Here is a 57,462-nt window from a genome sequence, read left to right on the forward strand (position 1 = left end):
GCACCGGGCCTCCCGTCCGGCGTCCAGCGTCAGGCGTCGTCGATCAGGTCGTGGGAGGTCAGTGCCCTGCGCCGAGGTTCCCGGCGAGGCGGCCGTGGAACGCCAGGCTCTCGTCGTTGAGCCCCTGGATGTCGACGCGCTTGCCGCGGGCCTGGTACTTCGTCTCGATCGCGTCGAGTGCGGCCACGGTGGAGGCGTCCCAGATGTGGGAGCCGGACATGTCGATGATGACGAGGTCGGGGTCGTCGACGTAGTCGAACTGGGTGGTGAGGTCGTTGCTCGAGGCGAAGAACAGTTCGCCCTGCACGGTGTAGAGAGCGTGCTGCTCGCCGGTGTCGGTGGCCTCGATGCTGCGTGAGACGTTGGCGAAGTGGGACACGCGGCGGGCGAAGACGACCATCGCGGCGATCACGCCGACGATGACCCCGATGGCGAGGTTGTCCGTCGCGACGACGATGATCACCGTCAGGACCATGACGACCGTCTCGCCGACGGGCATCCGCTTCAGGGTCGACGGCTTCACGCTGTGCCAGTTGAAGGTGCCCACGGAGACCATGATCATCACCGCGACCAGAGCAGCCATCGGGATGATCGCCACGACCTGACCGAGCGCCACGACCAGGACCAGGAGGAACACACCGGAGAGGAAGGTCGAGATCCGAGTCCGCGCGCCGGAGGCCTTCACGTTGATCATCGTCTGCCCGATCATCGCGCACCCGCCCATGCCGCCGAAGAACCCCGATGCGATGTTCGCGATGCCCTGCCCCAGGGCTTCACGGGTCTTCCGGGAGCCGGTGTCGGTGATCTCGTCGACGAGCTTCGCGGTCATCAACGACTCGAGCAGGCCGACGACCGCCATTGCGAGCGCGTACGGCGCGATGATCGTCAGCGTTTCGACGGTCAGGGGTACGTGCGGGATGAACAGCGTCGGGAGGCTGTCGGGGAGCTTGCCCTCGTCGCCGACACGCGGGATCGCGATCGAAGCGATGACGGTGACGAGGGTCAGGACGACGATCGCGACCAGTGGTGCCGGGATGGTCTTGTTGAGCCTGGGGAACAGCACGATGATCGCGACGCCGACCGCGCCGATGGGCCAGACGAGCCACGGGACGCCGATGATGTTCGGCAGCTGCGCGGTGAAGATCAGGATCGCGAGGGCGTTCACGAACCCGGTCATGACCGACCGGGGGACGAACCGCATCAACTTCGCGGCGCCGACGGCGCCGAGGATCAGCTGGAAGACGCCGCCGAGGATGACGGTCGCGATCAGGTAGTCGAGGCCGTGGTCCCTGACGACAGGCGCGATCACGAGGGCGATGGCTCCGGTGGCGCCGGTGATCATCGCGGCGCGGCCGCCGGCGAACGAGATGACGACGGCCATCACGAACGCCGAGAAGAGCCCGACGCGGGGATCGACGCCGGCGATGATCGAGAACGAGATCGCTTCGGGGATCAGGGCGAGGGCGACGACGAGGCCGGCGAGTGCCTCGCGGACCAACAGCCGCGGGCTTCGCAGCGCGGAGAGGACGGTCGGACTGGTGTGCACCTGCACGGGTACGGGTTGCGTGACTGTTGTCACGGTTCTCCTTCGGTGAGCGGCGGGCGCTCTGCACCCGCGGGAAACGTCGTGGGGCGCGTCGTCGCGCACGCCGGCTTCGAGGAGGCCAGCATGACCCGGAATCTTCCGTTACGGAAGATTTGGTACGCTGTGACCCTACCGCAACGGAAGGGTTGGAGCGCAAGTGGTCGACGACGACACCCCAGCAACGGAGCAGCACCTGATGCACATCGGCGAGGTCGCCGAGCGGACGGGGCTGTCGATCAAGTCGATCCGTGAGTACGACACTGCCGAGGTGCTGCACCCGTCCAGCAGGACAGAGGGCGGTTTCCGCCTGTACTCGGAAGAGGACGTCGAGTGGCTGCTGATGGTTCGACGGATGAAGCCCCTCGGGTTCTCCCTCGCCGAGGCTGCGATCCTCGTCGACGCGGTCCGGGTCCTCGACACTGCAGAGCCTGGCGTCGACGTCGCCGCGGTGCGATCCCGCGTGGCGTCCTTCGTCAGCGACGCCGAGGTCCGCCGGGAACGTCTGCAGGCGCAGCTGGGCATGGTGGACGAGCTGCTCGACAATCTCCGGGCGCGGGGCGGCGGAGCGCGATGACCGACAGCCGCACCAGCGAACGCCTCCCGCGCCTCCCGTCGACACGCGTCAACGTCCGCGACCCGCGCCGAGCCACCACCTTCGAGAGCCAGGACCCCATGCCCGTCTCCGCGCCCAGGTCTTCGCGCCCACAGTGTCCTGTTCCGTGACCGGGGTCGACGGCCGCGAACGCGCTGAGCAACGCCCCGTCCGCCGAGGTGGCATGCGGGTCTGGGTCATCCCGGTGGTCGCTGCCGGGCTCATCTCCGCTATGACGTTCCCGGGGCAGACAGCTGGCCTCTCCGCGTTCACCGACCCGCTGATCCGTGCGCTGCACGCTTCACGCACGGAGATCTCGACCAGCTACCTCATCGGGACCCTGCTCGGGGCGCTCGCCCAACCCCTGTTCGGCCGAGCGCTCGACCGTTGGGGTGCCCGACGCATCGCGATCCTCGTGACCCTAGCGTTCGCGCTGATCCTCATCGCGGTCAGCTTCGCCGAGGGCATCACCGGGCTCACGCTCGGCTTCGTCGGCCTCCGGATGACCGGTCAAGGTGCGCTGAGCCTCGCGGCCACGACGGCGATCGCCCGCGCCGTGCACCACCGACGAGGGCTCGCGCTCGGGATCACCAGCGCCATCGGCAGCGGTGGAGTGTCCCTGGCACCGATCGGGATCGAGCACCTCCTGCTCAAGGTCGGCTACGCGAACACGTGGCGGTGGGAAGCAGCCGCACTGATCCTCATCGTGATCCCGCTCGCGCTGTTGCTGCCCCGCCCGCGCGCGGCACGCACCGCGACCGGTTCGGTCGTCGTCGTCGATGGGTGGACGGCGAAGGAGGCGGCCCGGAGCGGCATGTTCTGGGTCCTCGCCGGCACGGTTGCGACGTCGAGCATGCTCGGCACCGGGCTCGCTTTCCACCAGATCGCCCTGCTCGGACAGCAGGGCCTCACGCCGATCCAAGCGGCGGCGAACTTCCTGCCGCAGACCGTGACGAGCCTGCTCGCGACACTGCTCGCCGGGGCACTGGTGGATCGACTCCCACCGAAGCTCGTGATGTGCTTCGCGATGCTCACGCTCGCCGCCGCGATGCTCATGCTGCCGCTCGTCTCGACGACCTGGTCGGCGACGCTGTACGGGCTCGTCCTCGGAGCAGCCGGCGGCAGCCTCCGCGGCATCGAGGTCGCCACGTACGTCCGCTACTACGGCCAGGCCAACATCGGCTCCATCCGCGGCATCGCGATCGGGATCGCCATCGCGTCGTCAGCCCTCGGTCCGCTCGCTCTCGCCGCGGGTCACGACATCACCGGGACGTTCACGACCCCGGTCACGGTCCTGGCCGCGATCCCGGTCCTGATGGCAGTCCTGGCGCTCATCGTGCGCACCCCCCGTCGCCAAGCGCTGGCGTTGGACCTGCGCTGACTCTCCGTCGCGAGCGGCGCTGGTTCGAGCGCGATGCGGTTTGCCTGAGGCGGTCCGTGCGCGCCCCGCACACGAGCCGGCAGGGCACCATTCAGGCGAGCAATGCGGGGAGGTCGACCAGTGTGTGGACGGTGAAGTCCGCAGGCGTGAACGCTCCGGGCCACGGTGTTCCGTTCCGGTCGACGTACGCTGTCCGGAGGCCAGCGCGTCGAGCGCCGTGGAGATCCCAGGGATGCACCGCGGTCAGCACCGCGTCACCGGGCGCGATGCGGATGATCTCGAGCCCCCGCAGGTACGCCTCGGGGTGCGGTTTCCACATCGAGGTGTCCTCGACGCCGATGCATCGTTCGATCGAGTGGGCGACCCCCGCGCGTTCGAGCAGCGCCTGGGCGTTCGAAGCGGAACCGTTGGACAGGGTCACGATGCGGTGCCCGGCCGACGCCAACGCGGCGATGCCGTCGGCGATGTCGTCGTGGGGTGGCAGCTCGGCGAACGCGGTGAGGATCGCGTCAGTCGCATCGTCGGCCCGCCGGTGCAGCGTGTCGGTCTGGGAGAGGAGCCCGACCAGGACCGCGCGCGCCACGTCCGTGAACGATCGGGTGTCGCCGGTGATCATCAGTGCGAAGCCGTCACGGAGGGTGGCGGCGAACCGGGCCTGCGCCAGCGACGACGGCACGCCCTCGGCCTCGAATGCCGGGGCGAGCGCGGACAGGTCGGAGATGGTCTCGTTGACGTCGAGCACGATCACGGGGAGGTCCATGAGCGGGACGGTACGCCGGTGGTCCCCGGCAGCGACCCCGTGCAGGTCGTCCGTCTCAGCGGATCCCATGGCGAGCGGGGCGCGCACGCGCGCCGTGACGGACGGGAGGCCCGGTGCCGGTGTGTCAGGCGTCCGGTGTCAGGCGTCGACGACGACCGCCGTGATCACCGGCGTCCGCCGGTGACGGCGGAGGAACCAGCGCTCCAAGCCGTCGGCGATGGCCCGCTCGGCCCCGGCGCCGTCGAGGTGTCCGCGGTTCGTGGCCTCGGTGATGGCCTTCGCCGCGACCTGCTCGGCGTGGTCCATCCAACCGGCTTCCTCGACGAAGCCCTTCGGCAGGAACTCGACCGGGTCGACGAGCTTCTGCGTGCCCTCGTCGAAGATGCCGAGGACGGTGATGTGGCCTTCTTCGGCGAGCGACAGGCGGTCCTTCAGGGCGTCCTCGGTGGCGACGCCGATCGTGGTCCCGTCGACGAAGACGTACGGCGCCGGGATGCGTCCGGCGATGCGGGCCTTGCCGCGGTCGAGGTCGACGACGACGCCGTCCTCGACGACGAGCACGCGGTCCTCGGGGACCCCCGTGCGGACCGCCAGCTCGGCGTTCGCGACGAGGTGCCGCCACTCGCCGTGCACCGGCAGGACGTTCTTCGGCTTCACGAGGTTGTAGCAGTAGACGAGCTCACCGGCGCTGGCGTGCCCGGAGACGTGCACCTTCGCGTTGCCCTTGTGCACGACCGTCGCGCCCCAGCGGATGAGGCCGTTGATCACGCCGTAGATGGCGTTCTCGTTGCCCGGGATCAGGGAGCTCGCGAGCAGGATCGTGTCGCCCTCGCCGACCTTGATGATGTGCTCACGCCGGGCCATCCGCGACAGGGCCGCCATCGGCTCGCCCTGGGACCCGGTGCAGATCAGCACGCTCTTGTTGTCGGGGAGCTTGCCGAGCTGCTTGAGGTCGACGACGAGCCCCTCCGGGATGTGGAGGTAGCCGAGGTCGGCGGCGATCCCCATGTTGCGGACCATCGACCGGCCGACGAACGCGACCTTCCGGCCGTGGCGCTTCGCAGCGTCGAGGACCTGCTGGATGCGGTGCACGTGGCTGGCGAAGCTCGAGACGACGATCCGCTTCGGGGCCTCGCGGAAGACGCGGTCGATCGCCGGGCCGATCTCGTGCTCGGCGGTGGTGAAGCCCGGGACCTCGGCGTTGGTCGAGTCCGTCATGAACAGGTCGACCCCGGCGTCACCGAGCCGCGCGAAGGCGTTCAGGTCCGTCAGGCGGTTGTCCAGCGGGAACTGGTCCATCTTGAAGTCGCCGGTGTGCAGCACGGTGCCGGCGCTCGTGCGGATGGCCACGGCGAGCCCGTCCGGGATGGAGTGGTTCACGGCGACGAACTCGAGGTCGAACGGTCCGGCGTCGTGCCGGTCACCGGCGGCGACCTGGTGTGTCACGGGCGTGATGCCGTGCTCCTGGAGCTTGGCGGTGATGAACGCGAGCGTGAGCTTCGACCCGATGATCGGGATGTCCGGGCGTTCCTTCAGCAGGTACGGCACCCCGCCGATGTGGTCTTCGTGCCCGTGGGTGAGGACGATGCCGTCGATCTGGTCGAGGCGGTCCCGCACGGCGGTGAAGTCGGGGAGGATGACGTCGATGCCCGGCTGGGTCTCCTCGGGGAACAGCACGCCGCAGTCCACGACCAGCAGCTTGCCGCGGTGCTCGAACAGGGTCATGTTCCGACCGACGTCACCGAGTCCGCCGAGGGGGGTGACGCGCAGGGCGCCGCGCTTCAGGGGCGCGGGCTTCTTGAGGTCGAGCGCGTGCTGGGGAGCTGGCATGGTGAGTGGTGTTGCCTTTCGTCAGTGGGTCCGGCGCGGACCAGACCAGGTGTCCAGCGTAAACGGAGCGTGTGTCGTTCCGCGCGGGGGCGCGACGGCGGCGACCTCGTCGGGCCGCCGCGGGGCTCCGGGTCAGTGCCCTGCGCCGAGGTTCCCGGCGAGGCGGCCGTGGAACGCCAGGCTCTCGTCGTTGAGCCCCTGGATGTCGACGCGCTTGCCGCGGGCCTGGTACTTCGTCTCGATCGCGTCGAGTGCGGCCACGGTGGAGGCGTCCCAGATGTGGGAGCCGGACATGTCGATGATGACGAGGTCGGGGTCGTCGACGTAGTCGAACTGGGTGGTGAGGTCGTTGCTCGAGGCGAAGAACAGCTCGCCCTGCACGGTGTAGAGCGCGTGCTGCTCGCCGGTGTCGGTGGCCTCGATGCTGCGTGAGACGTTGGCGAAGTGGGACACCCGGCGGGCGAAGACGACCATCGCGGCGATCACGCCGACGATGACCCCGATCGCGAGGTTGTCGGTCGCGACGACGATGATCACCGTCAGGACCATGACGACCGTCTCGCCGGCGGGCATCCGCTTCAGGGTGGACGGCTTCACGCTGTGCCAGTTGAAGGTGCCCACGGAGACCATGATCATCACTGCCGCGAGCGCGGCCATCGGGATGATCGCGACGACGTGGCCGAGGACGACGACCAGGATCAGCAGGAAGATCCCTGCCATGAAGGTCGAGATCCGGGTCCGGGCGCCGGACGCGCGGACGTTGATCATCGTCTGACCGATCATCGCGCACCCGCCCATGCCGCCGGTGAAACCGGAGAGGATGTTCGCGGTGCCCTGGGCGAGGGCCTCCCGGGTCTTCCGGGAGCCGGTGTCGGTGATCTCGTCGACGAGCTTCGCGGTCATCAACGACTCGAGGAGACCCACGACCGCCATCGCGGCGGCGTACGGCGCGATCGTCGTCAGCGTCGCGAGGGTCAGGGGCACGTGCGGGAGGAAGAACGTCGGGAGGGTGTCCGGCAGGCTGCCCTGGTCGCCGACCGTGGGGATGTCGATCGCGGCGAGGACGGTGACGAGCGTCACTGCGACGATCGCGACGAGCGGCGCGGGGATCGCCTTCGTCAGGCGCGGGAAGAGCACGATGATCGCGATGCCCGCGGCGACGAGCGGCCACACGAGCCACGGCACGCCGATGAGGTTCGGGATCTGCGCCACGAACAGCAGGATGCCGAGGGCGTTGACGAACCCGGTCATCACGGACCGGGGGACGAACCGCATCAGCTTCGCAGCGCCCACGGCGCCGAGGATCAGCTGGAAGACGCCGCCGAGGATGACGGTCGCGATGAGGTAGTCGAACCCGTGCGTCCGCATCACCGGTGCGATGACGAGCGCCACGGCCCCGGTGGCGCCGGAGATCATCGCGGGGCGGCCGCCGAGGACCGCGGTGGTGACGGCCATCACGAACGCGGCGAAGAGGCCGACCTTCGGGTCGACGCCCGCGATGATCGAGAACGAGATCGCTTCCGGGATGAGTGCGAGTCCGACGACCAGGCCGGCGAGGACCTCCCGGGTGAGGATGCGTGGGGACCGCAGTGCGGTCGACACGCTCGGACTGGTGTGGACCAGGACGGGCGCGGGCGTGATGGTCGCCATCGGATCTCCTTGCTGCGTCGACAGAGTCTTCCGTTACGGAAGAGTTCGCCGTCGACACTACCGGAACGGGAGGGTTGCCGCGTTCCGACCATCGCCGCGGTGTCCCCGATCCCGCGGCCGATCACCCGGATGCCAGGCGAGCCGTGCGCGGGGACCGTTACGATCGGGGCGCACGACGGCCGAGGGAGCACGGATGACCGAGTCGACGACCGACACCACGATGCACATCGGCGAACTCGCCGATCGCACCGGTCTGTCACACCGCACCATCCGCCACTACGACGAAGTCGGGCTGCTGCACCCCTCCGCGCGCACCGAGGGCGGGTTCCGGCTCTACACGGACGCGGACCTCACGAGGCTCCTCCTGATCCGCCGGATGAAGCCGCTCGGCTTCACCCTCGAGCAGATGAGCGAGCTCCTCGCGGTGGTCGACGCCCTCGGCGCCGACGCCACGGAGCGCCGCGAGGCAGAGCTCCGCGACCAGCTGGACGCCTACATCGCCGACACCGAGGCACGCCGAGCGAAGCTCGTCGAACACCTCGGCATGGCGGACGAGTTCCTCGGCATCCTGCGGCAGCAGGAGCGGCCCCCGGCCAAGGGTGCTCAGGGCCGGTCGGACGACTGAGGGCTTCAGCCGCCGAAACCGGAGACGTCCTCGAGCAGCGGCTCGTCCAGGGCGGTGCGGAGGACCCGTGAGCCCTCGACCACCTTGCTGCGATCGTCGTCGGACAGGCCCGCGAGCACCGTCTCCAACTCGCGTCGTCGCCTCCGGGTGACCTCGTCCACGAGTGCCCGGCCGTGCTCCGTCGCTTCGACGAGCACCTCGCGCTTGCTCGAGCTGTTCGCCCGACGGCGCACCCAGCCGCCCGCCACAAGACGGTCGACGTTCCGTGTGAGGGTCGACACGGAGACCGCGAGACGCTGCGCGAGATCGCTCGATCGCGTCGGCCCGAGTGCAGCGACGAGGACGATCAGTCGGAACTGGGGGACCGTGACGTGTTCGAGCGCCGGTGCGATCGTCCGCGCGACCACGCCGAGCAGGCCGCGCGAGGCGGCGAGGACGTCCTCGATGTCCTGCGCTCCAGAAACCACGGCTGCCTCCTCCCTCCGGCCGAGCGAGGAGCCGGGTCGCGCACTGCGATGCCGCCGGCTGGCGGACCTCGATGACTTGTAGGCGTACAACTGTCTCACACCGTCCCTTCGTCCGAGAATGGTCCAGCCGCGCTCATGGATTCCCTGCCCCTGTGGTTGCTCGTCGTCGTCTTCGTCGCCGGTGCGGCGGTGATCTGGTTCGCCGGCATCCAGCTGTCGAAGACCACCGACGTGCTCGACGACCGCCTGCACCTCGGCAGCGCGCTCGGCGGCCTGATCGTGCTGGCCGTCGCGACGAACCTGCCCGAGATCGCGATCACCGTGAGCGCCGCGGCATCGGGATCGATCGAGGTCGCGGCGGGGAACATCCTCGGTGGCATCGCGCTGCAGACGGTGGTCATCGTGATCCTCGACGCGTTCGGCAAGCGCGGGAAGGGCGTCAAGCCGATCACGTACCGCGCGGCGTCCCTGACCCTCGTGCTCGAAGCCGTCGTCGTGGTCGCGGTGCTCGCCGTCGTGATCGCCGGCAGCCAGCTGCCCGCCGGACTCGTCGTCGCCCGCCTGACCCCGGACGTGGTGCTCATCGCCGCGATCTGGCTCGTCGGCCTGTTCCTGGTCCAGCGCGCGAGCAAGGGCCTGCCGTGGCACGAGGACGGCAAGGCACCGGACACCACCACCCCGCACCTCGGTCACCGGACGCGCAAGCCCGACCCCACGAAGACGATGAGCACGGCGAAGGCGGCGGTCGTCTTCGCGATCGCGGCGCTGGCCACCCTCGTCGCCGGTGTCGTCCTGGAGCTGGCCGGCGACGCGGCCTCGTCGAAGATCGGCCTGTCCGGCGTGCTGTTCGGCGCGACCGTCCTGGCTCTGGCGACGAGTCTGCCGGAGATCTCCACGGGCCTCCAGGCCGTGAAGCAGGGCGACGACAACCTGGCGATCAGCGACATCTTCGGCGGGAACGCGTTCCTGCCGGTGCTGTTCCTGGTGGCCACGGTGATCTCGGGCAAGGCCGTGCTGCCGCAGGCGAACGCGAGCGACATCTTCCTCACCGCGCTCGCCGCGCTCCTGACCGTCGTCTACGCGGTCGGGCTCGTGTTCCGGCCGCGGAAGTACGTGCTCGGCATGGGTCTGGACTCGCTCATCGTCCTGCTGCTGTACATGGTCGGGGTCGGCGGCCTCATCGCCATCACGCTCGGCTGACCGGCGGTCGCGTGGCACGGGAGACCCGACCCACGACCGACGAAGCGGAACTCCCCGTCGCGGTGACGCACGGGTGCACCACTGGGAACGAACGACACAAGGAGGAACAGGATGCTGTTGCAGGGAAAGACGATCGTCGTCACGGGTGGGAACAGCGGGATCGGTGAGCAGATCTGCCTCGCCGCGGCGGCGGAGGGGGCGAACATCGTCATCGACTACGTCGCACACCCCGAGGCCACCGACGCACTCATCAAGAAGATCGAGGACGCCGGGGGCAAGGCGGTCGGGGTCGACGCCGACATCACCAAGGCGGCCGACCTGCAGACGATGGTCCAGACCGCCGTCGACACGTTCGGCCGGCTCGACGTCTTGGTGAACAACGCCGGGATGGAGGACCGCAAGTCCCTGCTCGAGGAGACCGAGGAGGGCTACGACCGGCTGATGGCCGTGAACATGAAGAGCGCGTTCTTCGCCACCCAGCACGCCGCGAAGCAGTTCATCGCGCAGGGCGACGGGGGACTGGTCCTGAACATCTCGAGCGTGCACGAGGACTGGCCCATGCCGGGCAACATCGCGTACTGCGTCTCGAAGGGCGGGATGCGGATGCTCGCCCGGACCGGCGGTGTCGAACTCGGTGCGCACGGCATCCGGATCGTGAACATCGCGCCGGGGGCCGTGGACACCCCGATCAACACGGCGACGACGACCGACCCGGAGAAGCTCAAGCAGCTCGACGCGGCGATCCCGTTGGGACGACTGGCGAAGCCGGAGGAGATCGCCGACGTGGTCGTGTTCCTGGCCTCGGGCAAGGCGGGCTACATGACGGCGACCACGGTCACGATCGACGGTGGCATCACGCAGGGCAGCGTCGGGCTCTGAGGCGCGACCTGCACCGAAGGATGCAGGTCCGGGAGTTCCACCCTCCGGGTTTCGGGGCGGCGCGACCCGACTCCTAGCGTTGAGGACGTCCCGTTCCGCCCTCGCAAGGAGTCCTGCATGCCGTCGATCCTCGCCCCCGTCCGTACCGGTACAGCGGTCCTGCTCGACCGTGTCAGCAAGACCTACCCGAACGGGCCGGAGACCACCACCGCCCTGGACGAGGTCACGCTCCAGGTCGACACCGGCAGCTTCACCGCCGTCATGGGACCGTCCGGTTCCGGCAAGTCGACGCTGCTGAACTGCGCCGCCGGCCTGGACGTCGTCTCCCGTGGACGGGTGGCGATCGGCGGGGTGGACATCGGTCCGATGTCGCCCGACGCGCTCACCCGCTTCCGCCGGGAGCACGTCGGCTTCGTCTTCCAGGGGTACAACCTCGTCCCGCACCTCACGATCCGCGAGAACGTCCGGCTCCCGCTCACCCTCGCGGGCGTCGGGGTGGAGGACGACCGCCTCGATGCGCTCCTGGCGTCGGTCGGCATCGGCGGACTCCGCGACCGGTTGCCCGGGCAGATCTCCGGAGGCCAGGGACAACGGGCGGCGATCGCCCGGGCACTCGTCGCGTCGCCCGACGTCGTGTTCGCCGACGAACCCACCGGTGCCCTCGACACCGCGACCGCCGACCAGGTGCTCCGGTTGCTGCGCGCGACGGTGGACGAGCGGGGCCAGACACTCGTCCTCGTCACCCACGACCCACGGGCCGCGGCCCTCGCGGATCGCGTGGTGTTCGTCGACGGCGGCCGCATCCGTGACGAGCTCACCGCACCGACGGTCGAGTCCGTCACGGCGCGCGTCCTTGCCGCCGGTCGCACCAGCACGATCGGACGCTGAGCCGTGCGCGCCGCAGTCCGCTCGTTGCTCGTCAACCGCTCGGCGCTCGTCGGGGCGAGCGTCGTCATCGCGCTCGCCGCGGCGCTCCTCGCGGTGACCGCCGCCTGGCTCGAGGCGGGTCTGCGTGACCCGCAGGCGTCCTCCTTGATCGCCGTCGGGGGGTCGTTCGCCGGGACGCTGGTGTCCATCACCGTGTTCATGGTCGCGACCACGTTCACCGCGGTGCTCCGGGAACGGCGTCGCGAGTTCGCGCTCCTCCGTGCCGTCGGCGCCACCGCGCGCCAGGTGCGGGTCATGGTCACGACCGAGGTGCTCGTGCTGGTGGCGGTGATCGCGCCCGCGGCGGCCGTCGCCGGGACGTTCGCCGCGCCGTTCGTCACGCCGCTGCTCCGGTCCAGTGGGATCGTGCCCGCCGGGGTCGGCCTGACGCCGTCCGTGATCCCGATCGTGTGCACCCTCGCCGTGCTGCTGCCGACCGGGCTGCTCGCCGCCCGGGCGGCCGCCCGCGCGTCGGCCCGGTCCAGCACCGCGGCCGCCGTCCGGGAGAGCGCCGTCGACGAGCCGGTGCTCTCCCGCGTCCGCACCGTCCTCGCGGTCACCACCGCGGCACTCGGCCTGATGGCGGCGGCCACGCCCTTCGCCGTACCCGGGGGCGTCGGCAGCGCCACCGGGGCATCGTCCGCGATCCTGCTCGTGGTCGCTGCGGCGCTCGCCGGCCCGCTGCTGGTGCAACGAGCCGCCCGTTCGGCGCTCGCCGCTCGGCACGGGGCCATCGGCATGCTCGCACTCACGAGCGCCCGGGGGTTCCCCCGTCGACTCAGTGCGGTGGTGATCCCCCTGGCGTTGCTCGTGGCGCTCGGGTCGGTGCAGACCGGCACCGCGGTCGCCGTCGAGCACGGCACGGAGCAGCAACTCCGGTCCGGCGTGCGCGCGGACCTCGTCGTGACGTCGGCGTCGGGCGTGACGCACGAACAGGTGTCGGCGGTCGAGGCCCTCCCGGGCGTCACCGCGACGACCTCCACCGGGAGCACGCAGGTGTCCGTCCGCACGGACTCCGACGACCAGGACCTCCCGGCGCTCGACGCGTTGTCGTGGGAGTCGGTGTCGATCCGGACGCTCTCGGCCGTCCACCCCCTGGTCGACCCTGCGGTCGTGGCGGGCTCGCTGCGCGGGCTCCACGCTCCCCGGACCATCGCCGTGAGCAGCGACACCGTGGCGCTCGCAGGCAAGGGAGTCGGGGACTCCGTCGAGGTCCGCCGTGACGGCGGGGCGATCGAGGCCGAGCGGATCGTGGCGGTGTTCGACCGGGGTCTGGGGTTCGGCGACTACCTCACGCAGGCGCGCCCGACCGAGCGGACCGACGCGCTGTTCGTCGAGGCGACGGGTTCCGACCGGGCGAGGATCCGGGCGGCAGTGGAGTCGATGGGGCTCCGTGCCACCGACCCCGACGGCTTCGTCAGGCGGTCGGTCGAGGCGGGGGACGGGGAGCGGCAGCTCTCGTGGGTGCTCCTCGCCGCCCTGCTCGTCCTCGTCGGGGCCGTGGCGGCGAACACCCTCGTGACGTCCGTCCGCGGTCGACGGGACGAGTTCGCCCTGCTGCGCCGCACCGGTGCCACTCGTGGGCAACTGATGCGGGCGGCGCTGGTCGAGACCGGGTTCATCGCCGTCGTGTCGATCGTGATCGGGACCGTCGCCGTCCTGCCCGCGCTGGCCGGCATCAGTCAGGGACTGGTCGGCGTGCCCTGGGCCGGGTTCGACCTCGCTGCGTGGTCCGGCTGCGCTGCGGCCGTCGTCGCCATCGCCGCCGTCGCCGTCCTGCCGACGGCGTGGCGGACAGCGCGGTCCCGGTGAGCAGGCGGTTCCCGCCGGGGCAGCGTGGCGGGCGACCGGCGCGGTGAGCGGGCGGGTGCGTTGTCACTCGGCGTGATCTCGGCGATCGTCTATGGTGACGGACGTGAACGATCGACGGCGAAGTCCCGGGAGCCAGGCTTCACTACGTGAAGCCAACCGCAACCGAGTCGTCTCCGCCGTGAAGCGCTTGGGCGGCATGACCCAGGTCGAGCTCGCGGGCGCGACCGGCCTCTCGCCCGCGACCGTGTCGAACATCGTCAAGGAACTCGTCGCGAGCGGGACGCTGCACTCCGCGCCGAGCACGTACAGCGGCCGCCGGGCGCTCAAGGTGACCCTGCCGCACGGACTCGGGATGGTCGTCGGGGTGCACGTCTCGCCGCGGCACCTCCGGGTGGCGGTCTCGGACCTCAACATGACCGTCCTCGCCGAGCGGCACATGCCCCTCGCGCGAGACCACCGCGCCGACAGCGAGCTCGACAAGATCGCCGTGCTCATCACCGACATGCTCGAGACGGTCGACTCCGACCTCAGCGAGGTGATGAGCATCGGGTTCGCGATCGCCGCCCCGATGGACGCCACGACGGGGATGACCGCGCGCGCCGGGATCATGCGGGGCTGGGACGGGCTGCGGATCGGCGCGTCCCTGCAGGAGCGGGTGCAGCGGCCGGTCCACGTGGACAACTCGGCCAACCTGTCGGCGGTCGCCGAGCTCCGCAGCGGAGCCGCGCGGGGCTGTCGGAACGCGGTCATCCTGGACATCGGCGACGGGATCGGTGCCGGCCTCGTGCTCGAGGGCCGGCTCTTCCGGGGGTCGCACGGCATCGCCGGTGAGTTCGGCCACGCGGCGGTGATGCAGGACGGCCCGCGGTGTCGCTGCGGGAGCCGGGGGTGCCTGGAGGCGGTGGCGGGGGCGCCCGCGGTCCTGGCCCGGATCCGCGACGAGGTGGGCTCGATGAAGCTCGGTGACCTGATCCTCCGCGGGATGTCCGGGGACAACACGTGCATCCGGGCGATCGCCGACGCCGGCCACGTGATCGGGACCGCCGCTGGCGGGCTGTGCAACGTCCTCGACCCGGACCGGGTAGTCGTCACGGGGGAGTTCGCCCGCGCGGGCGAGCTGCTCCTCGGCCCGATGCGACGTGCGATCGAGGCCGGGTTGATCGTCGACGTCGCCGGTGAACCGGACATCGTGCAGGGCCAACTCGGACAGGACGCCGCGGTGTCCGGGGCGCTCGCCCTGGCGATCGAATCGGTGGAGATCCCTGCCACGGCATGACGTTGTGCGCCCTCGTGACTTCCTTGCCTTCACTTCTTGACGCCAGCGAACTTCGATGGGATGCTCACTTCCACCGCCGACGATGGCGGGACCACCTGTTGGAGGACTCTCAATGAAGACAGCCACCAAGAGAGCGATCGTCGGCGCTGCCGCATTGATCCTCTCCGTCGCCACGCTCACGGGCTGCTCGAACGGCGCGGGCGCCGGAACGGGCGGCGCGGCCGGCGGAACCGGCGGGGACGCCAAGTCCGCGAAGATCGGTCTGCTCCTGCCCGACTCCGTCACCGCCCGCTACGCGAGCGCCGACCGTCCACTCTTCACGGCGGAGGTGAAGAACAAGTGCAGCGGGTGTTCCGTCGTGTACGCGAACGCCGACGGCGACGCCTCCAAGCAGCTCCAGCAGGCGCAGTCGATGCTCACGCAGGGCGTCAAGGTGCTCGTGCTCGACCCGTTCGACGGCGAAGCCGCGGCATCGATCGTGCAGCAGGCGAAGGCGAAGAACGTGCCGGTCATCTCCTACGACCGACTCATCGACAGCGCGGACCTGAGCTACTACATCTCGTTCGACAACGAGAAGGTCGGCGAGCTGCAGGGCACGGCACTCGTGGACGCACTCAAGAAGAAGAACGCCCCCGCAGGTGCCGGCATCATCATGGTGAACGGCTCCCCGACGGACAACAACGCCTCGCAGTTCAAGGCCGGCGCCCACAAGGTGATCGACGCCAGCGGCTACAAGGTGCTGGCCGAGTACGACACCCCCGGATGGGACCCCGCGAAGGCGCAGGACTGGGCATCCGGTCAGGTCAGCAAGCTCGGAGCGGACAAGATCACGGGCGTCTACGCAGCGAACGACGACACCGGCGGCGGCGTGATCGCCGCGCTGAAGTCGGCCGGCGTCAAGAAGCTGCCGCCCGTCACCGGACAGGACGCATCCCTGGCCGGCGTGCAACGGATCCTCTCCGGCGAGCAGTACATGACCGTCTACAAGGCGTTCAAGCCGGAGGCGTCGCAGGCGGCCGACCTCGCGGTCGACTTCGCGAACGGCAAGAAGCCGAGCTCCAGCACCACCGTGAAGACCAAGGGTGGAGCGAGTGTCCCGGCGACGCTCCTGCAGCCGGTCGCCGTCACCGCGGACAACGTGGAGAGCACCGTCGTCAAGGACGGCCTCTACAAGGTGACGGACATCTGCACCTCGCAGTACGCCGCGGCCTGCACCGCCGCCGGCATCAAGTGACCCCCAGGCGGCCGCCCGTGACCCGGGCGGCCGCCGTCGACCCGAGGACGACTCCGTGACATCCACCACCCCTGACATCCCCGGTTCGGTCGAACCGGTGATGTCCCTCCGCGGCATCAGCAAGCGCTTCGGTGCCGTCCAGGCCCTGAGCGGCATCGACCTCGACGTCCACCCCGGTGAGGTGGTGGCGATCGTCGGCGACAACGGCGCTGGCAAGTCCACGTTCGTGAAGATCCTCGCCGGCGTCTACACGCCCGACGAGGGCACGATCACCTTCAACGGCGAGGACGTCACCATCGCGAACCCGACGGCCGCGCAGGCGCTGGGCATCGCGACGGTGTTCCAGGACCTGGCGCTCGCCGACAACCTCGACGTGGTCTCGAACCTGTTCCTCGGGCGCGAGATCAGCCACGGCGTCCTCGACGAGGAGGAGATGGAGCGCCGCTCGTGGGAGCTCCTCCAGCAGCTCGCCGCGCGCATCCCGTCGGTCCGCATCCCGATCGCCTCCCTGTCGGGTGGTCAGCGCCAGACGGTCGCCATCGCGCGGTCCCTCATCGGTGACCCCCGTGTCGTGATCCTGGACGAACCGACCGCCGCGCTCGGCGTGGCACAGACCGCCGAGGTCCTCAACCTCGTCGAGCGCCTCCGTGAACGCGGGCACGGCGTCATCCTCATCAGCCACAACCTGGCGGACGTGCAGGCGGTCGCGGATCGCGTCGCCGTCCTGCGCCTCGGCCGCAACAACGGGACGTTCCGGATCGAGGACGTCTCCTACGAACAGATCATCGCCGCGATCACCGGAGCCACCGACAACGCGGTCACCCGTCGCGCGGCCAGCCGAACGAACCAGGAAGCGTCAGCATGAGCAACCAGAACGAGACCCTCACTGCCGCATCCCCGACGCCGTCCGCGGCCGACCTGCAGGACGAGCGTCTGCTGCGCGACCAGGGTCTCGGCGGCGCCGCGCGGGCCTTCGTGCGCCGCGTGCGGGGCGGCGACATCGGGTCCCTGCCCGTCGTGGTCGGGCTGGTCGTGATCTGGGCGATCTTCCAGATCCTGTCCCCGGACTTCCTGTCCCCGAGCAACCTCGTCAACCTCGCGCTCCAGTGCGCGGCGGTCGGCACGATCGCGATCGGCATCGTGCTCGTCCTGCTGCTCGGTGAGATCGACCTGTCGGTCGGGAGCATCAGCGGGCTCGCCGCGGCGATCCTCGGACAGGGGCTGACGACCCTGCACTGGCCGCTGTGGCTGGTGCTGGTCGTCTCGCTCGCGGTCGGGGCGGCGGCCGGGCTGCTCTACGGGCTCCTGTTCACGCGGTTCGGCGTGCCGAGCTTCGTCATCACCCTGGCCGGTCTGCTCGGGTTCCTCGGCCTCCAGCTGCTGATCCTCGGGCCGAACGGGTCGATCAACCTGCCGTTCAACTCCCCGATCGTGCAGTTCGCGTCGAACTCGTACCTGCCGCCGTGGCTCGCGTACGTGCTCGCCGCGGTCGCCGCCGGGGGGCTCCTGTTCTCGGACCTCCGGCGCGCTCGTCGCCGGGCCCGCGCCGGCCTCTCGACCGGGTCGATGTCGGTGACGATCGTCAAGAGCGTCGCGCTGCTCATCGGGCTCGTGATCGTCGCGTGGTACCTGTCCCGCGACTTCGGGACGGGGACGTCGTTCGTCTTCTTCGTCGTCCTGGTCGTGCTCATGAACTTCCTCCTCACGCGCACCCGGTGGGGCCGGTCCGTGTACGCGGTCGGCGGCAACGTCGAGGCGGCACGGCGATCGGGCATCCGGGTCAACCGTGTCTACATCTCCGTGTTCATGCTCACGTCGCTGTTCGCCACGGTCGGTGGACTCCTCGCCGCGGCCCGGTTGAACTCGGCGAGCCTGTCGTCGGGTGCCGGGGACACCAACCTGAACGCCATCGCGGCGGCGGTCATCGGCGGGACGAGCCTGTTCGGCGGGCGGGGCAGCGCGTGGTCGGCGCTCCTCGGGATCATCGTGATCCAGTCGATCTCGAACGGTCTGACGCTGCTGAGCCTCGACTCGTCGATCCGCTACATGATCACGGGCGCCGTCCTGCTGCTCGCCGTGATCATCGACTCGCTGTCCCGTCGGAGCCGCGCGACGCACGGCGCGGCGTAGTCCCCGGCGGATCCACTGCCCGGCCGGTCGCGTCGACCGGCCGGGCAGTGCCGTTCCACCACCCAGTGCTGGGACACCGCCGGCGCCGGTCAGCCCCTCAGGAACCGCCGCCGCCGGCCAGCCGGTCCTGGTCGCGTCCGTCCCAGAGGTCACCGCAGTCGATCCGTGTGGCACCGGCACGACGGAGGAACGCACCGGCCCCGTGATCCCCGGCGAGTTCGCCCATGAGCCCCGGCCAGTGGGCACGTCCGAGCAGCACCGGGTGCCCCGGGCGGTCGGCGTACACCGCCTGCGCAAGTGCGGTGGTGCGGCCGGCCGCACCACCGAGCACGCGACGCACGGCCGCCGCGGGGAGCCGCGGCAGGTCGACGAGCGTGACGAGTGCCGCCTCGACCTCTGGGTCGGCCGCCACCGCGTCGAGCCCGGCCAGCAGCGAGGCGCTCAGCCCGCGCTCCCAGTCGCAGGCGACCACGCTGCGGACGCGCGCGTCGTCGGGCAGGGCGAGTCGTGCCTCCCGGGCGGCCGCGCCGAGCACGACGACCACGTCGCTGCACCCGCCGTCGAGCAGCGCGGTCACGGCCAGCCGCACCCACGACCGGCCCTGCGGGTCGGCCACGAGCGCCTTCGGGCGCCCCATCCGGGTGCCCGCGCCGGCGGCGAGGACCACGCCGACGGTGCGCGTGGGCTCGGTCCCGTCGCCTGTCATCCACCGAGCATGGCAGTCGGACACCGCGGTCGGCCCGCCGCACCGGGTACGCGTCACCCACCGTCGCCGGATCGAAACGGCGCGGAAACACCGGGTGCCTACGGTTGACCCCACACCCAGCAGCGTGATGACCGAGGAGGCCGAGGATGAGCGACACCAGCTCGAGCCGGCCCGGGGCGGCGTGGAACCGGGGCATGATCGCGCACGGCCGACGAGCGGCAGGCACCGCCTCGCTCGTTCCCGCCACCCCGATCGGACCCCTGCATGGACCTCGTCTCCGTCCGCACCGTACGGACACCGTCGCACCGCGACGACCTCGCACTCGCACCCGGTGAGCGACCGCTCGCCGGGGGTACCTGGCTGTTCTCCGAGGAGCAGCCGGGCCTGACCGGACTGGTCGACCTGACGACGCTCGGGTGGCCGGACGTCGAGCGCACCCCGACGACGCTGCGGATTGCCGCGACGTGCACCATCGCGGCCCTGCTGCGGGTCGCGCCGGAGCCCGCGTGGCGCGCCTGGCCGCTCGTCGACCAGTGCGCGAACGCGCTGTTGGCGTCGTTCAAGGTCTGGAACGCCGCGACCGTCGGCGGCAACGTGGCCGTGGGTCTGCCGGCCGGGGCGTTCACGGCGCTGCTGGTGACGCTCGACGCGACCGCAGAGGTGTGGACCGCCGACGGTGGGGAGCGGCGGGTGCCGGTGGCGGACCTCGTCCTCGGCGTCCAGTCGCTCGACCTCGCCGACGGTGACGTCATCCGGGCCTTCGACGTGCCGGTCGCCGCGCTGGCCGAGACGACCGGGTACCGGCGGGTGTCGCTCGCCCCGTACGGCAGATCCGGGTCCCTCGTCACCGCGCGCTGGTCCGACGCCGGGTTCCTCCTGGTGATCACCGCGGCCACGCCCCGCCCGGTGGTCTTCCGGTTCCCGACCGTGCCCGACGCGGACGCCCTCGACGCAGCCCTCGGGACGCACGACGACTGGTACGACGACCCGCACGGCTCGCCGGACTGGCGGCGCGCGGTCAGCACGACCTCCGCGCACGAGCTCCGCCGCGAAGCGGCCGCCGCGGTCGGGGGCGCGGCATGAGGTTCGAGGTCGACGGCGAGCCCTTGTCGGTGACGCCCGCCCCCGGTCAGGTGCTCCGGACGCTGCTCCGCGGGCAGGGCGTGACCGCCGTGAAGAAGGGCTGTGACTCCGGCGACTGCGGGGCGTGCACCGTGCTGCTCGACGGCGTCCCGGTGCACTCGTGCATCACCCCGGCCCACCGGCTGGAGGGTCGGACCGTGACGACGGCGGCCGGACTCGGGACGCCGGAGGAGCCGCACCCCGTGCAACGCGCCTTCGCCGACGCCGCCGGGTTCCAGTGCGGGTTCTGCACCGCCGGGTTCGTCGTCACCGCGTCGACGTTCGGGCCGGACGACCTGGCCGACCGCCACCGTCGGCTCAAGGGCAACCTCTGCCGGTGCACGGGCTACCGGTCGATCGAGGACGCCCTCGACGGGATCACGAACACGACCTGCGCGGACGCCGGTGACGCGGTCGGGAGGTCGATCGCCGCCCCGGCCGCTCGTCGGATCGTGACCGGGCGCGAGGAGTACACGCTCGACGTCCGGCCGACCGAGGGCCTGCTCCACCTCGCCGTCCTGGGCAGCCCGCACGCCCACGCCCGCGTCCTGTCGATCGACACCACGGCGGCCCTCGCCCTGCCCGGTGTGCACGCGGTCCTCACCGCGGAGGACGACCCCGGCGTGCTGTTCTCCACCGGTCGCCACCAGTCGCGACTCGACGACCCCGACGACACCCGCGTGCTCGACCGGGTGCTGCGGTTCCGCGGGCAGCGGGTCGCCGCGGTCGTCGCCGACAGCGTCCGCACCGCCGAGCAGGCCTGCGCACTCCTCGTCGTCGAGTACGAGGTGCTGCCGAGCGTGCACGACCCCGACGCCGCGCGCGCGCCCGGAGCGCCGCTGCTGCACGGCGAGAAGACGACCGACGAGCACCGGATCGCCGAGCCGGGGCGGAACGTCGTCGCGAGCCTGCACGGCGAGACCGCCGACGTCGAGGCAGCGCTCGCCAGCGCCGATGCCACCGTCGAGGGCGTCTGGTCCACCCCGCGGGTCTCACACGCCGCACTCGAGACGCACGCGACCCGCGGCTCCCTCGACCGCGACGGGCGGCTGCTCCTCCGGACCGCGACCCAGGTGCCGTTCCTGGTCCGGGACGAGATCGCGCACGTCTTCGGCCTCGACCCCGAGCGGGTCCGCGTCGTCGCCAAGCGCGTCGGCGGCGGGTTCGGTGGCAAGCAGGAGCTCCTCACCGAGGACCTGGTCACCCTCGCGGTCCTCACGACCGGTCGCGCGGTGCAGTACGAGTTCAGTCGCCGCGACGAGTTCACCATCGCCCCGACGCGGCACCCGATGCGCGTCCGGGTCCGGCTCGGCGCCACGGCCGACGGCACGCTCACGGCCATGCACGTCGACCAGACGATGGACACCGGCGCCTACGGCAACCACGGGATCGGGGTGATGTTCCACTCCGTGAGCGAGTCGGTCGCGGTGTACCGGTGCCCGGCGAAGCGGGTGGACGCCGAGTCGGTCTACACGAACAACCTGCCCTCGGGGGCGTTCCGCGGGTACGGGCTCGGCCAGGTCGTCTTCGCGATCGAGTCGGCGATGGACGAGCTCGCGCGGCAGCTCGGCATCGACCCGGTGACGTTCCGACGGCGCAACGTCGTCGTGCCCGGCGACCCCCTGGTCGTCACCGACCTGCACGAGGAGACCGACCTGCGGTGGGAGGGCAGCTACGGCCTCGACCAGTGCCTCGACCTCGTCGAACAGGCGCTCGCCGACGGACCGACGACGGCACCGGCGGTCGCCGGGTCGGTACCGGCGGGACGGGAGGCGCGGGTCGCCACCACGGACGGCCCACCACTCGACGACTCACCCGACTGGGCGCACGGCACCGGGATCGCCCTGGGGGCGATCGCCACGCTGCCACCGCGCGGGCACATCGCCCACACGACGGTCGAACTCACCCCGGGTGGCCGGTACCGGATCGGGGTCGGCACCGCGGAGTTCGGCAACGGCACCACCACCGTGCACACCCAGCTCGTCGCCACCGCGCTCGGCACGACCCCGGACCGGGTGGACGTGCACCAGTCCGACACCGACGCGGCCGTGCACGACACCGGTGCGTTCGGGTCCGCCGGCGTCGTCGTCGCGGGGAAGGCGCTGTACGCGGCCGCGCAGGCCCTCCGGCAGGACCTGACCGGCCGTGCGCTGGCGATCGTCGCCGCCCGGACACCGCGGACGGCATCGGGCGTGCTCGGGCCCGCCGTCGTGATCGGACCGGACGGGGTGCAGGTCGGCGACGAGGTCGTCCCGCTCGACGACCTGCTCGCCGAGGGTCCCGCCCTCGCGCACGGCAGTCACGACGGCACCCCGCGGTCCCTCGCGTTCACGGTGCACGGTGCCCGGGTCGCCGTGCACCGACCCACGGGGGAGGTCCGGGTGCTGCAGAGCGTGCAGGCAGTGGACGCCGGCACCGTCCTGAACCCGGAGCAGCTCCGCGGCCAGGTCGAGGGCGGCTCCGCGCAGGCGATCGGCTCCGCCCTGTACGAGGAGGTCCTGCTCGATGGCGAGGGCCGGGTCCTGACCGACGCCTTCCGGTCGTACCGCGTGCCGAAGATCTCCGACGTGCCCCGCACCGAGGTGCTGTTCGCCGACACCCACGACCCGCTCGGACCCCTCGGCGCGAAGTCGATGAGCGAGGCTCCCTACAACCCCGTCGCTCCGGCCATCGCGAACGCGGTCCGCGACGCGATCGGGGTGCGCCCGTACCGGCTCCCGATGACCCGCGACCGGATCTGGGCCCTCGCCGACGCCGGAGGTGCGTGATGTTCGAACTGGCACCGCGCCTCCTGGCCGCGCTCGACACCGGGGCGGCCATCGCCGTGGCGACCGCCGTCGACGTGCGCGGCAGCGCGCCGAGCGGCACCGGCACGTCGATGGCCCTGCTCCCGGGCGGCCGCGTCGTCGGGACCGTGTCGGGCGGCTGCGTCGAAGGGGCGCTGTTCGAGACCGCCGAGGAGGTCCTCGCCACGGGCACGCCCGTGCTCGCCGGGTTCGGGTTCGAGCCGGACGGCAGTGACGACGCGGCTGAGAATCCCGACGCCCTCTGGGCACCGGCGCTCCGCTGCGGGGGCCGGATCGAGGTGCTCGTGCACCGGGTGACGCCCGACGACCACGCGATCGTCGACGCGCTCCGCACCGCCGCGTCCGGTGCCGCCACGTCGCTCGGTCTGTCGCTCGAGGCGGGCATGCTCGGCTCGGTCGTGACGCCGGCTGACGGCTGCCGGACGCGGGTGTTCACCGAGTACGCCGGCGGCCGCGCGCGCTGCATCGTCGTCGGCGCGGTCGAGTTCGCAGTCGCCGTCACCTCGATGGCCGCGATGCTCGGCTACGCGGTGACGGTCGTCGACCCGCGGCCGGTGTTCCTGACGGACGAACGGTTCCCGGCGGCGCAGGACCTGGTCGTCGGGTGGCCGCCGCGGGTGCTCGCCGACACCGCGATCGACGAACGGACGGTCGTGGTGGTGCTCTCGCACGACGACCGGTTCGACGCCGAGGTACTCGACCTCGCCCTGCGCCGCGGTGCCGGGTACGTCGGGGCGATGGGCTCGCGGTCGACGCACGAGAGCCGGCTCGAGCGCCTCCGGGACCTCGGCACGCCGGACCTCGGTCGCCTGCGATCGCCGATCGGGCTCGACATCGGCGCGACCACGCCGGCCGAACTCGCCCTCGCCGTGATGGCCGAGGTGGTGACGGTCCGCACCGGGCACTCGGGTCGGCCGCTGGTGACCGAGTCCGGGCCGATCCACGAACGGCTCGCCACGGCCTGAACCCGTGCCGGCGGCGGGACCGGGCAGCTCGCCGGTCCGGTCCCGCCGCCGATCCGCTCAGATCACGGACCCCACGATCGCGGGGAGCCGGTCCGCCTGCTGTCGGGCGACGTCCGCCTGCACCGTCCGCGCCCAACGCTGGATCCCCGTGCCGTAGGTGCCGTGCAGGGCCGCGGTGTCGATCGCCGCCAGGGCCTGGGCCCGCGCGGTCCCGGTGGTGCCGTGCAGCGCGCGGAGCGCCTTCCGGAGCGCCGCCGGCTCGGTCGCCAGTGCGGCCTTCGCCGCCGTCGCCGCGGACTCGACCTGGCTGCCGTACCCGCCGTCGAGCGCCTTCGTCTCGATCGACCGGACCGCAGTCTTCCGGTCGGTGCCCTTCTTGCCCGCGAGGGCCTTCGCGTCGGACGTCAGCGCGGACGGGACCGAGCCGAACTCGGCTCGGATCGCGCGCGGTGCGATCGCGCGGAAGAGCAGCCCGGTGGCGGCGGACGTCGACTGCGAGGGCGCCGACGGTGCCGGGGCGGGAGTGGCCGCGTTCGCCGCGGCGACGCTGCCGATCGCGATCGCGCCGACGGTCACGACACCGGCAGCGCCGGCGAGGAGACGAGTGGTGAGGGTGTGCATGGTGGTCCTTCCTCCGGCGGCCGTCCGTCGTCCGCCGAGCAGCATCCTCGCCCGGCCCCGAGGGCTTCCCGTTCGGGCCGTGTACGCGTTGTGTAAGGCGTCGCCGCGAAGCTCGTGCGAGCGGTTGACTGGGGTCGTGGACGGAACGGCGGGACTGGTGGTCGTGGTGGAGGACGACCCGGTCATCGCGGACGTCGAACGCATCTACCTCACGGACGCCGGGTTCTCCGTGCACGTCAGCCGCACCGCGGAGGCCGGGCTCGCCGCGATCCGCACCCTCCGCCCGGTGGCCGCCGTGGTCGACGTCGGTCTGCCGGACGGCGACGGCATCGACCTCTGCAAGCGACTGCGCGCGGACGAGGACTGGACCCCGGTGCTGTTCGCCACCGCGCGCGACGCCGAGGTGGACCGGATCCTCGGCATCGAACTCGGCGGCGACGACTACATGACGAAGCCGTTCTCCGGTCGCGAGCTCGCGGCACGGGTGAAGGGCCTCGTCCGCCGCAGCCAGATCGGGCTGCGCTCCGCGGTGCTCCGGGTCGGCCCGGTCCGTCTCGACGCGCGGGCCCGGGTCGTCGACGTCGACGGCGCTCCCGTGCAGCTCACCGCGACGGAGTTCGACCTGCTCGCGTACCTGATGGCGAGCCCCGGCCGGGTGTTCGACCGCGCGCAGCTCCTCTCCGCCGTGTGGGGCGTCGCGGACTACCGGGGGAGTCGCACGGTCGACGTCCACGTGGCGCAGCTGCGGGCGAAGCTCGGCGACACCGCGGGCCTCCGGACGGTCCGCGGTGTCGGGTACGTGCTGGGGGCGGGATGACGGACCGGCAGGCGGGGAGCGGGCTGACGGACCGCGCGGGGAGCGGGCTGACGGACCGCGCGGGGAGCGGGCTGACGGACCGCACGGGCGAGGTGCTCCGCGGGCCGCGCCGCGGGTGGACGGTGACCGCGCAGCTCGTCACCACCACGGTGCTCGTGGCGCTCCTCGGTGCCTTCGCGACCGTCGGCGGCGCGTTCGCGCTGGTCCAGAGCACCACCGTCCGGCAGGCCCAGCAGGACCTCCGCTCGACCATCCGCATCGTCGCGGGGGCACCCCCGGTCGAACGCGCCACGCTCGTCCGGAACCTGGACCGTGCCGGCGTCGGGCGCGTGCGACTCCTGCTGGTCCGCGCGGACGGCACCACCGTGCCGGCGAGCACCTCCGCGTCCGCCGGGGGAACCGCGTCCGTCACCACCCTCGTGCCGACCGCCGCGATCCGGACCGTGCAGCGGGACGGCACCCTGTCCACCCGGGTCCGCGCCGCCGGACAGACCTCCCTGCTCGAGGGCACCCGTGCCGGACGGGGCGACGCCGTCATCGCCGTGCAGGACCTCTCCGTCATCCGTGCCGCGGTCCGTCGGTTGGCCGGCCTGCTCGTGCTCGCGGCGCTCGCCGGAGCGGCCGTCGCCGGTGCGATCGGCGCGCTCGTGGCCCGCCGGCTGGTCCGCCCCCTCCGACGCACCGCAGCCGCGGCACGCCGCCTGGCGGACGGGGAGCGCGGGATCCTGCCGACGCCGGACCCCCACGGTGGGACGGCCGCCGAGATCACGGCCATCGACACCGCGCTCGGGGCGCTCGACGCCGCCATCACGACCTCCGAAGGCCGACAGCGCGAGTTCCTGCTGTCCGTGTCGCACGAGATCCGCACCCCGCTCACCGGGATCCGCGGGTACGCCGACGCCCTCGCCGACGGCCTGATCCCCCCATCGGCCACCGCGGACGTCGGACGGACCCTCGTCACCGAGACCACGCGACTCGACGCGTTCGTCCGTGACCTGCTCGAACTCGCCCGGTTGCAGGCCGACGACTTCCCCCTGCGCACCGAACCCGTCGACCTGGCGGCGCTCGCCGCGCAGTCGGTCGCGGCCTGGGGAGCGACCGCCGAGGCACTCGACGTGCGGCTCGTGCTGGCCCGCCCGCCCCTCGGCGATCCGGTGCCGTGTGTCTCCGACCCGATGCGCGTGCGACAGCTGCTCGACGGGCTGCTCGAGAACGCACTCCGGGCATCGCCCCCGGGGTCCACCGTGCGCGTCCGGGCCGAGGCCGACCGCACCGACACCGGTCCGGTCGCCGTGCTCGTCGTCCAGGACGACGGGCCGGGGCTCACCGACCGGGATGCCGCCGAGGCACTCGAGCGCGGCGTGCTCGCGGACCGGTACCGGAACACCCGGGCCGTGGGCACCGGCCTCGGCCTCTCCATCGCAGCGCGCCTCGTCCGCCGGCTCGGCGGGAGCATCCGCGCGTCCGCGCGCGCCGACGGGGGCGAGTTCACCATCGTGCTGCCGGCGACGCCGTGATCCCACCGGGCGGCGGACGGGAGGCGCGTGGCGGTTTGGCACCGCGACGCCGAAACCGCCCCCACTGAGGCCGCCGTTGTGGCAGAGCCGGCCGACGATGTCGCAGCGGCCCCGATCGATGTCCCAAACGCGGCTCCGGATGTCGCGTCGACGGCCGAAACCGTGCCGGACTGGCCCGCCCCGTACGTGCGGATGCTCGGCCCCGTCGACGTGCTGCACCTGGCCGGCCCGGACCGGCTGCCCGGCCGCGGTGCCGAGCTGCTGACCTACCTCAGCCTGTCTGCCCCCGTGAACGGGACGATGCTGCAGCCCCGGCGAAGGACGCAGGACCTCCAAGGGCATCGAGCTCTCAGCGGAAGCGCTCGACGATTACGCCGCGGCGGTGTCGGCGAACTAGCCGTTCGAGTTCCGCCTAGGCGGGTAGCTGCCCGAGCAGCTGGAACGCGTGCTGCGTGAGCTCCGTGCCGAGCTCGCTCGCCATCGCTGTCCCGATGGCGATGGCGATGCCGAGCTTGGTCACGATCCCCCGCACCACGGTCGGACGCGCCTGCCCATCGACCTCAACGCGAAGCTCCTCAACACCGGCAGCGAGTTCTTCACGCGTCTGATCGTTCTCGACGCGATCGAGCCGTGCGGAGATCTCGTCGACGAGCTCGCGCGCCTGGTCCTGCCAACCGATGTTGATCGTCTGATGCACGTCGCTGCTGCCCTGCGCCACGTTCGCCGGGGTGTGGAAGTGGTCGGTGTACGTCGACCCTCCGGCCGTCGCATCGTTCGTTGGCTCGTTCACGGACTTCCCTTGTCCGACGATCCACCGGCCCTTCGCCGTGGGTGAGGGCCGCAGCGGGTCCGGTCGTTGATCCGCTATCGGGCCCTTGATGAAGCGGCCCTCGTAGAGCCAATTCCCGGTTTGCTCGAGGTCGTCCTGCGTGTACGGCATCCCGAGGTAGTTCGCGCCCGTCGGCAGGAAATCATCTCCTGTCGGCGAGGCGCCGGCGTCGTGCCGATCGACAACCCACACGAGGTACTCGTCTCGCATCCGCTGCCGGCGAGCACGGACGTTGCGTCGAGCAGGCTCTAACCCCGCCCAGGCGTCCCGGCCCCGCGCCGTCGGACGCGTGTTCCACCCGCCGCTGTTTCGCCAGTCGACCGACACGTAGCCGACTCCCTCAAGATCCCGGACCCCGCTCACGCAGCTCAGTCACGGCGGCGCGGTCAGCCTCCGCGCCGAGCAGATCCTGCGGCAGCGCCTGCGGATTCGTGCTTCGCTCAGCGGCAGCCGCGATGAGCCGGCCGAGCACATCAAGCCGGCGGAGATCCTCGGGGGAGTAGTCAGCCTCGCCAGGACCCTACCTAAGAGCAGCGGCATCGTCCGAGGCTGAACGCTTCGGGCTAACGGATGGCCAGGGACGCCCTGATGGCGTCAAAGTTTGCGGCAGGTGCCTCTATGATCGCCTTATCGTTGTGCTACATGTCTGGAGAGGCTATGAACGGTCGTATATTGTTCGGAGCAATCGTCTTGATGCTCGGCACCGCTGGTTTGACTGGATGCACACAATCACCCAGCCCATGTGCCCCGTCTCCGCTCTCCACATCGTCAAAAACGGTCGCTCCCGGCGGTACCGTCATCGTCTCAAGCAGCGCCGCCGACTGCGACCTGGGTCTGGGTGACGACAGCACGTACAAGCTCACCCTGACCAGTGACAATGACGCAAATAAGCGTACACCCGGTGAAACGGCGCAGGTCCACAAGGACGGATCCTTCTCTAAGGAGATAACGATCCCGGCAAACTTCCCTTCTGGCGGTGCCAGCATTCTGGTTTCTGGAAGCGCTCTTCAGAATTGCGACGACGGAGGGTCCTGCGCGGCTTACACAACTCGGATTACGATTGAGGGGTGACCCCGGCTCCGCCGAGATCACCCCTCTTTGTCGACCTGTCTACTGGTCCGAGCTCGTTGCTTGAACCTCCTTATCGGTGAGAGTCGTGGGCAACTCGCTCTCCTGAGTGGCGATCTTGTATCGTCCGTCCGGGGCTTGCTCCCATGCGGCGTTCCCGCCGACGATGACGTACTGGCCGGTCGATTCGCCGGGCTCGAGCTCGAAGGGTTGCAGATAGAGCAGGTAGTCCTTGCCCGCTTGTAGGAGCGAAGCGAGTTCGTCCGATGTGTTGTTGGCGTCCCCGAACTGGCGAACATCCACCGTGGGTCCGGGCTCGTCGCCCGAGACGACATCAGTGACGCTGACTGTTGTCACGGTGAACGGCACATCGCCGATCGACTCGACGTGACTGCTGCCCGCTACGCCGTGTAGGACAACGGTTGCCGCCTCGTTTGCTGCCCGGAGGGTGTCCACTTCCTGGCCGTCGGCTACTGTCATGTCCCACGATTGCGACGAGGCTGACGTGGTGGACGACATGGTCGGCCGTTGCACAGCTGGTGCGGGGGAGTTGGAAGCGCAGCCCGCAAGACTGCCGGCAGCAATGCAGGCGACTGCGGCTGCGTAGATGAGGACTGGTCCCTTATTCATCGCATTTCTCACTTCTTGTACTTCTTCTTGATGCCGTTCACGTCACCGATTTTCGGGGAGTAAACCCCGCACCGGAAGCGGGTGGTGTCGCCGGGGTTCATGAGAGCGACCTTGGCGCATGGGTAATCGTCTTTGTCGTCGCCAACGTGACGAAGACCGAGGTTATGGCCGAATTCGTGGGCGGTAGTCGTCGCTTTCTGCTGGGCGGTGTAGTTCTTGAGGTAGTAGGTGTTGAGGTTGAGCGGCAGTATGCGGTTGTAGTAACCGGAAGGACAGTCGTCGAAAAATGGCGCCATGCCCGACCACTTGACATTTCCGTAGTTTTGTGCCGACACCTGGAACTGCGCGCCACTTGCAGAACTGGTCTGCGTTATGGAGATACCCAGGCCGAGGCCGTTCCATTGTGAGACAGCCGTGTTGACGGCGGTCTTGTATGCGCCGGTGACGCCGGTGTAGTTGTACCAACGGCGGTCTCGTAGCCCGCCGTGTCGGCATGCGCCGAGGTTGTAGCTGGACTTCGAGCCGGCGGCCGCGGCGTTCGCGGAGTCGTCAGGTGCGACGTTCGGGTCAGCGGTGAGGGTCCACGTCGGTGTCGTGATTACGCTGTCCGTCGACGCGCCACCCGAGGGAGCCGTGACGACGGCGTTCCAGCTGTACTGCGTCTTTGCGGCGAGTACGTCCGCAGGGACGGCCCACTCGCCTGTGGTGTCGCCGGATTCGGCCACGACAGTTCCGTCTGCGGAGCGGATCGTGTAGTCGATGAGTGCGTCAGAGGGGATTTGATCGGTGGCGGAGGTGATGGAAAGCTCCGGGGTGAGCGACGTCGTCGCTGCATTTTCCGGTGCCGGGTTGATGTTGCTCTTCGTCCAGTCGCCAAGGCCGAACTCGTATGCGGTCCGCAGGTCGGCACCGTCCGAGCCGGTCGCCACGACGGTGATGGTGTGGCTCCCACCTTCCGGCTGAAGCGTGACGGTCTTCGTTGACGACGACGTGTCAGAGCGCGTGACGGCGGTATATACGCCGTCCGCGTACAGATCAACGTTGCTGTTGCTCGAGTCCGCAGGCGCGACTTTCACCGTGCAGTTGATCTCATCTTCCGGCAGCGCCGTCACCCAAGCTCCTGCGGCGTACGGCGTCGGGCAGGTGACCGTCGGCAGAAGCGGGTTGCTATACCAGCCTTGTACGTCCACCACGTAGTTCGTTGCCTTGGCCGCATTCCGAAGTGAGATCTTCCCGTTCGCACCGAGCGGGACGGTGATGGTGTTGGTCTGGATTTCGTTGATCTGGAAGTTGATCGCCGTGGTGTTGGGCTTCGTGGTGCCCTCTGCCCAGGCATCGGCGTAGCCGTTACTGCCACCGTGCGCGACGACGAGCGTCAATACCACCGCGGAGATCCCGGAGCCCATGGCTGGAACTCCGGCGGTGCCGGCGATCTGGATTGAACGGGTTTCGTTTTCCGCCAGCGCTGTGTTCCCCGTCGCTCGCGAGTCGTATGCGCGCCCATAGGCAGGCGTGAAGGCGGCGCCGCCCTTACCGGCAGCAGTGAAGTACCCTTGCAGGTCGACGAGCAGGTTCGTGGTCGTTGAGGCGTTTGCGATCGTGACCTTCCCATCCGCGGACAGGGGCACCTGCGCCTGGATCGACGTGGTCTCCGACGGGGCATAGTGCAGCGAGTTCGCTGGCTTTGTCGCACCGGCGGCGAACGGGGTGAGGTACCCGTCGGCGGCGGTGGAGTTCACTGCGATCAGGTTCACGACTGCGCCGGAGGCACCGGTTGGCACGCCGTTGGTGCCGGCGATTTGCACGTCGATGCTCTTCCCCGGGGCGATCGCCGCCTGCGCAGCACCCGTGCCGGAGCGGGTGTCAACAATGCGTCTCGCGACGGGCACGAACCCGCCCGCGGCGATGCCGTCCGTGTTTGCCGTGTAGTAGCCCTGTACGTCGAGGATGAGGCGCGCCGAGGTCTCGGTCATGACCTGGATCGTGCCGTCCGCCCCGACTGCGACAGTGGCCGTGTTCGAGGTGTACTCGCCCGAGACGCCGTTGTAGATCAACATCGTCGATCGACCAGAGTTCGCATCGGGACGACCGATCAACGTCCCGTAACCTGTTGACGCGCCGACCGTTGCGTTCAGCGAAACTGCGCCGACCGAACCATCGTCTGGCAGGCCCGCAAGGCCGGCCACCTTGATCGACCGGTAGGTCCCCGCTTCCATCGGCGTGCTGTACCCGCCTATGCCCTTGGCCGTGTCCAGGATGCGACCGGTCGAGGGGACGAACACGCCCCCGGTTCCGGTGTCGTTCAATGCTTGTGCTGGTACGGCCGCCAGCAGCGAAGCGATGAGTGCCAACGCCCCAAGGGTGGCAACAGCAGCGCTGCGCTTCCTCGTGCGCGGAGTGTGCAGCAACGAGCGCACAGGACCCCCTAGATGAGCGAACAGCACCGATTGCTGTCCGTTTGCGCAGCTTAGGACTCAGCTGAACCACAGGCGTTACCACCCGTTCGGGGTGCACGGAAGAAAAGCCCAGATCAAAGACGGTAGTGCCGCGCTTATCTGAATCTCTCAGGTTACTGGTGATGCGTTCAGCAGGGCAATCTGCCACAGCACACGTTCATGGAATGTGTTTCGTGGACGCAGCTTCGGCGGATGCTGGACCCATGAGCAGCAAACGACCCGAGGAACGTCCGCTCGAGCGGATGGCACGGTTGATCGTCGCGTACCACCTCGACACCCTCGTCGAGCGCAGCGACGACGGCACCGCACCCGGGCAGCCCGACGGCCTGATCTACCTCCGGGACGGCCAGTACGCGCCGCTCGAGGTGGTGAGCGACCACGACGTCGCACACCGCCGCCTCAGCGACGTAGACGGGGCTGACGCTCCGGTGGTCGTGGTCGAACTCATCGGCCGCGACGATCGTTGTGCGGTCGCTGGTGTCGAGGACCCCGCGGGTCTCGCCGTTCTCGACATCAGCGCCGCACCAGGGGCAACGGATGCCCCGTAGGTCTCGCCATCGTCGGTAATCTGCACCGTGATGATCGGCGGGCACGCGGTCTCGCGGATGCGCTGGTCGATCGCGGATCGGATCGCGAGCGCGAGGTCCGGGTGCTGATCGATGAGGCGGAGCGCCTCCCGTCCGCCGTCCGTCAGAGGTCCGTGAGTTCCCCCAGGGCGTCGTAGGCGCGGGCGACCGCATCCACCCGCGCTCGTCCGGCCGGTCCGGCGGCCTCGTAGACGTCGTTGGCGATCGCGGCGACGACGGCGAACACCGCGGCCATCGAGTCGAACGCGGCGGGGGCGTCCACCGGGACGAGGATCGTGGTGGTCGCCGGTGCGGCCAGGACGGCCGCGGTCGGGTCGCCGAGCACGACGACGTCAGCTCCGGTCCCGCTGCAGTGCTCGATGAGCCGGCCCACACCGGCCGCGTGCCGCCGCACGGTCACGATGACGACGAGGTCGCGGCGGTCGAGGTCGGCGACGTCCTCGCCGAGCCGTTGCCCGGGCGCCGGGCCGACCCGCACGTCCCCGCGGACCTGGGCGAGCTGGCCGCGGAGCTGCAGGGCGACGGCGTGGGCCGCCCGCTCCCCGATGACGAGGACCCGGCGGGCGCGGACGATCCGGCGCGCGAGCCGGGGGCGGTCGGCGCGAGCGAGGGAGGCGAACCCGGCGGCGAGGTTCCTCGCCTCGACCGCGCGTTGGTCCACGTGCGCGGCGTCCTCCGCGACCCACGGGAGTCCGCTGCCGCGCGCGATCATGAGTTCCTGCCGGGCCTCCGCCGCGTCCTGGAACCCGAGCGATCGGACGAGGCGGGACACCGTCGCCTTCGAGGTCCCCGATTCCGCGGCGAGACGGCTGGACGTGCCGAGGAGCAGCAGCTCGGGGTCGTGCCGCACCACGGCCGCGACCCGGCGCTCCGCCGGGGACAGGCGTTCCCAGACGGCGTCGATGCGCCCGCGGACGTCGGTCCGGTCCGGGGTCACGAGGGGCCTCCAGCTGTTGTGCTCACGTGCTCGGCGAGGAGCCCGACCGCGACGGCGAGCGCGTCCAGCCCGAGCGCGATGTCGGCCGCGGCGACGAACTCGTCGGGGTGGTGGCTGATGCCGTCCGGGTTCCGCAGGAAGAGCATGCCGACGTCGGTCACGAGGCCGAGCGACATGGCGTCGTGGCCGGCGCGCGAGAACAGCTCGGGCGGTGTGGCTTCGCCGGTGGCCACGATCCCGGCCCGCAGCACGTCCATCAGCACCGGCGCGCAGAACACCGCGGGTGCCCGGTGGACCTCGGTCGGGGTCACGGTGACGCCCCGCGCCGAGCCGATCGCGTCGAACGCGGCGACGATCTCGTCCCAGACCCGGTCGCGGCCGGCGTCGAACTCGCCGCGGAGGTCGACCGAGAACCGGGCGAGGCCGGGCACCACGTTGACGGCCCCCGGTTCGACGGTCAAGGTCCCGACGGTCCCGACGTGCTGCTCGGCGCGGCAGATCCGTTCGACGGCGAGCGCGGCCTCGGCGGCGGCGAGCAGTGCGTCGTGCCGGCGCTCGTACGGGGTGCCCCCGGCGTGCCGGGCCTCGCCGACGGCCTCGACGGCGAACCGGCGGGCGCTGGCGATGCTCGTCACGACTCCGAGGGCCGTGCCGGCCTCGTCGAGCGACGGGCCCTGCTCGATGTGCGCCTCGAGGTACCCGAGCAGGGTCGACGGATCGACGGCTGCCCGGCCCACGGCGTCCGGGTCGAGCCCGAAGTCGGTGAAGGCCCGTCGCAGGGGAACCCCGGCGCCGTCCTCGAGGTCCCACCACCCGTCGTCCCAGACCCCGGCCACGGCGGACGACCCGAGCAGCGCCTTCCCGAACCGCGTGCCCTCCTCGTCGGAGAACGCGAGGACCTCGAGGGCGAACGGCAGCGGGCCGTCGGCGGTGAGCCGGGCGGCGGTGCGGACGGCCATCAGGACCCCGACGGTCCCGTCGTACCGGCCGGCGTCCACCACGGTGTCGAGGTGCGAGCCGAGGAGCAGGACCGGGGCGTCCGGGGTGGTCCCGTCGATGCGGCCGTGCAGGTTGCCGGCGGCGTCCTGCCACGTGCGCATCCCGGCGTCCCGCATCCACCCGGCGACCACGTCGTTCGCGCGGGCGTGCTCGGGGGACAGGTAGACGCGGGTGATCCGGCCGGGCTCCGCGGTGATCGCCGCGAGTTCGTCGCACCAGCGGACGACGAGCGTGGCGTCCGCCTGCGCCTGGTCGGTGGCGACGGGGGTCACGGTGTCGCTCCGGCGTAGACGTCGAGCGCCGCGTCCACCCCGCCGCCGTGCGGGACCGCGTGCCCGGCTCGGCGCAGCGCGTGCTCGAGGGCGGCGAGCGTCGTGACGACGGTGTCCTTCCGCGCGTTGTAGCCCATCGTCCCGATCCGCCAGACCCGGCCGTGCAGGGGCCCGAAGGACGTGCCGATCTCGATGCCGTGGTCGTCGAGCATCGAACCGCGCACGGCGTCCCCCTCGACGTCGTCCGGGATCTCGACGGCGACGACGTTGTGCATCTTGTGCGCCACGTCGCCGAACACGCCCAGGCCGAGTGCCTGTACTCCGGTGAGCATCGCCCGGCCGGCGAGTTCGTGCCGGGCGATGGTCTCGTCGCGGCCCTCCTCGAGCAGGATGCGGGCGCACTCGTGGGCGGCGTACAGCATCGACGCGGCCTCGGTGTGGTGGTTGAGGCGTCGGGGACCCCAGTAGTCGAGGATCATCCCGAGGTCGAGGTAGTTCGACCGGATCGGGTCGTCGCTGACGTCGTCGCCGGGTTCGCGGATGCCGGCCTCGACGCTCCGGCGGCCGGCGAGCACGTCGACGGCCCGGGGCGACAGGGAGACCGGGGCGCTGCCGGACGGCCCGCCGAGGCACTTCTGCAGGCCGGCGCTCACGGCGTCGATGCCCCACGCGTCCACCTCGAGCGGGTTCCCGCCGACGGTCGCGGTCGCGTCGGTGTACAGCAGGACGCCGTGCCGTGCGCAGATCGCGCCGAGTTCGTCGAGCGGTTGGTTCATGGTGGTCGACGTGTCGCCCTGCACGACGGCGAGGACCTTGGGCTTCGTCGCCACGATCGCGCGCTCGACGGCCGACGGGGTGAACACCTGCCCCCACGCGGTCTCGATCGTGTGCACCTCGGCCCCGGCCCGGCTCGCGATCTCCACGAGCAGGTGCCCGAAGCGGCCGAACACCGGCACCAGGACCCGGTCGCCGGGCGCGAGCAGGGACACGAGGACCGCCTCGATGCCGGCCCGGGAGGTGCCGTCGACGAGCACGGTCGCGTCGTTCTCGGTGCCGAACACCCCGCGGTACAGCGCCTGCGTGGCGTTCATGGTGTCGGTCATCCACGGGTCGTACTGCCCGACCAGTGGCGTGGACAGCGCACGCAGGACGCGCGGGTCGGCGGTGATCGGCCCGGGTCCCATCAGGAGGCGGGCGGGCGGGTTGACGGGCTGGGGCATCGGGGCCTTCCGGGTGGTGGTCATCGGGTCACGTCCGGGGTGGACGCCGGGGACGTGGTCCGGGCGGGTCGGAAGCCGGCAGCGGCGGCGAGGAGTGCCCGGTCGGTGTCCGCGCCGGCGACGAAGGCGACGCCGACGGGCGCGCCGTCGACGTGCAGGAGCGGGGCACTCACAGACGGCAGGCCGCCGATGCCGGCGATCGCCGTCATCCGCAGGGTCGCCCGGCGGGTCGCCAGGACCTCGGGTCCGGTCGCGGTCCGTCCCGGGGCGGGTCCCGGGACGGTCGGGAGGCACAGCACGCCTCCGCCGATCGCCGTGCGGATCCGGTCGCGCAGCTCCGGCAACCGGCGGCGCGCACGGTCCTCGTCCTCCGCGGTCACGGCAGCTGCCGCGGTGAACCGTCCGGCCACGTCGTCGCCGAGCGATCCCGGGTGCTCGTCGACCCAGCGGCCGTGGTACCGCCAGGCCTCGGCCGCCTGCACGATGCGGAGCGTCTCGGCGAGGTCGTCGAGGTCGGGCAGTGCGATGCGTCGGGTGGGCCCTCCGACCGCGTCGGTCCAGGCCATGAGGGCGCGCGCGGTGTCCGGTCGGGCGGCGTCGAGCAGTGCGTCGGACAGCAGCAGGGTGCGGTCGTCGAGGTCGGCCTGCGGTCCGGGCAGCGAGACGTCGGCCGCGGCGGCGAGCAGGTCGGGGGTCCTGGCGAGCCACCCGACCGTGTCGAAGGACTGGGCCAGCGGGAGCAGGCCCTGCCGGGACACCGCGTCGTGGGTGGTCCGGAGTCCCCAGAGCCCCTGGTACGACGCGGGCACCCGGATGCTGCCCGCCGTGTCCGTGCCGAGGCCGAGGTCCGCCTGCCCGAGGGCGACGGCGGACGCGGGGCCGGACGTCGAACCGCCGCTGATGCGCGATGCGTCGGCGCCGTTCGGCGGGGCGCCGAAGTGGGCGTTCCGGCCCGCGAGGGCGTAGGCGAACTCGTCCGTCCGTGCGATCCCGGTGACGTCGGCCCCCGCGGCGAGCAGCACGGCGACCGCGTCGGCGTGGTCGCGGGCGACCGGTGCCTCGCGCTCCCGGTCGGGGTTGCCGGCGCCGACGACCTGGCCGGCGACGTCGAACAGGTCCTTCACGGCGACGCGGACGCCGACGAGGGTCTCCGCACCGGCCCGCGGAGCGCTGCCGCGGACGAGCGGGTCGCCGACGATCCGCCAGATCGACCGGTCGAGGGCGCGCGCCCGCCCGGTGACGTGTGCGACGGCGATCCGCCAGGTGCCCCCGGTGCGGCGCCACAGCTGCGTCTGGACCCCGTGGCCGCCGCCGTCGAATGCGGACGCGCCGACCACGAGCACGGTGTCGTCGGTCAGCGGCCGGAGATCGACGGATGCGATGGTGCGGCGGGCGACGCCACCGCGACCGGCCCGGAACCGGGCGATCCGGTCGTGGCCGCGGAGCACGCCGGCGTCGTCGGACCGGATCGTGTCCGGCCCGGGTTCGAACAGCGTGTCGAGCACGGCCGTGTCGTCACGCATCAGGGCGTCCTCGTAGGCGGCGAACGCGGCTTCGAGGCCCTCCGGCCAGCGCAGGCCGCGGTCGCCCGGCCCGGTCATGGCCCGACCGCCGCGAAGTCGGCCTTGCGGATCGTGGCGTGCGACCCGCACACCAGGTCGACCACCTGCGAGATCCGGAAGTCCGTCGCCGCGCTGAGGTACGCGTACGCCAGGTGTTCGTCGACGCCCCATCGGGCCCGGAGCAGGGTGATCGCCGCCCGGACGCAGCGCCGAACCGCCTCGTCCAGGTCCGGGTCGAGGCCGGTCGGCACGAGGTACTCGGCGGTCTCGGCGAGTGGCCCGACCAGGGCGCCGAACCGGCGGAGCGCCTCGGACCGCGGCACGACGTCGAGCCGCAGGGTCAACCGGAGCGAGGCCTCCATCGCCGTGAGCGCGACCTCGCCGTCGCCCTGTGCGAAGTGCGGGTCGCCGACGTACACGCCGGCGCCGGGGACGAAGACCGGCAGGTGCAGTGTCGACCCCGCGGTGAGCAGGCTGATGTCGAGGTTGCCGCCGTGCGCGCCCGGCGGGACGGAGTGCAGCCGCTCGTCGGTGTCCGGCGTCACCCCGACGATGCCGGGGAACGGCCGCAGCGGGAAGGTGACCACCCGCGGGCCGCCCTCGACCACCGGCAGTCGGCCGTGCTGGACGCCGTCGCGGGTCACGACGTCGGCGAACACGGAGACGCTCGCCTCGGCGCGGGGGAGTTCGCCCGGCAACGCGCCGCGACCGTGTCGGTTCGAGATGACGCCGTAGGGCACCCGAGGCTCCGCGGCGAGGATCGTCACGGAGACCACGTCGCCGGGCTCGGTGCCGTCCACCGCGATCGGCCGCGACACCACGTGCGGGCCGTCGTCGGCACCACGGCGCAGCGTCCGCGTGATGTCCACGGCGTCGTCGAGCACGTCGTGCCGGGCGACGCCGTGCCGGGCGAAGAAGGCGACGGGGTCCGAGCCCTGGTCGGCGAGGATGCCCTCGTGGCTCACGGTGTCGACGGAGACGACGCTGCCCGGACGGACCGTCATCGCCGCGGGGTCGACCCGCGAGGGCAGGCGGCCCCAGAGGACGTCGTCGGGCGTGGAGCCGAGGTGCAGGTCGGTCTGCTGCCGGAGCTCAGGCACGGGCGATCAGCTCGCCCTCGACGGCGGTGACGCCCGCGTCGGCGGAGGCGATCCGTCGCCCGCGCAGGATGGTCTCGACGACGCGGCCCCGTGCCTCCAGTCCGGCGAAGGCGGAGACCTGGTTCCGGTGCGCGAGCGCGGCCACCTCGATGGTCTCGATCGCGTCCGGGTCGAACACGGCCAGGTGGGCCAGCGCGCCCGGTGCGATCCGGCCGCGGTCGGCGGTGCCCAACAGCATCGCGGGTCCGGTCGTGAACGCCGGGAGGATGCGGTCGAGGGTCAGGCCGCGGCGGGAGGCCTCGGTCCAGACGGCGCGGAAGCCGACCTGCAGCCCCGCGATGCCGCCCCAGGCCAGGCCCCAGTCGTCGACCTTGAGGTCGGCGGTCGAGGGGGAGTGGTCGGACACGACCATGTCGATCGTGCCGTCGAGCAGGCCGTCCCACAGCGCGTCGCGGTTCCGGTCGTCGCGGATCGGCGGGCAGCACTTGAACGCGGTCGCACCGTCCGGGATCGCGGCGGCCTCGAACGCGAGGTAGTGCGGGCACGTCTCGACCGTGATCGCGACGCCGTCGTCCTTCGCGGCGCGGATCATCGGCAGGGCACCGGCGTCGGACAGGTGCAGCACGTGCACCCGGGCCCCGGTCGCCCGGGCGCCGTCGATCACCCGGGCGATGGCGGAGCGTTCGGCCTCGGCGGGCCGGGTCTCGAGGAAGTCGGCGTACCGGGGGCCGAGCGCGTCATGGGGCACCAGGTGCTCGGGGTCCTCCGCGTGCACGATGAGCAGGCCGTCGATCCGGGCGACCTCCTCGATCGCTGCGCGGAGCTGGTCGGCGTCGAGGTGCGGGAACTCGTCCACCCCGGACGGTGCCGTGAAGCACTTGAACCCGAACACGCCGGCGTCCTGCAGGGTGTCGAGCGACCCCAGGCTCGCCGGCACCGCTCCGCCCCAGAACCCGACGTCGACCGCGACCCGGCCGCGGGCGCTCGCCCGCTTGACCTCCAGCGCGTCGACCGTCGTGGTGGCGGGGATCGAGTTGAGCGGCATGTCGACGATCGTGGTGACGCCGCCGAGCGCGGCGGCGCGGGTGGCGGAGGCGAAGCCCTCCCACTCGGTCCGGCCCGGCTCGTTCACGTGCACGTGCGAGTCGACGAGCCCGGGGAGCAGGACGTGACCCGCCGCGATCTGGTGCTCTTCGAGCGGGTGGCCCGGGCGAGCGTCGACGGGAGCGTCCTCCGGCAGCACCTCGGTCATCCGGCCGCCCCGGACGACGACCGCCGCCGGCCGCATCGCTCCGTCGACCCAGGCCTGCCGGGCGCGGAACACGGTGTCGGCGGAGCCGGGGGACTCGGAGGGTGTTGGCACGGGGAGCCTTCCGGGTGATGCGGGTCGGTCGGACGGGTGGGGTCCCGCGCTCGGCGGGGCTTTCCTCGAACGCTATGGAGCGGGACCGGGCCGGCCGTTTCCGCCGTGTAACGGTCGTGTGACGGCGACCTCGGGTGAAACGGACGTTCCGGCTCGACCGGCCGAGTCAGCCGGGCCAGCGCTCGAGCGCCCACCCGTCGTCGGTCCGGTGGTAGGCGAGCCGGTTGCTCGGCCCGTCGACGTCGCCCTGCCAGAACAGCATCCGCACCGGCGTCAGGGCGTAGCCCACCCAGGTCGCCGGCGGTTCGATCGCGTCGACCCGGTCCCGCTCGAACGCGGCCCACCGCTCGCGGCGGCGCTCGGGTGGTTCAGCGGCGAGCTCGTGGTCGTTGAGCCAGGCGAGCACCTGCAGGTACCGGGTCCGTGCGGCGAACGCGACCCGCGCTTCCTCATCGGTCACGGGTGTGACGTCGCCCGTGACCACGAGCTGCCGTGCCGACTCGGGCAGCAGGACCGTGACCGTGGCCCGGGGGACCGCCGACAGCTCGGCCGCCTTCCGGCTCCGGGTGTCCGTGTGGAAGTGCACCCGCTGCCCGTCGAAGCGGGACAGCAGGACGGTGCGGGCGGACGGGTAGCCGTCGAGCCCGATCGTGGACAGGGTCATCGTCGGGGTCACGCCCGACGCGGGCGTCGGCAGCCAGGACGCGGCGAGGACCAGCGGATCCGCGGGCGCGGTGCCGGTGGCGTCGACCGCGAGGTCCGTCTCGCTCACGCCGGGGGAGCCGGGTCGAACCGTGCGATCTCATGCAGCGACGCCACCGCCTCGTCGAGGGAGTGCTCCCACAGCGCCGCGCCGTACGACGCGCTCGCCCGGCTCGCGTCGCCGATCACCCCCGGCGTGCCGAAGTCGTCCGAGAGCCACCCGAAGGACACCGGGCCGCCGTTGAACGCGATCTTCTCGAAGCCGGCGACGTGCTCGGGCACCCACCGCTCCGCGCGCGACATGTCGACCAGGTCCGGGCGCAGGTGCAGGATCATCGACGTCTCCGCCGCGCCGCCGTGGATGCCGAGACCGAGCTCGTCCGCGTCCTCGCCGTCCGGCCCGGGCAGCCGCGCCAGGGTCGGCATCAGGAACGTCTTCAAGCCGTACCGCTTCCGGATCTCCCGCAGCGCCACCTGCAGCAGCGCGACGTTGCCGCCGTGCCCGTTCGCGAACACGAGCGTGCCCGCCCCGGTGAGGGCGACCGCGCGGCCGATCTGCACGACCGTCTCGAACATCGTCGCCGCATCGAGCCACACCGTGCCGGGGGCCCAGCTGTGCTCGTCGGACTTCGTGAAGGCGAGTGTCGGCAACCGCCACACGTCGAGCCCCTCCGCCGCCGCCCGGTCCACCGCCGCGCCACCGATGTGGTCGGCGAGCAGGAAGTCGGTCAACAGCGGCAGGTGCGGCCCGTGGTGCTCCACGGCACCGGTCGGCTGCACGACGATGGTGTCCGCGGTGAAGCGCGCGGCGACGTCCGGCCCGGACAGCTCCGCGAGGTTCCGCGACGCCCCGGGGGCTCCGGCGGCGCTCACTTGCCGAACCCCGGAACGGTCGGCTGGGCCGAGGCGGTGGACCCACCCGAGCGCACGAGCGACGGGTCGATCACGTGCCCCGGGTTGAGCAGCCCGTCCGGATCGGTCCGGGCCTTCAGCGCGAGCAGGTCCTCGACGCCGTGGTCCACGTAGTACTGGTGCGGGCTGTGCACGCGGACCCCGAGCTCGACGAGCAGCGGGTACCCGGCGTAGACGTCCTCCGCTCCCGTGTAGGGCGCGGTGAGCATCCCGATCGGGCCGACGTGCGCCGCCTCGATGTGCAGCATGGCGTCCGGGTACACGGCCTCGACCTCGGCGATCCGGTCGATCAGCGCCTCGCCGCCGACCTCGACGTGGAAGAACTCCGTGTCCGGGGTGTTCCGCTTCAGCCACCAGATCGGGTGGTTGTAGGACAGCATCGACACCTTCGTGGTCTGCTGCAGCCCCTCCCGGACGTCCTCGACGGTGCCGCCCGCCAGCTCGATGAAGGTCTGCGTCTCGTCGAGCGCGACGACGTCCACGATGGCGCGCAGGCTGGCGCGGTCGCCCGAGATGGCCGGGTCCGCGGGCAGCTTCGCGGCGATCTCGGCCCGGTCGGCGCTCACGAGCCGGGGCGCCGGGGTCGTGCCCCGCAGGGTGCGCACGGCCGTGAGCGCCTGCTCGAAGGTCGGGAAGGTCGCGTACACGGCCCGCCAGTCCTGCAACGGCTCGAGCCGCACGGTCGCCCGCGCGATCACGCCCGCCGTGCCGTAGGTGTGCACGAACGGCTTCGCGTCGTCCCCTTCGACGTGCACCAGCTCGGACTCCCCGGGCAGCGCGATGTCGAGCGCCGTGACGAACCCCTCCCAGTTCGACCCGTGCGAGATCGACCCGGTGCCACCGGACCCGCCGGACAGGAAGCCACCGATCGTCGACTGCGCGGTCGACGGGTACATCCAGAGCTGCTGGCCCGCGGCCGCCGCGGCCTGCTCGAGCGCGACCATCGTCGTGCCGGCCTCGGCCGTGATCCAGCCGTCGCCCACCTCGACGACGGCACGCGCACGGGAGGTGTCGAGCACCAGTCCGCCGTGCAGCGGGATGCCCTGCCCGTAGTTGCCGGTGCCCTTGCCGCGGGTCGTCACCGGTACTCCGTGCCGCACCGCGGCCTGCAGGGTGGTGGCGATCGCCTCGGCGCTCGCCGGGTAGGCGACCAGGTCGGCGAGCCCGAGGGGGAGCTGCTCGCTGAGGATGGGGCTCATCGTGGCCTCGTCGACCGAGGCCCGCTCGCGGGTCCGCTGGTCGTCGCGGACGCCGGCCTCGCCGAGCAGGTCGAGGAGTTCGGCGCGCAGCGCCCCGAGGGCAGCGTCCGGGACGGTGGGGGTGATGGTGGTCATGGCTGGCTCCGGTGGTCGAGGTGGGAGACGACGGACGGGAGGAGCGGCACGCGTCAGGTGCCGCGCCTCCCGTCCGGTGGGTGGCCGGTGGAACCGGCCGGTGCGCACGGTCGGTGCGCACCGTCAGTGCGCACCGTCAGTGCGCACCGTCAGTGCGCTCAGAAGCCGAGCGAGATCTTCTTGTCGAGGAACTCGTTCGTGTACAGGTCGCTGGCCGTGAGGCCCGCCTTCACGTGGCCGCCGGAGCCGTCGAAGATCGGCTTCGCCTTCGCGATGAACGCGGTGACGCGGCTCTCGTCGAGGTCACCGACGTACCCGTTGCTGCCGTCCGTCGCGACGTGCAGGTCCTTCATCTGCTTCGCCGCGAACGCGCCCACCTTGGAGTCGTACGTCCAGCCGTTGTTGTACTGCTGCACGAGGTTCGTGATGAGGTCGTTCGTCGCGCTCGGGGACTTCAGGTAGTCGACGTCCGCCTGCTGCATCACCGGGACGAGCTTCTTCAGACAAGGGGAGAGCTTCGACAGGTCGGCGGCGCGGACGGACATCGTCTCGGGGTACGGGTTCCAGCCCGTGCTCGAGATGAGCTTGTAGTCGACCTTCTTGCCCCAGGCCGCGACCTGGTTCTGGTAGACGTACGGCTCGGCCGTGGCGAAGCCCTGCTGCGCGTCGGTCCCGCCCGCGGCGACGAACTTCGCCGGTGTGCCGTCGTAGCTGCCGTCGAGCACGCTCTTCGGCAGGGTGCCGGACTCCTGCAGGTACGTCATGTAGGCCGCGCCGTTGAAGTAGCGGACCACGCCCTTGTCCTGCTCGAGCTTCTTGCCGAGTTCCTTGATGCTCGACACGTCCTTGTACTTCGACGGGTCGTACATGATCACCATCGGCGACTCGTCGTTCTCGGCGAACACCGCCTTGGTGGGCAGGTTGCCGGAGAACTCGACCGCCTCGTCGGTGGACACGTAGCCGAGGGTGATCGACTTGTCCTGGTACATCTGCGAGCTGACGGTCGAGTAGCCGATCGCGGGGCCGCCGGCGCGGATCTCGAGCTTGACGCCCGTCGACTTGCCGTTCGCGTACAGGTCGCCCGTCACCTTCTTGCCGGAGGCGTCGATCTGCGGGTTCGGGCCGAGCATCTGGTACACGTGGCCGTGGTCGCCCTCGGGGTTCCAGTCGGTCTGGACGACGACGGTCGCCGGGCAGACGCCGGAGAGGTCGACGGCCGGTCCCTTCGAGGTCGAGGCTGCGGCTGCGGCGGTCGTGGTGGCGCTGCTCGCGGTGCCGGCCGCGCAGCCCGTGAGGGCGAGCGCGGTGAGGCCGAGCGCTGCGGTGGCGACGCCGAGTCGGGTCGTGGTGCGCATGGGTGCTCCGTTTCGTGGTGCAGGTCGCGTGGTGCGGGGAGGGGAGGGTGCTGTGGTGGAGGTGGTGCGGGTCGACCCGGCAGGGGAGCCGGGGAGCTGTGGGAGGCGGTTGGTCCGGTCCGGTCCGGTCCGGTCCGGTGCTGCCCTGAGCCTGGATCAGCCGAAGTCGTGCCAGCGCCCGACGGCGAGGCGACCGATCAGGCCGAACACCAGGAACACGGCGACGCCGTAGAGCGAGGCGATGAGGATCGTGGCGTAGAGCTCGGGCCCCATCAGGCGTGACGCGGTGACCTGGATGAGCACGCCGAGGCCGGCGTTGCCGCGTTGGAAGAACTGGTCACCGACGATCGCGCCGATCACCGACAGGCCGGCCGAGGTGCGGAGGCCGACGAAGATCGACGGCAGCGCGGCCGGGATCTGGAGCTTCACGAGCTGCGCCCCGCGACCGGCGCGCTGCAGCTGGAACAGTTCGCGCTGTGCCCGGTCGGCGGACTGCAGCCCGAACAGCGTGTTCGAGACCATCGGGAAGAGCGCGATCATCACGGTGACGATCACCCGGCTGACGAACTCGTACCCGAACAGTGCGCCGATGAGCGGCACGAGCGCGAGGATCGGGACGCACTGCAGCACCACGGCGTATGGGTAGAGCGAGTTCTCCAGCCACTTCGCCTGGATCATCAGCATCGCCCAGATCACGCCGATCACGATCGCGATGCCGAGGCCGGCGAGGGAGACGACCGTCGTGCGACCGAGCGCACTCCAGAGGTCGTGGTCGAAGGTCGTCGGGGTGCCGTCCATCCCGGTGTCCCAGACGATCGCCTTGAGGACCAGGTGCGGGTACGGCACCAGGAACGCGAGGTGCCGGACGTGGTCGTAGTAGGCCGCGGCGGCGTACCAGACGCCGACGAGCACCGCGAAGACGACGACGGGTTGCCACCACGTGACGGACCGGCCGGTGCGACCGGGCGCGCGGCGGGCGGCGGCGCGGGTCGCACGGGCCTCGGAGACCTCCTGCAGCGTGACCATCAGCGGTGTCCTTCCCGGAGTGCGTGCGAGACCTCGCCGACGAGCGCGGCGAACTCGGCGGTGAAGCGGATGTCGGGGTCCCGCGGCATCGGGAAGGGCACGTCGAACCGGCCCACGATGTTGCCCGGGCGCCCGGACATCACCACGACCTGCGTGGAGAGGTAGACCGCCTCGGACACCGAGTGGGTGATGAAGAGCCCCGCGAACTGCTGCTCGACGAAGAGCCGCAGGAGTTCGTCGTTCAGCCGTTCGCGCGTGATCTCGTCGAGGGCGCCGAACGGTTCGTCGAACAGGAAGAGCTCCGGGTCGAGCGTGAGCGATCGGGCCAGGGAGACGCGCATCTTCATGCCGCCCGAGAGCTGCTTCGGCAGGTTCGACTCGAAGCCCCCCAGGCCGACGAGGTCGATCGCGTGCGCGGCCTTCGCGGCCCGCTCGGCCTTCGGCATGTGCCCGAGCTCGGCCAGGAGTTCGACGTTGCCCTGCACCGATCGCCACGGCAGCAGCGTCGCGTCCTGGAACACGTACCCGATCCGGTCAGCGGCGACCCCGGCGGTGCCGTCGGACGCGGTCTCGAGCCCGGACGCGATCCGGAGGAGCGTCGACTTGCCGCAGCCGGAGGGACCGACGACCGAGACGAACTGGCCGCGGTCGACGGTCAGGTCGACGCCCTGCAGGGCGACGGTGCCGTTCGGGAAGGTCATCTCGACGTTCCGGAAGTCGAGCAGCGTGTCCGTCGCGGTGACGGGGGCTGGTGCGGTGGTGGTCACGGCTACCTCGTGTTCTCGTGCGCGGGGAGAGGGGAACGGGCGGGTGGGGTGCTCGTCTCACGGACCGGCGCGGCCACGCTGCGACGGACCTCGGTGACCGCGACCAGGCGGCCACCCGAGACGACCATGCGGTCGGCGGGCGCGTTCGCGACCGCGTCGGTGACGCTGGTGGCGTCGAGGGCGACGAAGTCGGCGCGCGCTCCGGGGAGCGCGCCGGCGGCCGGGAGGCCCATCACGCTCCGGGCGCCGTCGCTCACCAGGACGTACGCCTCGTCCGGCGTCAGGTGGCCGGCGGTCACGAGGAGCGATGCGGTCTCGAAGGCGTCGGAACGGCCGACCGGGTTGAAGGGGTCGCGGACGTTGTCCGCGCCGGCGGCGACCCGGACGCCCGCGTCGAGGAGCGCGCGGATCGCGGTCAGGCCCCGCGGCGTGGCGACGGGGTGCTGCCAGCCCTGCAGGTACAGGTTCGTGATCGGCAGGGTGATGACGCCCATGTCCGCCGCCGCCAGGTCCGCGATGACCTCGGTGAGCCGCTCCGGGTGCAGCGTCCCGAGGCGGACCGCGTGCCCGGCGGAGTACTGCCGGTCGCGCGGCCAGTCCCGGACGGCGCGGGCGTAGTGGTCGAGGGTGACGGGGCCGTCGAGGCTCTCGTCGGCGTGCAGGTCCACGCCGAGTCCGCGGCGACGTGCGATGGCCAGCAACCGGTCGACATCGGCGTTCGGGTCCTCGGCGAGGTGCGGGGCGCCGCCGACCAGGTCGACGCCGAGGTCGAGCACCGCCTCGATGTGCTCGTCCGGTGCCCACGGGCCGGCGAGCGCGACCAGTTCGATGTCCATCAGGCCAGCGAGTTCGGCGCGGACCTGGACGAGGGCGCGGGCGCCGCGGGTGGCCTCGGCCACGGTGGCGCTGCCGTGGCCGCTGAGCACGTCGACGTGGGTGCGGATGGCGGTGGTCCCCGCTGCGAGCATCGCGAGCGCCTGGGTCCGGGCCCGGTCCGCGATGTCGTCGACGGTCATGGTCGCCGCGTGCTCGGACCAGGCCGCGATCGCGGACCCGAGATCGCCGAGTGGCGGGTGGATGACGTCGGCGCTGAGGGCCTTGTCGAGGTGCGCGTGCGGTTCCGCCGGCGCGGTCAGGAGGAGCCGTCCGCCGAGGTCGAGCGTGCGGTCGGCATCGGCGCGGAGGGTCCCCGCGTCGGCGATGCGGACGACGGTCCCGCCCTCGACCGCGACGTCGACGAGCCGCCCGTCGGGGAGCAGTGCTCCCCGCAGCAGGTCGAGGGGCCGTGGCAGCATCGCGTCCAAGGAGACCTCCCGATCGTGTGTCAGAATGTTGATCGCATCAACATCGACGATGCTAGGGCGGCCGTGTTTCCCGGCCGTTTCGGACGCATTGCCATGTGTGACACCCCGCCCCACCCGGAACGAGCAGCGCGGAACGACCGCGGGAGCGACGGCCGGAACGACGTCAGGAGCGCAGTGCCCAGCGACCTCATCGAGCCCGATCGGATCGTCGACGACCAGAGCAGGCGCATCGGCGGGCACATCCGCGCCCTCCGCCGCGCTCGGTCGTTGACCCTGGTCCAGCTCGCCGAACTGACCGGCCTCTCGCACCCGTTCCTGAGCCAGGTCGAGCGCGGGCACTCCCGCGCGAGCATGGTCTCGCTCGAGAAGATCGCCGGTGCACTCGCCACCAGCCAGGTCGAACTGCTCGCCGCCGGGGCTGCCCAGACCCGGACGCCAGAGGACCGCCGCCCGGAGGTGCTCCGCTCCGGCGAGGGCGCGAAGGGGCCGTTCTCGAGCGGTGAGGCCCGGCTGCTCGTGCACGGCGGACCGCACGCGTTCGAACCGCTCGAGTGGGTGGGCGACAACACCGACCTCGGCCCGTACTTCGAGCACCACGAGGACGAGTTCCTCTACGTGCTCGCCGGGTCGGTGCTGCTCGACCTCGGTCCGGACGGTGACTCCGGCGACGGCGTCCTGCGGCTCGGCCCTGGCGACTCGGCGTACTACCGCGGCCGTACCCCGCACCGGTGGTGCAGCGCCGACGGGTCGCGCTTCCACCTGGTCGTCGTCAAGGAGACCCCGCGGCTCGGAGCACCCTCGTGACCGCGTCCGGCCGTCCGGTGCGGGTCGTCGACCGCCGACTGGTCGCCGAGGACGTGGTCCTGCTCGACCTCGCGCCGCTCGACGGATCGGCCCTGCCGGCGTGGGATCCGGGAGCACACATCGACCTGGAGATCACCCCGGGCGTGGAGCGGCAGTACTCGCTCGTCGCGACCACGGCCGACGGGTGCTGGCGCGTCGCCGTGCTCCGGGAGCCGGGCGGCCGCGGCGGCTCCGCGGCCGTGCACGACGTGCTGGTCGTCGGGCAGGACGTCGTCGTCGACGGCCCGCGGAACCACTTCGGCTTCGACCCGGACCGACCGGCCGTGTTCATCGCGGGCGGCATCGGCATCACCCCGATCATCGCGATGATCTCGGCTGCCGAGGCCGCGGGCACCCCGTGGGAGCTGCACTACGCCGGGCGCAGCCGAGCACGTATGGCGTTCGCCGACGAACTCGCAGCCGCCCACCCGGACCGCGTGCACCTGGCGGTGGCGGACGAGGGCGGTCGGCTCGACGTCGCCGGCCTGCTCGAAGGGCCGAGCGAAGCCGTCACCTACTGCTGCGGACCGCGCCGTCTCATGGACGCGGTCGAGGCGGCCGCCGCACACCGGCCGCCGGGGAGTGTCCGGGTCGAACGGTTCGAACCGGCCGCCGACGCGGACGCGCCGGGGGAGGCGTTCGAGGCGGAGCTGGCGCTCTCGGGCACGACCGTCAGGGTGCCCGCGGACCGCTCACTGCTGCAGGTCGTCGAGGACGCCGGGGTGTTCGTGTTGTCGTCGTGCCGCGAGGGCACGTGCGGCACGTGCGAGACGCCCGTCCTCGAGGGGCGGATCGACCACCGCGACACCGTCCTCAGCCCCGCCGAACAGGCCGACGACCACACGATGATGATCTGCGTGTCCCGTGCCGCGCGCGGTTGCCCCCGGATCGTCCTCGAGCTCTGATGCGCTTCGGGTCGCCGCGCACGCGCGGAAGTGCGGCCCTACGGTTCAGACGTCGTAGACGCCGCTGAAGGTCCCCTCGATGTCCTCGGGATGGTACGCGCTCGCCCAACCCCGGCGGAGGCGCACGCACCCGCGGGTGAACGCGCGCTCGAGATCGAACCCGTCGCGAAGCAGGAACTGCAGCTGGAGCCCCTCGTAGAGCGCCATCAGCTGCTCCGCGCCACGGTCGGGATCCAGTGTCTGTGGTTCGCGGCCGCTCTCGACGTCGCGGATCAGGAGCCGGCGGATCGTGTCGTAGAACCGCTCGTACTGCAGGCGGTAGAACGTCGACGCCGGGTTGCCCGGGTCCGCGGACGCGGTCAGGGTGGTCATCAGGAGCCGGACGAGACGGGCGTCCACGAGGTCGTCATCGATCAGCTTCCGGAGGAACGCCACCGTGCCGGACGTCTTGCCGACCGGCAACAGTGCGATCACCCGTGCGTCGTGCCACCGGGTGATCATCACGACGGCCAAGCTCTCCCAGGTCGGGAAGTGTTCGCGTACGACGTCCGGCTCGACGCCGGCCTCGACGGCCACCGCGTCGCGGTCCGGCGTGAGCGTGGGACCGTCGCGGACGACCCGGAGTGCTGCGTCCGCGATCAGTGCCCGCACGCGGATGCGCTCCAGCTGGGCTTCCGCCTCGGTCGTCGCCTTCACGATCACAGGGTGCGCGGCGAGACGGGCGACGAGTGGCTGATCGTCCGCTCCGCCGTCGCCGACGGGCGGCAGGTCTCGCGGGTCCGGGGTGCTGTCATCCACCCGGTTCACTCTGCCGTGCCGACACCGCCCCGTCGCGTCCCAGTACGCGGGGCACGAGGCGCTGCCTCCCGTCCGGCAGTCCGGCCTGCTCCGGAAGTTCGATGTGCGCGAGCGGCGCGCCGGTCAGCTGGTGCCGAGAACCTGCTCCCATGCCGCAGTGAGGACCCGGTAGTCGTCGTCGGTCACGAGGTCGCGGACGCCGGTCGCGAGGACGGCGGACCGCACGGCCTCTTCCGCACCGTCTTTCGCGTAGGCGTCGTCGTCGACGTGCCGGAGCTGGTGCGTCGCGGCCTTGCCGGCGTCCTCTGCGGCACGGATCGCGTCGACGCGGCCGGCTTTCCCCGCTGTGTCGAGCACCCGTTCCCATGCCTCGACGAGGATCGGGTTCGTCACCACGGGGTAGTTGACCTCCCCGACGATCTCGAGGGCGAGATCCGGCTTCGGGAAGACGATGTCCTCGTTCGATTTCCAGATGGTGCCGAGCGCCTCGGCCTCCTGACCGGTCAGCTTCCCCGCTCGGTCGATCATCTGTTGCAGTTCTGGCGTGTACGTCTCGAGGGACACGATTTCCTTTCGACCGCCGCGGGCGCTGCGTGCCGACGACATCCTTGCACGGCGCATTCCGAGTCGGCCAGAGCGGCCGATGCGGCCGCAGTCGTCGCGCACCGGCGACCTGCGACCCTGTTCGCCGAGTTCGCGAGCGCACACGTGGCGGCCTCCCGCGCCCGCCCCGCTTCTCGGTTCAGAGCTCGCTGATGAGGGCCTCGAGCCGGAGCTCACCGTCACGGGTCTGCATGCCGGCACGGAGCAGCTTGTGCGCGAGCTCCGCGGCGTCAGCGGTGAACAGCGGGCCGAGGAGAGCGTTCTCGGTTGCCAGGCCCGCGCGGGTGACGGGGTTCGGAACCGCGTTCACGGCGTTCTTCACGGCGGAGACGACCTCGGGCTCGAGAGCACCGATCCTGGTCGCCAGGGCGCTGACGAAGGCATCGATCTCGTCCGCGGGGAGTGCTCGGTTGACGAGCCCGTAACGCTCGGCGAGCTCCGCGTCGACGAGCTGCGCGCCGAGCAGGAGCTCGAGGGCGCGCGCGCGGCCCACCAACGACGTCATGTACTGGGTTCCGCCGCCCCCGGCCATGATGCCCATGAGCACCTCGGGCTGGGCCTGGCCGGCCTTCCCGATCGCCGCGAACCGCATGTCGAGGGCCATCAGGAACTCGTTCCCACCACCTCGGGCGAGGCCCGTGAGCTTGCCGATCGTGATCTGCGGCAGCGACCGGACTTCCTCGTGGACGACCTGCATGAGGTTCAGTTCAGCGGGGAACTCCGCGTCCGGGTTCGCCGCCAGGGTCGCCGCTCCGGCAGCCGCCATCAGCTCGGGCTCGGTGATGAACTTCGTGTCGCCGTGGGCGATGAAGATGTCGGGGTCCGCGCTCTCGAACACGATCACCCGCACGTCGGCGTCGTCGCGGACTTGCGCGACGAACCGGCGGAGGGAGGGCAGCAGCGTGCCATCGGAGAGGTTCAGGGGCGGGTTGTCGATCGTGACGGTCGCGACGCCACCGGAAACATCGACTCGGAGGGCGGGCAGGTCGTAGGACATGAGAGCTTCTTTCAAGCGATTGATACCGGGAACGATTTGTGACACTCCGTGTCACAGTAGGCGCTTAGGCTCGAGCCTGCAAGTGAGTTGCGAAGTCGTACACTTGGTGCATGGTCGGCATGAGCACACGGGCGATCGGCCGTGCGGCGATTCGAGACGAGCTCGGGAACGTTGCGCTCGGACGGTTCCTCGACTCCGGGTTCGATCCCGTGACCTTCGACGACCTCGCCGGTCGTGCGGGTGTGTCGCGGAGCACGTTCTTGCGGTACTTCCGCACCAAGGAAGACGTCGTCCTCTACGTCTTCGATGCGCTCGGAGAGCAGATGGCTTCCGCACTCGCAGCGCGGCCGAGCGCAGAGGATGACTGGACGGCCCTCCGGGCGGCCGTCACGCCGGCGGTGGCGCTCCTGGAGGATGACGAGGCCAATGGTTTCGCTCGCATCCAGCTCGTGTGGTCGACGCCAGCGCTCTCGGCCCGGTTGCACGAGAAGCAGGCCGGCTGGCGACCCGCACTCGTCGACATCCTCGCCCGCCGGTCTGGGAACAGCGCACCGACCATCGCCCTCAGAACGCGTGCGATGGCGGCCCTCGGATGCGTCATGGTCGCCTACGACGGCTGGATCGAAAGCGGCGGAGCGGCGCGACTGGCCTCACTCGCGGATGATGCGTTCGCCGCCCTGGCGCCGCAGAACTGATCGTTGGTGGCGCCGATCGCTCGCGTCGGGTCGTGACGTCCTCGAATCCGACACTCGGACCGCGTGGACCTGGCGGTGGCGGACGAGGGCGGTCGCCTCGACATCGCCGGACTGCTCGCCGGACCGAGCGAGGCCGTCACCTACTGCTGCGGACCGCGGCGTCTCGTGGACGCGGTCGGGCAGGCCGCCGCACACCGCCCGTCGGGGTGCGCCTCCACACCGAGCTGGTCTCTTCTCGGCGGACTGCGGACAGGAGGAGGTAGGCGCTATCCTCGACCCTGCAGACCCCCTCCGCGCACGCGGGCCAAGGGGGTCTCGCTGTGTCGGGCGTCAGATCTCCTGCGGGCCGCCTCCGTCGCGTCACGGGTGGGCCCGGTTACGGGCGTTCGGTGCCCGCGAGCGGCGCACCGGTCAGCGCCGACAGGCGCTCCAACCCCGCCTCGGCGACGAGCTGCCGCGCGAGCGGACGGGCCCGAGCCACCGCCTCGTGGACGTCGACGCGCGTCACGTCGCCGTCCGCCAGGCTCAGCCCGCCGTCCACCCAGACGTCGCGCACCTCGCGGCTGCCGGCCACGAAGACGACGGCCTGGTACGGGTCGTGCACGTTCGCGAGCGCGGGGCTCTCGCCGTCGAAGACCACGAGGTCCGCGCGCTTGCCGGGTTCGAGCGACCCGATCTCGTCCTCCATCCGGAGCGCCGCCGCGCCGCCGATGGTCCCCATCTCGAACGCTTCCCGGGCGCTCATCGCCGTCGCCTGCAGGTCCCGGATGCGGGCGAGCATCGCCGCGCTCTTCATGGCCTGCAGGAAGTCCTGCGAATCGTTCGACGCCGGACCGTCCACGCCGATCCCGACCGCGACGCCGAGGGCGCGGAGCTCCGCGACCGGGGCGATCCCGCTCGCGAGGATCGCGTTCGCCACCGGGTTGTGCGCGACGCCGACGCCGTTCGCCGCGTAGCGCTCCCGGTCCTCCCGGTCGACCCACACGCTGTGCGCGGCGATCACCGGGACGCGGAACATCCCCGTCGCCTCGGCGTGGCCGACCACCGTCTTGCCGGTGCGCAGGCGTGCCGCGGTGACTTCCTCGCGCACCTCGTGCACGTGCACGTGGATGCCGTGGCCGCCGTCGACCGCGTAGGCGATGTGCTCGTCCCACGCGGCGTCGGTGTACCGGCCGATCGAGGACATCCCGACGCGGAACGTGCTGTACCGGCTGGCGTCCGCGGCCTCGCGCAACGCATCGAACTCCTCGAGGATCGGCGCCGGGCCGAAGCCGCGGTCGACGTCCCCGGACCCGAACGACACCACGCCGCGCAGGCCGAGCTCGTCGAGCGCCTGCACGACGCCAGGAGTCGCCGGTTCGCCCGGGATGGGGTCCGAGCAGAACATGTCGTTCGCAGTCGTGACGCCGCTCCGCAGCAGCTGGATGCCCTGCAGCATCGTGCCGGCGTAGGCCTTGTCGCGGGTCATCACCGGGTTCACGTGCGTGATGAGCGCGGTCAGCCACTCCCAGAGCGTGTACTGCGACGCGATGCCGGTGATCAGCCCCTCGCTGAAGTGCCCGTGGGTGTTCACGAAGCCGGGCGTGACGATGTCATTCGTGCCGCCGCGCACCGTCACATCGGGATGTGCGGCGGAGAGCTCGGTGAACGTGCCGATCGCGGCGACCCGGTCCCCGTCGAGGAGTACCGCGCCGTCCCGGATCGCAGCGGGCGTCGCGGAGGCGTCGGGGGCGGCGGTGAGCACCCAGCCGGCGCGGATCAGGGTCTGTGCCATGGGGCGAACCTAGGGGCCCGGTGTTCCGCGGGTGTTTCGGCGCGGTTACCCCTGTCTGCAGGACGGGCGCGGCGGGTCGGGACGACACGGGCCGGAAACAGCGGACTGCTACAAACGCTCCCATGCTGACCGTCACCGGTGCCCTCCGCGTCCTCGTCGACCCCCGGACCGAACGCGACGGTGACGTCGTCGTGGACGACGGCAGCGACGTCGCGAGCACCCTCGACGCCTCCGGGTGCGTCGTCACCGCCGGACTCGTGAACGCGCACCACCACCTGCTGCAGACCGCCTTCCGGACGCTCCCGGGCACGCGTGGCGTGCCGATGGCGGACTGGCTCCCGGCCATGGCCGGGGCCTACGGGCGGGTCGGTCACGATCCCGAGCTCTACGGACTGGCCGCGTCCGTCGGAGCCGCTGAGGGCCTCCTGTCCGGCGTCACGACCATCGCCGACCACCACCTGAACTGGCCCGCTGGCGGCACCACGGACGACACCGTCGCGCTCGCCGCGGCGACGGTCGACGCGGTGCGCGGTCTCGGGGGGCGACTCGTGTTCGTCCGCGGGTCGGCGCGGGACGACGCGGAGCGCGTCGCCGCCTCCGCCGAGGCGATCGTCGCAGCGCTCCTCGGCGACGACGCTGTCGGCGGCGTCGACCCGGACGGCCGACTGCAGATCGCGGTCGGGCCCGCGGGGGTGCACTCCGACGACGAGGCCGTGTTCCGCGCACTCGGCGCGGTCGCCGCCCGGCACGGGCTGCGTCGACGGACGCAGGCGAACGAGCAGGTCGACACCGCCATCGCGCTCGAGCGCTACGGACGCCGACCGCTCGACCTGCTCGAGGAGTGGGGGTGGCTCGCGCCGGACGTGAGCATCGCGCACCTCTGCGACGTCACCGACGAGGAGATCACGCGCCTCGCCGCGGCCGGCGTCACCGCGACGCACGCCCCCGGTTGCGACGTCCCGATGGGGTGGGGGATCGCCCCGGTTTCGCGCCTCGCCGATGCCGGCATCAGCGTCGGGCTCGGCACGAGCGGCGGCGGCAGCAACGACGCTGGGCACCTCCTGGCCGACGGTCGGCTCGCGATGCAGGTCTCCGCGCTCGTCGGGCCGCAGCTGCCCGCGCGGCAGGTGCTCGGCATGATGACCGAGGGGTCGGCCGCCGGTCTCGGGCGCCCCGAGCTCGGGCACCTCGACGTCGGGAGCGCGGGGGACCTGTGCGTGTGGGACGTCTCCGGGGTCGCCGACGCGGGGGTCGACGACCCGGTCGCGGGGCTGCTCTGGGCCTCGCCGGGGCGGCGGCCCCGGCACGTCGTCGTCGGTGGGCGCGTGGTGGTGCGGGACGGGAGGCTCGTCACGGCTGACGAGCGCGAGCTGGCGGCCAGTCTCGGGGAGCGGCTCCGGCGGACGCCGGCCCGGGTCTGAGGGTGGGGCTGGGGGCTGGGGGCTGGGGGCTGGGGGCTGGTGGCTGGTGGCTGGAACGAGCGTTCCAGCACAGCCACGGCGGGGGTGGTGCGGCTGACGGACCGCGACGAGTGCCCGTGACCTGCCGGAGACACGGCCGAAACACGCGACTGTCATCCTCCGGACATGGACATCTCCGAACTGGACCGGCTCGCCGCCGCCGACGCCGGCGTGCTCGTGCGCTCGTGGGCGGCCGTGCCGAGGTGGGTCGACGCGGTCCTGGCCGCCCGGCCGTTCGCGTCGGTCTCGGACCTCGCCGCGACCGCGGACCAGCTGGCCCGGACGTGGTCCGACGACGAGGTCGCAGCGGCCCTGGCCGACCACCCGCGGATCGGGGACCGGCCGACCGGCTCCGGGGCGAGCGCTGACGCGTCCCGCGTCGAGCAGTCGTCGTCCGCCGACGCCGAGCCCGAGACGGCGGCCGCGATCCGCGAGGGCAACGCCGCGTACGAGTCCCGGTTCGACCGGGTGTTCCTGATCCGTGCCGCCGGGCGTTCCGCCGACGAGATCCTCGCCGAACTCCGGCGTCGCCTCGGGAACGACGACCTGGCCGAGCGCGTCGAGGTCGCCGACGAACTCCGGGCGATCGCGCTGCTCCGACTCGAGCGGACGTTCGCGTGAGCCACCTGACGACCCACGTGCTGGACACGACGCACGGCCGCCCCGCCGCCGGGATCGCGGTGACCCTGCGCGACGCCGACGGGGTCGTCGTCGCGCGCGGGACCACCGACGACGACGGCCGCATCGGGGAACTCGGGCCGGAACGGCTCGCCGAAGGGACCTGGACGCTGTCGTTCGCCACCGGGGCGTACTGGGCGGGTCTCGGCATCGCGGCGTTCCACCCGCGCGTCGACGTGGTGATCACCGTCCCCGGCGCCGACGAGCGTCACCTGCACGTCCCGCTGCTCCTCAGTCCGTTCGCCTACTCCACCTACCGAGGGAGCTGACCCCGCATGACCGACACCAGTACCGCCGCTGTGCCCGCTGCGTCCACCGATCCCGCTGCGTCCACTGTTCCCGGTGTGTCCAGCGATTCCACCACGTCCACCGTTCCCGCCACGTCGACCACGACCGTGCACCTCGGGGACAACCAGTACGGCAAGGCCGAGGTCCGTCTGGTCCGCGTGACCCGGGACACCCCGCGGCACGAGATCGAGGACCTGACCATAACGACCCAGCTGCGCGGTACCGCGCTCGCCGACTCGTACACCGACGGCGACAACGCGAAGGTGGTCGCCACCGACACGCAGAAGAACGTGGTCTACGCGTTCGCCCGCGAGCACGGCGTGCACAGCCCGGAGGAGTTCCTGCTCCGCGTCGGACGCCACTTCACGACGGCGTTCGACTGGTACGACGGCGCGACCCTGTCCGCCGAGCAGCACGCGTGGGAGCGCATCGCCGTGGACGGCCACGAGCACGACCACGCGTTCGTCCGCGCGGGCCGGGGTACCCGCACCGCAGTCGTCCAGATCGACGGCGACAGCACGCACGTCATCGCCGGCGTCACCGACCTCACCGTCCTCAAGTCCACCGGCAGCGAGTTCCACGGCTTCCCGCGGGACGGGTACACGACGCTCGCCGAGACCGACGACCGGATCCTCGCGACCTCGGTGACGGCACGCTGGCGGTACACACCGGAGGCCGTGGCGGCGGGCATCGACTACGACGAGCGCTACACGGCGATCCTGGACCGGATGCTCGCGACCTTCGCCGACCTGCACTCACTCGCCCTGCAGCAGACCCTCTTCGCGATGGGGCGGACCGCGATCGAGGCGTTCCCGGAGATCGCCGAGGTCCGCTTCGCGATGCCGAACAAGCACCACTTCCTCGTCGACCTGACGCCGTTCGGCCTGGACAACCCGGGCGAGGTGTTCTACGCCGCGGACCGGCCCTACGGGCTCATCGCGGGCACGGTCGTCCGGGACGGCGTGGCCGACGCGCCCGCTGCCTGGAGGTCGCTGCCCGGATTCGTGTGACGTCCGTGATGAGATGTCCCTGGCGTGGATCTGGAGCGATGTCCGACAGGCGGGCTGCCCGGGAACGCCCCAGCCACCTCGTGAT

At 71.5% G+C, this 57,462-nt stretch carries 51 protein-coding genes; 24 read left to right on the plus strand and 27 right to left on the minus strand.

Annotated features, from left to right (window positions below; translation table 11 throughout):
* Window positions 1-58 precede the first annotated feature (58 nt).
* Window positions 59-1,579 (minus strand): SulP family inorganic anion transporter, encoded by a 1,521-nt coding sequence (locus J7E22_RS01485; RefSeq protein WP_214978207.1) that lies wholly within the window; start codon window positions 1,577-1,579, stop codon window positions 59-61.
* Window positions 1,580-1,742: 163 nt separating this feature from the next.
* Between J7E22_RS01485 and J7E22_RS01490 the strand changes: the two genes are divergently transcribed.
* Both J7E22_RS01490 and J7E22_RS01495 read left to right on the plus strand, forming a co-directional pair.
* Window positions 1,743-2,159 carry a MerR family transcriptional regulator gene (locus J7E22_RS01490; RefSeq protein WP_308159098.1) on the plus strand — a complete coding sequence of 139 codons (417 nt, stop codon included), beginning with the start codon at window positions 1,743-1,745 and terminating at the stop codon, window positions 2,157-2,159.
* 145 nt (window positions 2,160-2,304) lie between these two features.
* Entirely contained in the window at window positions 2,305-3,558 is a 1,254-nt protein-coding gene (locus J7E22_RS01495) for an MFS transporter (protein WP_308159099.1), read from the plus strand.
* A 91-nt stretch (window positions 3,559-3,649) separates the two neighbouring features.
* Here the strand turns inward: J7E22_RS01495 and J7E22_RS01500 are convergent, their stop codons facing one another.
* The 3 genes from J7E22_RS01500 to J7E22_RS01510 all read right to left on the minus strand — a co-directional run bounded on the left by J7E22_RS01500 (window position 3,650) and on the right by J7E22_RS01510 (window position 7,798).
* Complete coding sequence (locus J7E22_RS01500; RefSeq protein ID WP_214978208.1) at window positions 3,650-4,318, minus strand: haloacid dehalogenase type II; 669 nt, start codon at window positions 4,316-4,318, stop codon at window positions 3,650-3,652.
* Between the two features lie 138 nt (window positions 4,319-4,456).
* Complete coding sequence (locus J7E22_RS01505; protein ID WP_214978210.1) at window positions 4,457-6,148, minus strand: ribonuclease J; 1,692 nt, start codon at window positions 6,146-6,148, stop codon at window positions 4,457-4,459.
* A 132-nt stretch (window positions 6,149-6,280) separates the two neighbouring features.
* Window positions 6,281-7,798, minus strand: coding sequence for a SulP family inorganic anion transporter (locus tag J7E22_RS01510; RefSeq protein ID WP_214978212.1), 1,518 nt, complete (start codon window positions 7,796-7,798; stop codon window positions 6,281-6,283).
* A gap of 193 nt (window positions 7,799-7,991) precedes the next feature.
* Between J7E22_RS01510 and J7E22_RS01515 the strand changes: the two genes are divergently transcribed.
* Window positions 7,992-8,423, plus strand: coding sequence for a MerR family transcriptional regulator (locus J7E22_RS01515; RefSeq protein ID WP_214978213.1), 432 nt, complete (start codon window positions 7,992-7,994; stop codon window positions 8,421-8,423).
* Window positions 8,424-8,428: 5 nt separating this feature from the next.
* Here J7E22_RS01515 and J7E22_RS01520 read toward each other — a convergent pair whose 3' ends face one another.
* Entirely contained in the window at window positions 8,429-8,890 is a 462-nt protein-coding gene (locus J7E22_RS01520; RefSeq protein ID WP_214978215.1) for a MarR family winged helix-turn-helix transcriptional regulator, read from the minus strand.
* Window positions 8,891-9,025: 135 nt separating this feature from the next.
* Between J7E22_RS01520 and J7E22_RS01525 the strand changes: the two genes are divergently transcribed.
* The 8 genes from J7E22_RS01525 (at window position 9,026) to J7E22_RS01560 (ending at window position 18,348) form a co-directional block, all read left to right on the plus strand.
* The gene (locus J7E22_RS01525) at window positions 9,026-10,090 is read left to right on the plus strand and encodes a sodium:calcium antiporter (protein ID WP_214978217.1); all 1,065 of its coding nucleotides are present in this window, start codon (window positions 9,026-9,028) and stop codon (window positions 10,088-10,090) included.
* A gap of 111 nt (window positions 10,091-10,201) precedes the next feature.
* A complete protein-coding gene (locus tag J7E22_RS01530) occupies window positions 10,202-10,969 on the plus strand; it encodes an SDR family NAD(P)-dependent oxidoreductase (RefSeq protein ID WP_214978219.1) in 768 nt (255 codons plus the stop codon).
* A 117-nt stretch (window positions 10,970-11,086) separates the two neighbouring features.
* Window positions 11,087-11,857 (plus strand): ABC transporter ATP-binding protein, encoded by a 771-nt coding sequence (locus tag J7E22_RS01535; protein WP_214978221.1) that lies wholly within the window; start codon window positions 11,087-11,089, stop codon window positions 11,855-11,857.
* A gap of 3 nt (window positions 11,858-11,860) precedes the next feature.
* A complete protein-coding gene (locus tag J7E22_RS01540) occupies window positions 11,861-13,708 on the plus strand; it encodes an ABC transporter permease (RefSeq protein ID WP_214978223.1) in 1,848 nt (615 codons plus the stop codon).
* Window positions 13,709-13,904: 196 nt separating this feature from the next.
* Window positions 13,905-14,984: an ROK family transcriptional regulator gene (locus J7E22_RS01545; protein WP_251008586.1), complete on the plus strand. Its 1,080-nt coding sequence runs from the start codon at window positions 13,905-13,907 to the stop codon at window positions 14,982-14,984.
* A 112-nt stretch (window positions 14,985-15,096) separates the two neighbouring features.
* Complete coding sequence (locus J7E22_RS01550) at window positions 15,097-16,218, plus strand: sugar ABC transporter substrate-binding protein (protein WP_214978226.1); 1,122 nt, start codon at window positions 15,097-15,099, stop codon at window positions 16,216-16,218.
* A gap of 100 nt (window positions 16,219-16,318) precedes the next feature.
* On the plus strand, window positions 16,319-17,083 hold the full coding sequence (locus tag J7E22_RS01555) for an ATP-binding cassette domain-containing protein (RefSeq protein WP_214978726.1): 765 nt from the start codon (window positions 16,319-16,321) through the stop codon (window positions 17,081-17,083).
* Entirely contained in the window at window positions 17,080-18,348 is a 1,269-nt protein-coding gene (locus J7E22_RS01560) for a sugar ABC transporter permease (protein WP_214978227.1), read from the plus strand. The genes J7E22_RS01555 and J7E22_RS01560 overlap by 4 nt, the downstream gene beginning before the upstream one ends.
* 97 nt (window positions 18,349-18,445) lie before the next feature.
* Here the strand turns inward: J7E22_RS01560 and J7E22_RS01565 are convergent, their stop codons facing one another.
* Complete coding sequence (locus J7E22_RS01565; protein ID WP_214978228.1) at window positions 18,446-19,054, minus strand: NTP transferase domain-containing protein; 609 nt, start codon at window positions 19,052-19,054, stop codon at window positions 18,446-18,448.
* A gap of 264 nt (window positions 19,055-19,318) precedes the next feature.
* On the opposite strand from J7E22_RS01565, the gene J7E22_RS01570 reads away from it, so the two are divergent.
* Genes J7E22_RS01570 through J7E22_RS01580 form a run of 3 tightly spaced genes read left to right on the plus strand, consistent with a single transcriptional unit; the run spans window position 19,319 to window position 23,948 of the window.
* Window positions 19,319-20,137 carry an FAD binding domain-containing protein gene (locus tag J7E22_RS01570; protein WP_214978229.1) on the plus strand — a complete coding sequence of 273 codons (819 nt, stop codon included), beginning with the start codon at window positions 19,319-19,321 and terminating at the stop codon, window positions 20,135-20,137.
* Entirely contained in the window at window positions 20,134-22,944 is a 2,811-nt protein-coding gene (locus tag J7E22_RS01575; RefSeq protein ID WP_214978230.1) for a molybdopterin cofactor-binding domain-containing protein, read from the plus strand. The genes J7E22_RS01570 and J7E22_RS01575 overlap by 4 nt, the downstream gene beginning before the upstream one ends.
* Window positions 22,944-23,948: an XdhC family protein gene (locus J7E22_RS01580; protein ID WP_214978232.1), complete on the plus strand. Its 1,005-nt coding sequence runs from the start codon at window positions 22,944-22,946 to the stop codon at window positions 23,946-23,948. The genes J7E22_RS01575 and J7E22_RS01580 overlap by 1 nt, the downstream gene beginning before the upstream one ends.
* 57 nt (window positions 23,949-24,005) lie before the next feature.
* On the opposite strand, the gene J7E22_RS01585 is transcribed toward J7E22_RS01580, so the two are convergent.
* Window positions 24,006-24,569 (minus strand): hypothetical protein, encoded by a 564-nt coding sequence (locus J7E22_RS01585; protein ID WP_214978234.1) that lies wholly within the window; start codon window positions 24,567-24,569, stop codon window positions 24,006-24,008.
* Between the two features lie 136 nt (window positions 24,570-24,705).
* Between J7E22_RS01585 and J7E22_RS01590 the strand changes: the two genes are divergently transcribed.
* The gene (locus J7E22_RS01590; protein ID WP_308159100.1) at window positions 24,706-25,386 is read left to right on the plus strand and encodes a response regulator transcription factor; all 681 of its coding nucleotides are present in this window, start codon (window positions 24,706-24,708) and stop codon (window positions 25,384-25,386) included.
* Window positions 25,383-26,903 (plus strand): HAMP domain-containing sensor histidine kinase, encoded by a 1,521-nt coding sequence (locus tag J7E22_RS01595; RefSeq protein ID WP_214978238.1) that lies wholly within the window; start codon window positions 25,383-25,385, stop codon window positions 26,901-26,903. Before J7E22_RS01590 ends, J7E22_RS01595 begins: the two co-directional genes overlap by 4 nt.
* Window positions 26,904-27,315: 412 nt before the next feature.
* On the opposite strand, the gene J7E22_RS01600 is transcribed toward J7E22_RS01595, so the two are convergent.
* The 3 genes from J7E22_RS01600 to J7E22_RS01610 all read right to left on the minus strand — a co-directional run bounded on the left by J7E22_RS01600 (window position 27,316) and on the right by J7E22_RS01610 (window position 31,781).
* Window positions 27,316-27,942, minus strand: a complete 627-nt coding sequence (locus tag J7E22_RS01600; RefSeq protein ID WP_214978240.1) for a hypothetical protein — start codon at window positions 27,940-27,942, stop codon at window positions 27,316-27,318.
* A 900-nt stretch (window positions 27,943-28,842) separates the two neighbouring features.
* Entirely contained in the window at window positions 28,843-29,280 is a 438-nt protein-coding gene (locus J7E22_RS01605; RefSeq protein WP_214978242.1) for a hypothetical protein, read from the minus strand.
* Window positions 29,281-29,438: 158 nt separating this feature from the next.
* Window positions 29,439-31,781, minus strand: a complete 2,343-nt coding sequence (locus tag J7E22_RS01610; RefSeq protein WP_214978244.1) for a M43 family zinc metalloprotease — start codon at window positions 31,779-31,781, stop codon at window positions 29,439-29,441.
* Between the two features lie 308 nt (window positions 31,782-32,089).
* Here J7E22_RS01610 and J7E22_RS01615 point away from each other — a divergent pair, with 308 nt between their 5' ends.
* Window positions 32,090-32,434: a hypothetical protein gene (locus J7E22_RS01615; protein WP_214978246.1), complete on the plus strand. Its 345-nt coding sequence runs from the start codon at window positions 32,090-32,092 to the stop codon at window positions 32,432-32,434.
* A 142-nt stretch (window positions 32,435-32,576) separates the two neighbouring features.
* Here the strand turns inward: J7E22_RS01615 and J7E22_RS01620 are convergent, their stop codons facing one another.
* The 13 genes from J7E22_RS01620 to J7E22_RS01680 all read right to left on the minus strand — a co-directional run bounded on the left by J7E22_RS01620 (window position 32,577) and on the right by J7E22_RS01680 (window position 47,317).
* Window positions 32,577-33,410: a MurR/RpiR family transcriptional regulator gene (locus J7E22_RS01620; RefSeq protein ID WP_214978249.1), complete on the minus strand. Its 834-nt coding sequence runs from the start codon at window positions 33,408-33,410 to the stop codon at window positions 32,577-32,579.
* The gene (locus tag J7E22_RS01625) at window positions 33,407-34,681 is read right to left on the minus strand and encodes an allantoate amidohydrolase (protein WP_214978251.1); all 1,275 of its coding nucleotides are present in this window, start codon (window positions 34,679-34,681) and stop codon (window positions 33,407-33,409) included. Before J7E22_RS01625 ends, J7E22_RS01620 begins: the two co-directional genes overlap by 4 nt.
* On the minus strand, window positions 34,678-35,925 hold the full coding sequence (locus J7E22_RS01630) for an alanine--glyoxylate aminotransferase family protein (RefSeq protein WP_251008587.1): 1,248 nt from the start codon (window positions 35,923-35,925) through the stop codon (window positions 34,678-34,680). Before J7E22_RS01630 ends, J7E22_RS01625 begins: the two co-directional genes overlap by 4 nt.
* Window positions 35,922-37,502 carry an AtzH-like domain-containing protein gene (locus J7E22_RS01635; protein WP_214978253.1) on the minus strand — a complete coding sequence of 527 codons (1,581 nt, stop codon included), beginning with the start codon at window positions 37,500-37,502 and terminating at the stop codon, window positions 35,922-35,924. The genes J7E22_RS01630 and J7E22_RS01635 overlap by 4 nt, the downstream gene beginning before the upstream one ends.
* Window positions 37,499-38,563, minus strand: coding sequence for an acetamidase/formamidase family protein (locus tag J7E22_RS01640; RefSeq protein WP_308159101.1), 1,065 nt, complete (start codon window positions 38,561-38,563; stop codon window positions 37,499-37,501). The genes J7E22_RS01635 and J7E22_RS01640 overlap by 4 nt, the downstream gene beginning before the upstream one ends.
* Window positions 38,556-39,851 (minus strand): allantoinase AllB, encoded by a 1,296-nt coding sequence (allB, locus tag J7E22_RS01645; RefSeq protein ID WP_251008611.1) that lies wholly within the window; start codon window positions 39,849-39,851, stop codon window positions 38,556-38,558. Before allB ends, J7E22_RS01640 begins: the two co-directional genes overlap by 8 nt.
* Before the next feature lie 241 nt (window positions 39,852-40,092).
* Window positions 40,093-40,698: a pyridoxal 5'-phosphate synthase gene (locus J7E22_RS01650; protein ID WP_214978257.1), complete on the minus strand. Its 606-nt coding sequence runs from the start codon at window positions 40,696-40,698 to the stop codon at window positions 40,093-40,095.
* Window positions 40,695-41,501: a creatininase family protein gene (locus J7E22_RS01655; protein ID WP_214978259.1), complete on the minus strand. Its 807-nt coding sequence runs from the start codon at window positions 41,499-41,501 to the stop codon at window positions 40,695-40,697. Before J7E22_RS01655 ends, J7E22_RS01650 begins: the two co-directional genes overlap by 4 nt.
* Window positions 41,498-42,874: an FAD-binding oxidoreductase gene (locus J7E22_RS01660; protein WP_214978261.1), complete on the minus strand. Its 1,377-nt coding sequence runs from the start codon at window positions 42,872-42,874 to the stop codon at window positions 41,498-41,500. Before J7E22_RS01660 ends, J7E22_RS01655 begins: the two co-directional genes overlap by 4 nt.
* Window positions 42,875-43,032: 158 nt before the next feature.
* Window positions 43,033-44,229 (minus strand): ABC transporter substrate-binding protein, encoded by a 1,197-nt coding sequence (locus J7E22_RS01665; RefSeq protein WP_214978263.1) that lies wholly within the window; start codon window positions 44,227-44,229, stop codon window positions 43,033-43,035.
* Window positions 44,230-44,385: 156 nt separating this feature from the next.
* The gene (locus tag J7E22_RS01670) at window positions 44,386-45,255 is read right to left on the minus strand and encodes an ABC transporter permease (protein ID WP_214978265.1); all 870 of its coding nucleotides are present in this window, start codon (window positions 45,253-45,255) and stop codon (window positions 44,386-44,388) included.
* Window positions 45,255-46,022 (minus strand): ABC transporter ATP-binding protein, encoded by a 768-nt coding sequence (locus J7E22_RS01675; RefSeq protein ID WP_308159102.1) that lies wholly within the window; start codon window positions 46,020-46,022, stop codon window positions 45,255-45,257. The genes J7E22_RS01670 and J7E22_RS01675 overlap by 1 nt, the downstream gene beginning before the upstream one ends.
* A 2-nt stretch (window positions 46,023-46,024) precedes the next feature.
* On the minus strand, window positions 46,025-47,317 hold the full coding sequence (locus J7E22_RS01680; RefSeq protein WP_214978267.1) for an amidohydrolase family protein: 1,293 nt from the start codon (window positions 47,315-47,317) through the stop codon (window positions 46,025-46,027).
* 183 nt (window positions 47,318-47,500) lie between these two features.
* Between J7E22_RS01680 and J7E22_RS01685 the strand changes: the two genes are divergently transcribed.
* Window positions 47,501-48,130 (plus strand): XRE family transcriptional regulator, encoded by a 630-nt coding sequence (locus J7E22_RS01685; RefSeq protein ID WP_308159103.1) that lies wholly within the window; start codon window positions 47,501-47,503, stop codon window positions 48,128-48,130.
* Entirely contained in the window at window positions 48,127-49,074 is a 948-nt protein-coding gene (locus tag J7E22_RS01690) for a PDR/VanB family oxidoreductase (protein WP_214978271.1), read from the plus strand. The genes J7E22_RS01685 and J7E22_RS01690 overlap by 4 nt, the downstream gene beginning before the upstream one ends.
* Before the next feature lie 45 nt (window positions 49,075-49,119).
* On the opposite strand, the gene J7E22_RS18070 is transcribed toward J7E22_RS01690, so the two are convergent.
* The 3 genes from J7E22_RS18070 to J7E22_RS01705 all read right to left on the minus strand — a co-directional run bounded on the left by J7E22_RS18070 (window position 49,120) and on the right by J7E22_RS01705 (window position 51,472).
* On the minus strand, window positions 49,120-49,872 hold the full coding sequence (locus J7E22_RS18070; RefSeq protein ID WP_214978273.1) for a TetR/AcrR family transcriptional regulator: 753 nt from the start codon (window positions 49,870-49,872) through the stop codon (window positions 49,120-49,122).
* Between the two features lie 123 nt (window positions 49,873-49,995).
* Complete coding sequence (locus J7E22_RS01700; protein ID WP_214978275.1) at window positions 49,996-50,436, minus strand: hypothetical protein; 441 nt, start codon at window positions 50,434-50,436, stop codon at window positions 49,996-49,998.
* A 178-nt stretch (window positions 50,437-50,614) separates the two neighbouring features.
* Window positions 50,615-51,472, minus strand: a complete 858-nt coding sequence (locus J7E22_RS01705) for an enoyl-CoA hydratase/isomerase family protein (protein ID WP_214978278.1) — start codon at window positions 51,470-51,472, stop codon at window positions 50,615-50,617.
* 110 nt (window positions 51,473-51,582) lie between these two features.
* On the opposite strand from J7E22_RS01705, the gene J7E22_RS01710 reads away from it, so the two are divergent.
* A complete protein-coding gene (locus J7E22_RS01710; RefSeq protein WP_214978280.1) occupies window positions 51,583-52,167 on the plus strand; it encodes a TetR family transcriptional regulator in 585 nt (194 codons plus the stop codon).
* 376 nt (window positions 52,168-52,543) lie between these two features.
* Here the strand turns inward: J7E22_RS01710 and J7E22_RS01715 are convergent, their stop codons facing one another.
* Entirely contained in the window at window positions 52,544-53,941 is a 1,398-nt protein-coding gene (locus J7E22_RS01715) for an amidohydrolase family protein (protein WP_214978282.1), read from the minus strand.
* A gap of 122 nt (window positions 53,942-54,063) precedes the next feature.
* Between J7E22_RS01715 and J7E22_RS01720 the strand changes: the two genes are divergently transcribed.
* From J7E22_RS01720 to pucL, 4 genes are all read left to right on the plus strand, one after another.
* Window positions 54,064-55,362: an amidohydrolase family protein gene (locus J7E22_RS01720; RefSeq protein WP_214978284.1), complete on the plus strand. Its 1,299-nt coding sequence runs from the start codon at window positions 54,064-54,066 to the stop codon at window positions 55,360-55,362.
* Window positions 55,363-55,527: 165 nt separating this feature from the next.
* On the plus strand, window positions 55,528-56,022 hold the full coding sequence (gene uraD, locus J7E22_RS01725; RefSeq protein WP_214978286.1) for a 2-oxo-4-hydroxy-4-carboxy-5-ureidoimidazoline decarboxylase: 495 nt from the start codon (window positions 55,528-55,530) through the stop codon (window positions 56,020-56,022).
* Complete coding sequence (uraH, locus tag J7E22_RS01730) at window positions 56,019-56,348, plus strand: hydroxyisourate hydrolase (protein WP_214978288.1); 330 nt, start codon at window positions 56,019-56,021, stop codon at window positions 56,346-56,348. Before uraD ends, uraH begins: the two co-directional genes overlap by 4 nt.
* 6 nt (window positions 56,349-56,354) lie before the next feature.
* Window positions 56,355-57,377: a factor-independent urate hydroxylase gene (gene pucL / locus J7E22_RS01735; protein ID WP_214978290.1), complete on the plus strand. Its 1,023-nt coding sequence runs from the start codon at window positions 56,355-56,357 to the stop codon at window positions 57,375-57,377.
* Window positions 57,378-57,462: the final 85 nt, after the last annotated feature.

The organism is Curtobacterium sp. ISL-83, assembly GCF_018613895.1.
GTDB lineage: Bacteria > Actinomycetota > Actinomycetes > Actinomycetales > Microbacteriaceae > Curtobacterium.

Coding starts and splice junctions, on each gene's coding strand:
- J7E22_RS01500 (WP_214978208.1), bottom strand. CDS start 4,318: ATGGACCTCCCCGTGATCGTGCTCGACGTCAACGAGACCATCTCCGAC.
- J7E22_RS01505 (WP_214978210.1), bottom strand. CDS start 6,148: ATGCCAGCTCCCCAGCACGCGCTCGACCTCAAGAAGCCCGCGCCCCTG.
- J7E22_RS01510 (WP_214978212.1), bottom strand. CDS start 7,798: ATGGCGACCATCACGCCCGCGCCCGTCCTGGTCCACACCAGTCCGAGC.
- J7E22_RS01515 (WP_214978213.1), top strand. CDS start 7,992: ATGACCGAGTCGACGACCGACACCACGATGCACATCGGCGAACTCGCC.
- J7E22_RS01525 (WP_214978217.1), top strand. CDS start 9,026: ATGGATTCCCTGCCCCTGTGGTTGCTCGTCGTCGTCTTCGTCGCCGGT.
- J7E22_RS01530 (WP_214978219.1), top strand. CDS start 10,202: ATGCTGTTGCAGGGAAAGACGATCGTCGTCACGGGTGGGAACAGCGGG.
- J7E22_RS01535 (WP_214978221.1), top strand. CDS start 11,087: ATGCCGTCGATCCTCGCCCCCGTCCGTACCGGTACAGCGGTCCTGCTC.
- J7E22_RS01545 (WP_251008586.1), top strand. CDS start 13,905: ATGACCCAGGTCGAGCTCGCGGGCGCGACCGGCCTCTCGCCCGCGACC.
- J7E22_RS01550 (WP_214978226.1), top strand. CDS start 15,097: ATGAAGACAGCCACCAAGAGAGCGATCGTCGGCGCTGCCGCATTGATC.
- J7E22_RS01555 (WP_214978726.1), top strand. CDS start 16,319: ATGTCCCTCCGCGGCATCAGCAAGCGCTTCGGTGCCGTCCAGGCCCTG.
- J7E22_RS01560 (WP_214978227.1), top strand. CDS start 17,080: ATGAGCAACCAGAACGAGACCCTCACTGCCGCATCCCCGACGCCGTCC.
- J7E22_RS01565 (WP_214978228.1), bottom strand. CDS start 19,054: ATGACAGGCGACGGGACCGAGCCCACGCGCACCGTCGGCGTGGTCCTC.
- J7E22_RS01570 (WP_214978229.1), top strand. CDS start 19,319: ATGGACCTCGTCTCCGTCCGCACCGTACGGACACCGTCGCACCGCGAC.
- J7E22_RS01575 (WP_214978230.1), top strand. CDS start 20,134: ATGAGGTTCGAGGTCGACGGCGAGCCCTTGTCGGTGACGCCCGCCCCC.
- J7E22_RS01580 (WP_214978232.1), top strand. CDS start 22,944: ATGTTCGAACTGGCACCGCGCCTCCTGGCCGCGCTCGACACCGGGGCG.
- J7E22_RS01585 (WP_214978234.1), bottom strand. CDS start 24,569: ATGCACACCCTCACCACTCGTCTCCTCGCCGGCGCTGCCGGTGTCGTG.
- J7E22_RS01595 (WP_214978238.1), top strand. CDS start 25,383: ATGACGGACCGGCAGGCGGGGAGCGGGCTGACGGACCGCGCGGGGAGC.
- J7E22_RS01600 (WP_214978240.1), bottom strand. CDS start 27,942: ATGCGAGACGAGTACCTCGTGTGGGTTGTCGATCGGCACGACGCCGGC.
- J7E22_RS01605 (WP_214978242.1), bottom strand. CDS start 29,280: ATGACAGTAGCCGACGGCCAGGAAGTGGACACCCTCCGGGCAGCAAAC.
- J7E22_RS01615 (WP_214978246.1), top strand. CDS start 32,090: ATGAGCAGCAAACGACCCGAGGAACGTCCGCTCGAGCGGATGGCACGG.
- J7E22_RS01630 (WP_251008587.1), bottom strand. CDS start 35,925: ATGACCACCACCCGGAAGGCCCCGATGCCCCAGCCCGTCAACCCGCCC.
- J7E22_RS01635 (WP_214978253.1), bottom strand. CDS start 37,502: ATGACCGGGCCGGGCGACCGCGGCCTGCGCTGGCCGGAGGGCCTCGAA.
- allB (WP_251008611.1), bottom strand. CDS start 39,851: ATGCGGCCGGCGGCGGTCGTCGTCCGGGGCGGCCGGATGACCGAGGTG.
- J7E22_RS01660 (WP_214978261.1), bottom strand. CDS start 42,874: ATGACCACCATCACCCCCACCGTCCCGGACGCTGCCCTCGGGGCGCTG.
- J7E22_RS01665 (WP_214978263.1), bottom strand. CDS start 44,229: ATGCGCACCACGACCCGACTCGGCGTCGCCACCGCAGCGCTCGGCCTC.
- J7E22_RS01670 (WP_214978265.1), bottom strand. CDS start 45,255: ATGGTCACGCTGCAGGAGGTCTCCGAGGCCCGTGCGACCCGCGCCGCC.
- J7E22_RS01680 (WP_214978267.1), bottom strand. CDS start 47,317: ATGCTGCCACGGCCCCTCGACCTGCTGCGGGGAGCACTGCTCCCCGAC.
- J7E22_RS01705 (WP_214978278.1), bottom strand. CDS start 51,472: ATGTCCTACGACCTGCCCGCCCTCCGAGTCGATGTTTCCGGTGGCGTC.
- J7E22_RS01710 (WP_214978280.1), top strand. CDS start 51,583: ATGGTCGGCATGAGCACACGGGCGATCGGCCGTGCGGCGATTCGAGAC.
- J7E22_RS01715 (WP_214978282.1), bottom strand. CDS start 53,941: ATGGCACAGACCCTGATCCGCGCCGGCTGGGTGCTCACCGCCGCCCCC.
- J7E22_RS01720 (WP_214978284.1), top strand. CDS start 54,064: ATGCTGACCGTCACCGGTGCCCTCCGCGTCCTCGTCGACCCCCGGACC.
- uraD (WP_214978286.1), top strand. CDS start 55,528: ATGGACATCTCCGAACTGGACCGGCTCGCCGCCGCCGACGCCGGCGTG.
- pucL (WP_214978290.1), top strand. CDS start 56,355: ATGACCGACACCAGTACCGCCGCTGTGCCCGCTGCGTCCACCGATCCC.